59 protein-coding genes, 1 pseudogene and 1 riboswitch (2 of these 61 cut by a window edge) are annotated in these 57,671 nt (G+C 51.1%); of the genes and pseudogenes, 13 read left to right on the top strand and 47 right to left on the bottom strand.

From position 1 onward, the window contains the following. Positions 1-732, bottom strand: the beginning of a protein-coding gene (locus NR121_RS13150) for a M3 family oligoendopeptidase (RefSeq protein WP_256831309.1). It extends 1,059 nt beyond the left edge of the window; the window shows 732 of its 1,791 coding nt (coding positions 1-732); the start codon lies at positions 730-732; the stop codon falls past the left edge of the window. 161 nt (positions 733-893) lie between these two features. Between NR121_RS13150 and NR121_RS13145 the strand changes: the two genes are divergently transcribed. Together NR121_RS13145 and NR121_RS13140 are read left to right on the top strand one after the other, a co-directional pair. Next, positions 894-1,085, top strand: a complete 192-nt coding sequence (locus tag NR121_RS13145; protein WP_054817611.1) for a YycC family protein — start codon at positions 894-896, stop codon at positions 1,083-1,085. Between the two features lie 3 nt (positions 1,086-1,088). Then, positions 1,089-1,328, top strand: coding sequence for a hypothetical protein (locus NR121_RS13140; RefSeq protein WP_054817610.1), 240 nt, complete (start codon positions 1,089-1,091; stop codon positions 1,326-1,328). 95 nt (positions 1,329-1,423) lie between these two features. Here NR121_RS13140 and NR121_RS13135 read toward each other — a convergent pair whose 3' ends face one another. Then, the gene (locus NR121_RS13135) at positions 1,424-2,125 is read right to left on the bottom strand and encodes a DUF2225 domain-containing protein (protein ID WP_062406425.1); all 702 of its coding nucleotides are present in this window, start codon (positions 2,123-2,125) and stop codon (positions 1,424-1,426) included. A 17-nt stretch (positions 2,126-2,142) separates the two neighbouring features. Next, positions 2,143-2,517 (bottom strand): globin domain-containing protein, encoded by a 375-nt coding sequence (locus NR121_RS13130; RefSeq protein ID WP_062406423.1) that lies wholly within the window; start codon positions 2,515-2,517, stop codon positions 2,143-2,145. A 413-nt stretch (positions 2,518-2,930) separates the two neighbouring features. On the opposite strand from NR121_RS13130, the gene ylbJ reads away from it, so the two are divergent. Together ylbJ and glgP are read left to right on the top strand one after the other, a co-directional pair. Then, positions 2,931-4,181: a sporulation integral membrane protein YlbJ gene (gene ylbJ, locus NR121_RS13125; RefSeq protein ID WP_074728004.1), complete on the top strand. Its 1,251-nt coding sequence runs from the start codon at positions 2,931-2,933 to the stop codon at positions 4,179-4,181. Positions 4,182-4,261: 80 nt separating this feature from the next. Further along, a complete protein-coding gene (gene glgP, locus NR121_RS13120) occupies positions 4,262-6,835 on the top strand; it encodes an alpha-glucan family phosphorylase (protein WP_256831307.1) in 2,574 nt (857 codons plus the stop codon). A 55-nt stretch (positions 6,836-6,890) separates the two neighbouring features. Here glgP and corA read toward each other — a convergent pair whose 3' ends face one another. Beyond that, positions 6,891-7,841 (bottom strand): magnesium/cobalt transporter CorA, encoded by a 951-nt coding sequence (gene corA / locus NR121_RS13115; RefSeq protein ID WP_062406417.1) that lies wholly within the window; start codon positions 7,839-7,841, stop codon positions 6,891-6,893. 168 nt (positions 7,842-8,009) lie between these two features. Between corA and NR121_RS13110 the strand changes: the two genes are divergently transcribed. Both NR121_RS13110 and NR121_RS13105 read left to right on the top strand, forming a co-directional pair. Next, positions 8,010-8,690 carry a PilZ domain-containing protein gene (locus NR121_RS13110; RefSeq protein ID WP_054817609.1) on the top strand — a complete coding sequence of 227 codons (681 nt, stop codon included), beginning with the start codon at positions 8,010-8,012 and terminating at the stop codon, positions 8,688-8,690. 36 nt (positions 8,691-8,726) lie between these two features. Continuing rightward, positions 8,727-9,539 carry an NAD kinase gene (locus NR121_RS13105; protein ID WP_054817608.1) on the top strand — a complete coding sequence of 271 codons (813 nt, stop codon included), beginning with the start codon at positions 8,727-8,729 and terminating at the stop codon, positions 9,537-9,539. 103 nt (positions 9,540-9,642) lie between these two features. Here NR121_RS13105 and NR121_RS13100 read toward each other — a convergent pair whose 3' ends face one another. The 5 genes from NR121_RS13100 to NR121_RS13080 all read right to left on the bottom strand — a co-directional run bounded on the left by NR121_RS13100 (position 9,643) and on the right by NR121_RS13080 (position 14,039). After that, entirely contained in the window at positions 9,643-10,113 is a 471-nt protein-coding gene (locus NR121_RS13100; RefSeq protein WP_082660599.1) for a PNPOx family protein, read from the bottom strand. A 111-nt stretch (positions 10,114-10,224) separates the two neighbouring features. Continuing rightward, positions 10,225-10,497, bottom strand: coding sequence for a hypothetical protein (locus NR121_RS13095; protein WP_062406411.1), 273 nt, complete (start codon positions 10,495-10,497; stop codon positions 10,225-10,227). A gap of 48 nt (positions 10,498-10,545) precedes the next feature. Then, complete coding sequence (locus tag NR121_RS13090; RefSeq protein ID WP_062406410.1) at positions 10,546-11,364, bottom strand: IclR family transcriptional regulator; 819 nt, start codon at positions 11,362-11,364, stop codon at positions 10,546-10,548. A gap of 48 nt (positions 11,365-11,412) precedes the next feature. Then, entirely contained in the window at positions 11,413-12,483 is a 1,071-nt protein-coding gene (locus NR121_RS13085; RefSeq protein ID WP_062406407.1) for an LLM class flavin-dependent oxidoreductase, read from the bottom strand. Between the two features lie 185 nt (positions 12,484-12,668). Continuing rightward, complete coding sequence (locus tag NR121_RS13080) at positions 12,669-14,039, bottom strand: MFS transporter (protein WP_256831305.1); 1,371 nt, start codon at positions 14,037-14,039, stop codon at positions 12,669-12,671. Between the two features lie 333 nt (positions 14,040-14,372). On the opposite strand from NR121_RS13080, the gene NR121_RS13075 reads away from it, so the two are divergent. From NR121_RS13075 to NR121_RS13065, 3 genes are read left to right on the top strand one after another with little or no spacing between them, the layout of a single operon-like run. Next, positions 14,373-15,314 (top strand): fumarylacetoacetate hydrolase family protein, encoded by a 942-nt coding sequence (locus NR121_RS13075; RefSeq protein ID WP_054817648.1) that lies wholly within the window; start codon positions 14,373-14,375, stop codon positions 15,312-15,314. Positions 15,315-15,318: 4 nt separating this feature from the next. Then, a complete protein-coding gene (locus NR121_RS13070; protein ID WP_054817602.1) occupies positions 15,319-15,816 on the top strand; it encodes a DinB family protein in 498 nt (165 codons plus the stop codon). A gap of 10 nt (positions 15,817-15,826) precedes the next feature. After that, positions 15,827-16,945 (top strand): cupin domain-containing protein, encoded by a 1,119-nt coding sequence (locus NR121_RS13065; RefSeq protein WP_062406402.1) that lies wholly within the window; start codon positions 15,827-15,829, stop codon positions 16,943-16,945. Between the two features lie 91 nt (positions 16,946-17,036). Here NR121_RS13065 and NR121_RS13060 read toward each other — a convergent pair whose 3' ends face one another. The 16 genes from NR121_RS13060 to NR121_RS12985 all read right to left on the bottom strand — a co-directional run bounded on the left by NR121_RS13060 (position 17,037) and on the right by NR121_RS12985 (position 31,856). Beyond that, positions 17,037-17,603, bottom strand: coding sequence for a hypothetical protein (locus NR121_RS13060; protein WP_256831304.1), 567 nt, complete (start codon positions 17,601-17,603; stop codon positions 17,037-17,039). Further along, positions 17,600-17,791, bottom strand: a complete 192-nt coding sequence (locus NR121_RS13055) for a hypothetical protein (protein WP_054817600.1) — start codon at positions 17,789-17,791, stop codon at positions 17,600-17,602. Before NR121_RS13055 ends, NR121_RS13060 begins: the two co-directional genes overlap by 4 nt. A gap of 21 nt (positions 17,792-17,812) precedes the next feature. After that, positions 17,813-18,991, bottom strand: coding sequence for a D-alanine--D-alanine ligase family protein (locus NR121_RS13050; RefSeq protein ID WP_256831303.1), 1,179 nt, complete (start codon positions 18,989-18,991; stop codon positions 17,813-17,815). Between the two features lie 13 nt (positions 18,992-19,004). Next, the gene (locus NR121_RS13045) at positions 19,005-20,585 is read right to left on the bottom strand and encodes a UDP-N-acetylmuramoyl-tripeptide--D-alanyl-D-alanine ligase (protein ID WP_054817599.1); all 1,581 of its coding nucleotides are present in this window, start codon (positions 20,583-20,585) and stop codon (positions 19,005-19,007) included. Next, complete coding sequence (locus tag NR121_RS13040; protein WP_235594226.1) at positions 20,578-21,357, bottom strand: alpha/beta fold hydrolase; 780 nt, start codon at positions 21,355-21,357, stop codon at positions 20,578-20,580. Before NR121_RS13040 ends, NR121_RS13045 begins: the two co-directional genes overlap by 8 nt. A 243-nt stretch (positions 21,358-21,600) precedes the next feature. Beyond that, positions 21,601-21,735 (bottom strand): hypothetical protein, encoded by a 135-nt coding sequence (locus NR121_RS13035; protein ID WP_256380579.1) that lies wholly within the window; start codon positions 21,733-21,735, stop codon positions 21,601-21,603. 208 nt (positions 21,736-21,943) lie between these two features. Continuing rightward, positions 21,944-22,900, bottom strand: coding sequence for a formylglycine-generating enzyme family protein (locus tag NR121_RS13030; RefSeq protein WP_054817597.1), 957 nt, complete (start codon positions 22,898-22,900; stop codon positions 21,944-21,946). A 31-nt stretch (positions 22,901-22,931) separates the two neighbouring features. Continuing rightward, positions 22,932-23,120, bottom strand: coding sequence for a hypothetical protein (locus NR121_RS13025; RefSeq protein ID WP_054817596.1), 189 nt, complete (start codon positions 23,118-23,120; stop codon positions 22,932-22,934). A gap of 17 nt (positions 23,121-23,137) precedes the next feature. Beyond that, positions 23,138-23,272 carry a hypothetical protein gene (locus NR121_RS13020; RefSeq protein WP_256831302.1) on the bottom strand — a complete coding sequence of 45 codons (135 nt, stop codon included), beginning with the start codon at positions 23,270-23,272 and terminating at the stop codon, positions 23,138-23,140. A gap of 394 nt (positions 23,273-23,666) precedes the next feature. Then, the gene (locus NR121_RS13015) at positions 23,667-24,356 is read right to left on the bottom strand and encodes a CAP domain-containing protein (protein ID WP_054817594.1); all 690 of its coding nucleotides are present in this window, start codon (positions 24,354-24,356) and stop codon (positions 23,667-23,669) included. A 5-nt stretch (positions 24,357-24,361) separates the two neighbouring features. Beyond that, positions 24,362-24,497: riboswitch (cyclic di-AMP (ydaO/yuaA leader) on the bottom strand. A 79-nt stretch (positions 24,498-24,576) separates the two neighbouring features. Then, a complete protein-coding gene (locus NR121_RS13010; RefSeq protein ID WP_062406392.1) occupies positions 24,577-26,532 on the bottom strand; it encodes an ATP-dependent DNA helicase in 1,956 nt (651 codons plus the stop codon). Between the two features lie 146 nt (positions 26,533-26,678). After that, on the bottom strand, positions 26,679-29,066 hold the full coding sequence (locus tag NR121_RS13005; protein WP_256831301.1) for a YcdB/YcdC domain-containing protein: 2,388 nt from the start codon (positions 29,064-29,066) through the stop codon (positions 26,679-26,681). Between the two features lie 276 nt (positions 29,067-29,342). Further along, the gene (locus tag NR121_RS13000; RefSeq protein WP_054817590.1) at positions 29,343-29,528 is read right to left on the bottom strand and encodes a hypothetical protein; all 186 of its coding nucleotides are present in this window, start codon (positions 29,526-29,528) and stop codon (positions 29,343-29,345) included. A 74-nt stretch (positions 29,529-29,602) separates the two neighbouring features. Beyond that, entirely contained in the window at positions 29,603-30,397 is a 795-nt protein-coding gene (locus tag NR121_RS12995) for a TatD family hydrolase (RefSeq protein WP_174350558.1), read from the bottom strand. A 107-nt stretch (positions 30,398-30,504) separates the two neighbouring features. Next, positions 30,505-30,735, bottom strand: coding sequence for a cold-shock protein (locus NR121_RS12990; protein WP_054817589.1), 231 nt, complete (start codon positions 30,733-30,735; stop codon positions 30,505-30,507). Positions 30,736-30,866: 131 nt separating this feature from the next. Beyond that, positions 30,867-31,856 (bottom strand): Gfo/Idh/MocA family protein, encoded by a 990-nt coding sequence (locus NR121_RS12985; protein ID WP_256831300.1) that lies wholly within the window; start codon positions 31,854-31,856, stop codon positions 30,867-30,869. 244 nt (positions 31,857-32,100) lie between these two features. Here NR121_RS12985 and NR121_RS12980 point away from each other — a divergent pair, with 244 nt between their 5' ends. Then, positions 32,101-32,883 carry an IclR family transcriptional regulator gene (locus NR121_RS12980; RefSeq protein WP_074728041.1) on the top strand — a complete coding sequence of 261 codons (783 nt, stop codon included), beginning with the start codon at positions 32,101-32,103 and terminating at the stop codon, positions 32,881-32,883. An 80-nt stretch (positions 32,884-32,963) separates the two neighbouring features. Here the strand turns inward: NR121_RS12980 and NR121_RS12975 are convergent, their stop codons facing one another. From NR121_RS12975 to NR121_RS12910, 14 genes are all read right to left on the bottom strand, one after another. Next, on the bottom strand, positions 32,964-33,674 hold the full coding sequence (locus NR121_RS12975; RefSeq protein ID WP_074728043.1) for an ABC transporter ATP-binding protein: 711 nt from the start codon (positions 33,672-33,674) through the stop codon (positions 32,964-32,966). Then, the gene (locus tag NR121_RS12970; RefSeq protein ID WP_054817588.1) at positions 33,661-34,422 is read right to left on the bottom strand and encodes an ABC transporter ATP-binding protein; all 762 of its coding nucleotides are present in this window, start codon (positions 34,420-34,422) and stop codon (positions 33,661-33,663) included. The genes NR121_RS12975 and NR121_RS12970 overlap by 14 nt, the downstream gene beginning before the upstream one ends. After that, positions 34,403-35,404: a branched-chain amino acid ABC transporter permease gene (locus NR121_RS12965; RefSeq protein ID WP_062406377.1), complete on the bottom strand. Its 1,002-nt coding sequence runs from the start codon at positions 35,402-35,404 to the stop codon at positions 34,403-34,405. The genes NR121_RS12970 and NR121_RS12965 overlap by 20 nt, the downstream gene beginning before the upstream one ends. After that, a complete protein-coding gene (locus NR121_RS12960) occupies positions 35,401-36,270 on the bottom strand; it encodes a branched-chain amino acid ABC transporter permease (RefSeq protein WP_174350560.1) in 870 nt (289 codons plus the stop codon). Before NR121_RS12960 ends, NR121_RS12965 begins: the two co-directional genes overlap by 4 nt. Before the next feature lie 81 nt (positions 36,271-36,351). Further along, complete coding sequence (locus NR121_RS12955) at positions 36,352-37,590, bottom strand: ABC transporter substrate-binding protein (RefSeq protein ID WP_062406373.1); 1,239 nt, start codon at positions 37,588-37,590, stop codon at positions 36,352-36,354. 105 nt (positions 37,591-37,695) lie between these two features. Further along, the gene (locus NR121_RS12950; protein ID WP_054817587.1) at positions 37,696-38,196 is read right to left on the bottom strand and encodes an aromatic-ring-hydroxylating dioxygenase subunit beta; all 501 of its coding nucleotides are present in this window, start codon (positions 38,194-38,196) and stop codon (positions 37,696-37,698) included. Next, complete coding sequence (locus NR121_RS12945; protein WP_074728123.1) at positions 38,189-39,583, bottom strand: aromatic ring-hydroxylating oxygenase subunit alpha; 1,395 nt, start codon at positions 39,581-39,583, stop codon at positions 38,189-38,191. The genes NR121_RS12950 and NR121_RS12945 overlap by 8 nt, the downstream gene beginning before the upstream one ends. Positions 39,584-39,653: 70 nt before the next feature. After that, a complete protein-coding gene (locus tag NR121_RS12940; protein ID WP_054817586.1) occupies positions 39,654-40,484 on the bottom strand; it encodes a DODA-type extradiol aromatic ring-opening family dioxygenase in 831 nt (276 codons plus the stop codon). 31 nt (positions 40,485-40,515) lie between these two features. After that, entirely contained in the window at positions 40,516-40,710 is a 195-nt protein-coding gene (locus NR121_RS12935) for a 4-oxalocrotonate tautomerase (protein WP_054817585.1), read from the bottom strand. Between the two features lie 30 nt (positions 40,711-40,740). Continuing rightward, positions 40,741-41,526 carry a 2-keto-4-pentenoate hydratase gene (locus NR121_RS12930; protein ID WP_074728051.1) on the bottom strand — a complete coding sequence of 262 codons (786 nt, stop codon included), beginning with the start codon at positions 41,524-41,526 and terminating at the stop codon, positions 40,741-40,743. Positions 41,527-41,539: 13 nt separating this feature from the next. Further along, complete coding sequence (gene dmpG, locus NR121_RS12925; RefSeq protein ID WP_062406367.1) at positions 41,540-42,568, bottom strand: 4-hydroxy-2-oxovalerate aldolase; 1,029 nt, start codon at positions 42,566-42,568, stop codon at positions 41,540-41,542. A 14-nt stretch (positions 42,569-42,582) separates the two neighbouring features. Then, complete coding sequence (locus tag NR121_RS12920; protein ID WP_054817584.1) at positions 42,583-43,467, bottom strand: acetaldehyde dehydrogenase (acetylating); 885 nt, start codon at positions 43,465-43,467, stop codon at positions 42,583-42,585. A gap of 46 nt (positions 43,468-43,513) precedes the next feature. After that, positions 43,514-44,302, bottom strand: coding sequence for a 2-keto-4-pentenoate hydratase (locus NR121_RS12915; protein ID WP_254611341.1), 789 nt, complete (start codon positions 44,300-44,302; stop codon positions 43,514-43,516). A 12-nt stretch (positions 44,303-44,314) separates the two neighbouring features. Next, entirely contained in the window at positions 44,315-45,781 is a 1,467-nt protein-coding gene (locus tag NR121_RS12910; RefSeq protein ID WP_062406362.1) for an aldehyde dehydrogenase, read from the bottom strand. Between the two features lie 281 nt (positions 45,782-46,062). Here NR121_RS12910 and NR121_RS12905 point away from each other — a divergent pair, with 281 nt between their 5' ends. Beyond that, complete coding sequence (locus NR121_RS12905) at positions 46,063-46,998, top strand: amidohydrolase family protein (RefSeq protein WP_074728055.1); 936 nt, start codon at positions 46,063-46,065, stop codon at positions 46,996-46,998. A 116-nt stretch (positions 46,999-47,114) separates the two neighbouring features. Next, the gene (gene pobA / locus NR121_RS12900; RefSeq protein WP_256831297.1) at positions 47,115-48,299 is read left to right on the top strand and encodes a 4-hydroxybenzoate 3-monooxygenase; all 1,185 of its coding nucleotides are present in this window, start codon (positions 47,115-47,117) and stop codon (positions 48,297-48,299) included. Positions 48,300-48,489: 190 nt separating this feature from the next. Here the strand turns inward: pobA and NR121_RS12895 are convergent. From NR121_RS12895 to NR121_RS12865, 7 genes and pseudogenes are all read right to left on the bottom strand, one after another. Further along, positions 48,490-48,666, bottom strand: a pseudogene (locus NR121_RS12895) (aldehyde dehydrogenase family protein); the annotation flags it as partial. 100 nt (positions 48,667-48,766) lie between these two features. Continuing rightward, positions 48,767-50,032: a pyridoxal-phosphate-dependent aminotransferase family protein gene (locus NR121_RS12890; protein ID WP_256831296.1), complete on the bottom strand. Its 1,266-nt coding sequence runs from the start codon at positions 50,030-50,032 to the stop codon at positions 48,767-48,769. Further along, positions 50,029-51,315 (bottom strand): Zn-dependent hydrolase, encoded by a 1,287-nt coding sequence (locus NR121_RS12885; protein WP_256831295.1) that lies wholly within the window; start codon positions 51,313-51,315, stop codon positions 50,029-50,031. The genes NR121_RS12890 and NR121_RS12885 overlap by 4 nt, the downstream gene beginning before the upstream one ends. Positions 51,316-51,446: 131 nt before the next feature. Next, the gene (locus tag NR121_RS12880) at positions 51,447-52,811 is read right to left on the bottom strand and encodes an allantoinase (protein WP_256831294.1); all 1,365 of its coding nucleotides are present in this window, start codon (positions 52,809-52,811) and stop codon (positions 51,447-51,449) included. Between the two features lie 73 nt (positions 52,812-52,884). After that, positions 52,885-53,982 carry an ABC transporter substrate-binding protein gene (locus NR121_RS12875; protein WP_174350563.1) on the bottom strand — a complete coding sequence of 366 codons (1,098 nt, stop codon included), beginning with the start codon at positions 53,980-53,982 and terminating at the stop codon, positions 52,885-52,887. Positions 53,983-54,010: 28 nt separating this feature from the next. Then, on the bottom strand, positions 54,011-54,871 hold the full coding sequence (locus NR121_RS12870) for an ABC transporter permease (RefSeq protein WP_256831293.1): 861 nt from the start codon (positions 54,869-54,871) through the stop codon (positions 54,011-54,013). Positions 54,872-54,883: 12 nt separating this feature from the next. Next, the gene (locus tag NR121_RS12865; protein ID WP_054817582.1) at positions 54,884-55,609 is read right to left on the bottom strand and encodes an ABC transporter ATP-binding protein; all 726 of its coding nucleotides are present in this window, start codon (positions 55,607-55,609) and stop codon (positions 54,884-54,886) included. Between the two features lie 210 nt (positions 55,610-55,819). Between NR121_RS12865 and NR121_RS12860 the strand changes: the two genes are divergently transcribed. Beyond that, the gene (locus NR121_RS12860; RefSeq protein WP_174350564.1) at positions 55,820-57,475 is read left to right on the top strand and encodes a PucR family transcriptional regulator; all 1,656 of its coding nucleotides are present in this window, start codon (positions 55,820-55,822) and stop codon (positions 57,473-57,475) included. 76 nt (positions 57,476-57,551) lie between these two features. Here the strand turns inward: NR121_RS12860 and ggt are convergent, their stop codons facing one another. Then, positions 57,552-57,671, bottom strand: partial view of a gamma-glutamyltransferase gene (ggt, locus tag NR121_RS12855; RefSeq protein WP_062406340.1) — the final stretch only. Its footprint extends 1,461 nt past the window's final position; 120 of the gene's 1,581 nt are visible here — the last part of the coding sequence; the start codon falls outside the window, past its right edge — the gene reads right to left on this strand; the stop codon is at positions 57,552-57,554.

Genomic DNA, 57,671 nt, shown 5'->3' with positions numbered 1-57,671 from the left:
GTACAGCTTGATGCGGAAGCCTCCCAGATGGTTGAGCGCATCGGCGCAGTAATCGGCATGCTCCGCCCATCTTTCCTCCCAGCTATGGAAAAGCCTCTCCCTGACGGCGCGGTCCGGGCTGTGCATCTTATTGGCGGCTTGGCCTGCAGACAGCTCGACGACGGCGCCGTTCTCCTCGAACGGTACACGGAACTTGCTGACGGTCGTATTGTACAGCTCCCCCCAGCCATGATATCCGTCGACGGCCAATTCGTTAACCAATGCTTCCTGCTCCGGCGGAAGCTTTTCTGCCGCCAATGCCCTACGCTCCTCAAGAGGATAGGCAATACCCTGAAGCTCCGGGCGCTGCAGCAGCGCTTTCCACTCCACGCTCCCGATTCGGGTCAACAGGTCGTCGAACCGTGTACTGGCGGAAGCATAGGCAGCACCGATAGTTCTGACCTGTCCCGCCAGAATAACCGCCTGCTTGTCGTTCTGATTTTCCGCAGCCAAACAAGCTGTGAATGAATCCGCCTCGCGGATTTTAAGCAGAGCCTTTTGCAGCAGCCCGGCTACTGACGGCAGCGATGCTGCCAAATTCGACGCCTGGCCGGACGCCAGCCTGCCGAGCTCCTGCTCCAAGGCGGCAATATCCGCACGAAGCCCTTCCAAAAACTGCACAAAAGCCTGAGAATGGCTTCCTCCCTCAAAAAAACGATTCAAGTCCCATGTTTGTGGCAATGGACTCCGCATAGGGCAACACCTCACCTTTCGTATTTTATGTATTCCTTTCCATTAAACCATAATTCAGGCTCAGGCCCAAATGTGCGGATGCCCTATTTTTCAGTTGAATTGCAGGCCGCGAATATGATTAAATGGAGTCTAAAGATCTTTAGACTGGAGGGTGCCGCTGTATGAGACCACTTCCCATTTCTCCGGAGACTGCCCAGAGACTGGCCAAGGAACTGAACGTTCCGATCGAGCATTTAATGCATATGCCCCAACACATTTTGATGCAAAAGCTGGCTGAGCTGGCCAAGAAAAAACCGGACGAATCCGCAGCAAAGAACGATGCGCCGGAATCCGGCCGTCCGACCTCGGAGTAGCCCATGATTCCATTTGCCCATACCTGGCCTTATGATCGGATCGGACAAGACGTATATGTACAAAGCTGCCCCTTCTGCCAGGCCGCCAACGTGCTGCTGAAACTCAAAGCGAAAGACCTGGCGGAACTTCGGGAAGGGGTAAAAAAACTGCTCGTCTTCCCGTGCTGCCGAAACAAATTGACTCTGGTTGATGCCGACCAGGACTACCTGCTGGCGGACCGCCCGCTTCGCCGAAACAGCTGAACCGCATTCCCGCTTTTCTTGCGAGGGAAAAGAATAAAAAGCTTAAAGCTCCGACAGACCATGGTCATGCGGGAGCTTTAAGCTTTTTCGGGCCTCTATTTTTCCTGAACTTCTTCGATATCGAACTCCACCTGATCCGCCAGCATGTTCTCACGGGTAACCGCCCACTGCTCACGGCAGGCATGAATCATCGCCGCATCCATAATACTCTTGTCGTTAATGACGCGGCCAAACCACTTCACAGCCTCCTGATAATTTTTCAAACGCCGGTTTAGTTCCCCCAACAAGTACATCAGCCGGGCGTTATTCATCTCTCCCGCTTCCGTCTCGAATGCGCGGGTATATTCCGCAAGCGCATATTGAAGAAACCGCTTCTCCTGCTCTTCGTCACCCTTCTCGCGATACAGCCAAACGATGTGGTGCAGCAGCCCTGCGGTTACTCTTCCCTGTTCACCCACCGTTTGAGCGCAAAGAAGGGCAAGCTTGAAGCTGTATAAAGCTTCACTCCATGTTCGAACGCCGCCGTAATCCTTGTAGCTCCATTGTGCGGCCACCTTCTCTTGGAACGCCTTTTTTTGGGCGGGCGACAACCGGTCCTTCGAGTTCTCCGTGCTGGCGAAGCCGCATTGGGGACAGATCCGGACCACGTAAAAATTCGGATTGATGCCTTTATAGCGTACGCCAAAATCCGTATCCGTGCCGGCTGCCTTCTTAAAGCTCGGACGGACGCGAGAAGTATGAAAATGCGTTTCACAATGGGGACAAGCCACTTTCACTTGAAATAACGGTTCGACCATGGACAAATACCCTTCCTTCAATTACTTGAGCTGTTGATAAAATGAAAAGCGGGCCCCTTCAGCCTCTCCAGCACGGCCATCTGCAGATCCGGCTCCCATCCGGTTTCCTGAAGCGCTTTTTTCATGCAGCCGAGCCAGGCTTCAGCCCGCTCGGGCGTAATGGGGAAGGCCATGTGCCTTGCCCGCATCATCGGATGTCCATATTGTTCGGAAAACAACGGAGGTCCTCCGAAAAACTGCGTCAAAAACATATATTGCTTCTCCATCACCGGAGCAATATCTTCCGGAAACAAAGGGGCAAGCAGCGGATGCTCCTGAACCTTCGGATAGAACGCCTCCACCAGCTTCCGGATCCCATCCGCCCCTCCCATCGCTTCATAGAACTCGGACATCAGCGAACGCCTCCCCGTAATCAATAAACTGCGCAATCCTGCAAGGACGCGAACCATAATCCATGTAGCAAAAAAAGATGCTAATGCATAAGCCTTAGCATCGGATACTGGCCAAAACCCTATACATATGGACATGGGTACATGCTATACATCCTCTTCACCGGAAGACATCAGCGATTCCCTTATGACGAAAACAAAAGCGCATACGAGAATTCCAGCAATTACACCCGACATAAGGATCACTCCTATTCTCATATAGGTACTATTGTACCATAGGATGCCGTACAATTCAGCACCTTATATCCGCTTTCTTGAACATTTCCGAAAATTCAGTATAACGGGCGGGCATGTCTCCACACACCCCTTCATATATCAGAATGACAAGCTTTTTACAGAACAGGAGGTGGGGACCGATGCGTACCAAAGACTCTTTGATGATCGCGGCGGCGCTTCTCGCCGCTATGCTTGCCTGCTTGATGCTGGCTTTTCCGGCCGAATCCTTTCATGCGTCGCTAAGGGGCATAGCCATCTGGTGGGATGTGCTGTTCCCGGCGCTGTTTCCTTTCTTCGTCATTTCCGAAATCATGCTCGGTGTAGGCATGGTTCATTTTTTCGGCACCCTTTTGGATCCGTTGATGCAGCCTCTGTTCCGCGTGCCGGGCATCGGCGGCTTTGTGATGGCGATGGGCTTTGCCTCCGGTTATCCGATCGGAGCACGACTGACCTCCCAGCTGTGGGAACAGCGGCTTGTCAACCGGGAGGAAGGTGAACGGCTCGTAGCCTTCACGACGTCGTCCGATCCGATTTTCCTGATCGGTGCCGTATCGGTCGGCTTCTTTCACAATGCGGCGCTGGCAACCGTACTTGCCGCCGCGCATTACGGCTCCGCCATTCTGATCGGCCTGCTGATGCGGTTTCACGGCAAGCCTTCATCGGGTAATCCAAGTCAATCGAGCGCTTTAAGTGCGGGATATTCCGTTCAGAAGTCCCGGACCGGTATTTTGCGCCGTGCCTTTGAGGCCATGCATCACGCCCGGCTCATGGACGGACGCTCTTTGGGAGTCATGCTGCAGCAGGCGATCTACTCCGGGTTAAAGCTTATGTTTGTCGTCGGCGGTCTGGTCGTTTTTTTCTCCGTCGTCATGGAGGTGATGACTTCATCTCATGTAATGGTCTTCTTTTATGCCGCGATCGACTCCGTGCTTCAATTATTCGGCATGCCCCCGACCCTTTCCCAGGCTGTCGTCAATGGATTTTTCGAGGTGACCCTGGGCGCCAAATCGGCCGGGGCCGCAGAAAACATCCCGTTGATGTTCCAAACCGCCATCGCCGCATGGGTTTTATCTTGGGCAGGTCTTTCCGTTCACGCACAAATTGTCAGTATCCTGCATCATACCGACCTTCGCTACATACCTTTTATCGTTGCCCGGTTTATCCACGGCCTGATGGCCGCCGTGCTTGTGATTGTGCTTTGGAAGCCGCTGGGGCCGGACCGCGCGAACCTGACCGCCTTTATCCCCTTACCTGATGTTACGCGTCCCTTGACTACGCTGCTGCAGCACACGCTGCCTGCCGCGGCTCTGACGTTCACCTCGGTACTGGGCCTTCTGCTTCTGCTGTCCTTTGGTTGCTTCATAGGAAAACGATTCATAAAGAGAATGTAATCATTAGAAACCGGAGGAACACCGAAGCCCGGGCTGCTTGATCTGTTGAATTTGTGAAAATTTTGGTTAGAGGTGAAACCATGCATACCAAGTTTCATTCGAAAAGCATTGAACTGCCTCCCGCCATCAACCGATTGTCGGAGTTGGCCTGCAACGTATGGTTCAGTTGGAATGACAGCGCCAAGTCGCTGTTCTCTGCGATTGATCCGGAGCTGTGGGAGCATTCTGGACACAATCCTGTCCGCTTGCTGATGGAGGTCCAAAGGCCCGTGCTCGATGCGCTCGCGCATAACGGTGAATTTCTGAACAAGTACGGGACGGTGATGGAACAATACGACCATTATTTCCGTACCCCCACATGGTTCGAGCAGCGCTGCCCCGAATATGCGCAAAAGACCATCGCTTATTTTTCGGCCGAATTCGGCTTCTGCGAATCCCTGCCGATTTATTCGGGCGGTCTTGGTATACTGGCGGGCGATCACTGCAAATCGGCCAGCGATCTCGGCGTTCCTCTTGTGGGCATCGGACTCTTATATAAAAAGGGCTATTTCCGTCAAAAATTCGATGCCCAGGGCAGACAGCTTGCCGAGAGCGCCGCCTGCCATGTCAGCCGGCTGCCTATCGTTCCGGCCTTGGCGCCGGTTCAGTCCAATCCCCCTGCCGAACGGACGCCGGAGGAACTCTATGTGTCCTTGCCTATGGCGGACCGCACCGTGCGGCTGAAAGTATGGCAGGTTCAGGTGGGCCGGGTGCCTGTCTTTTTGCTTGATGCGGATTTGGAGGACAACAGCTCCTGGGACCGGGAGCTGACCTCGCAATTATACGGCGGCAACCAGGATGTCCGCATCGCGCAGGAGATTCTGCTTGGCGTAGGCGGCGTGAAGGCGCTGAGAGCTCTGGGCATAGCTGCGGGTACGTATCACATTAACGAAGGCCATGCCGCCTTTTTGTCTTTTGAGCGGTTGAAAGAGCAGCTGGATAACGGGCTGCCGTTCCATGTTGCGCTCGAGGTTGTTCGCGCAAGCACCATTTTTACGACCCATACCCCGGTTCCAGCCGGGCATGACGCTTTCCCCTTACCGATGTTCGAATATTACTTCAGCCGTTTGTTTGCGGAATACCCGCACGCCAAGGCGGCTTTGACGGAGCTCGGATGGGATGTTCACAAGCAATTGTTCAACATGACCTATCTGGCCATGAACACGGCGGCTCTCCGCAATGGCGTCAGCAAGCTGCACGGCCATGTCTCGCGCGATATGTTCCGCGCGTTTCACGGGAACATTGATGTGCATGAAGTGCCGATCGGGCATATTACGAACGGCGTTCACCTCCAGACTTGGCTCGCTCCCGAGCTTAAGGAGCTGTACAGCCGGTTTCTCCCGGAAACATGGATTTCCCGACACACGGACAAGGAGGTGTGGAAATCGATCGATTCCATTCCGGAGGAGTCCTTATGGTCGGTCCACCTGACACTGAAAAAACGTTTGTTTGCACACGTACACGCCAACCTCCGCGAGCAGTTGCGCCGAAACGGAATGCCGTCCGAGAAAATAGAGGCGGTTCAAACCTTCTTGTCTCCGGAGGCTCTTACGATCGGGTTCGCAAGACGCTTTGCCACTTACAAACGGGCCACACTGATCTTTACGGATCTGGACCGGCTGAATCGGCTTGTCAATCATCCGGACCGGCCCGTACAGTTCCTATTTGCGGGAAAAGCGCATCCGGCCGATCACTCCGGCCAAGAGATGATTCGTGAAATTTACAGGGTATCCCGGATGGAATCGTTCCGCGGCAAAATCATTCTTCTCGAAAATTATGATATGAGCTTGGCGCAAAGCCTGATCCAGGGCGTAGACGTCTGGCTCAATAATCCGCGCCGGCCGTACGAAGCGAGCGGCACCAGCGGCCAGAAGGCGGCAATGAACGGGGTCATCAACTTCAGTGTGCCGGATGGCTGGTGGGAGGAAGGGTATGACGGCACGAACGGATGGAGCATCGAAAACCATGATCACGCCGACCCGTGGACTCAAGACCGGGAGAACACGGAATCGATCTATCGGCTGCTGGAGCAGGAGATCGTGCCGCTCTATTATCAGCAAGGTCCCCTGCCCGCTCAATGGGTCGCCCGGATGAAGCGCTCCATTCGTACTCTGGCCCCTGTGTACAACACGGACCGCATGGTGATGGATTACGTGAATGAAACCTATATTCCCTCACTGCAGAGAACGCAGCTTTTTGCGGACAATGATTATGCCGAAGCGACCAAGGTGGCCGATTACAAGAAGTTCATTCATCAATCTTGGCACCATGTCCGTGTCCTCGAGGTGAATGATACGCCTCCGCGGACCTTGAACTCTCCCTCGGGGACAACCTCGACGGCTCCGCTCAAAGAAGTTACGGCCACGGTCCGATTCGGCCCCATCTGGTACCAGGATACCGCTATCGAGCTCATCCACTACGAAGAGAGACCCGACGGCTGGCACCAGGTCGTCGTACCTATGGAGCCTGCGCGGCAGCTTGGCGACGGCGCCGTGGTCTACCGCGCCATGATTCCTTCACATTTGAAGCACGGTCCGCATTTCAGCATCCGCGTGCTTCCGGTCAGCGCCAATTTCGCCCGCCGTTTCGAGGTGCCGTTCGTGACTAAGTTTTAAGGTCCAAAGGGCCTTGCTGCAGATGTCCGGTTGAACGCCTGCGCAAGGCCCTTGCTCATTTGAACCATCCCTTCACTTTAAACCACCAAAACATTCCGAGTCCGATCGAGAACATGATGAATAATACGGCGAAATATCCGAAGCTCCACTCCAGCTCAGGCATATAGCGAAAGTTCATCCCGTAAATGCCGGCAATAAACGTTAGCGGCATGAAAATGGTGGTGATGACGGTCAGCGTTTTCATAATGGTGTTCATCCGATAAGAGTTGATGGAAATAAAGCTGTCCCTGATGTCCGAAGTCAAATCGCGGTTCGCCTCCACCATATCCGACAGCTTCAACAGATGGTCGTGAATATCTTGAAAATAAGCGGCATGCTGCTTCACGCCTTCGATTTTTTCCGAATAAATAATCCGGTACAGCAAATCGCGCATCGGAAAAATCGTCTTCCTCAGCTTTAGCAGGTCCGATCGGATTTCAAACACCCTGTCCATTACTTTTTCAGACCAAACGCCCCGAGAGCTGTCTTCCAGTTCATTCAGGCTGTCCTCCAGATGATATACGCTTGGAAAATATTGGTCTACAATTTTGTCTATCAGCAGATGGGAAGCGTACACCGGCCCATTCTCCAAATATTTAGGGTCCGACAGCAGCTTGCCGCGGAAATCCTCCAGCTCGGATTGAGGCTTGGAATGGTACGTAACGATATAGTTTCTGCCCAGAAACAGGTCTACCTCGTCTGAATCCAACGTCACGGGATTAATCGTATGCAGAACAAAAAAATGATGATCCTCATAGTGATCAAGCTTGGGTCTTTGCAGAAACTGCATACAATCCTCTATCGCAAGCGGATGAAAGTGGAAAAATGTATCCAATAACGCAGCTTCTTCGCTTGTAGGACAATCAAAATCAACCCAATACCAGCGGATTTCAGGGCTGTGCAATCTTTCCAGCTCCAAATCCTGCTCGATCGCAGATTGGTGAGTGACGGCAAACGTATGAATCATCGGATCAGCTCCTCTTAAGGCATCCTTTCCATATCATAACATAATCGCAGAGGACTCATACCGTAGCCGCCTGCGGTCTTGGCATTGTTTTCTTTTCCATTATTGATTATGATGTAGTTACACAGATACAAAAGGGGTGTCGAAAACCATTTCCGGTAGGTGTCGCATATGCATTGGAACCAAGCATTGGCATGCGGGACGGTCGTTATCCCTGCAAGCTGCCGCCTCATCATTGTCGGCGAAACCAAGGAGGGCCTGCCCTTTTGCTATGAGGACAGCTTCACACTCTCGAAAGCGGACGGCGAGCAAATGACCGTCACTCTGGAAACGATGGCGATCCACCCTTTGGAGAAGCTGCATCATGTGTATTTCATCGAATTTTCATTTTTTAAGCGGGGGATTCTGTATTATGCCCTCGTTGACCTGCTCCATTTGGAAACGAAACGATGCCTTTGTACATTGACGCTTACAGCTCCGCCGCAGCTTCTTAAAGCAGAGCAGCGCCAATATAAGCGAATCGTGCCTCAGGTGCGTACACCGTTAACCTGTCGGATTATAGGCGTGCGGGGGCAGAGAACGCATCAGGGAAATGCATTTTTTACCGGGCAAATCCTGGATCTGTCCGCGGGCGGCGTGTCATTCATGACCTCGACCCGTCTATTTTCTCCATTGGAATTGGAGTTATCTTTTGTGCTGCCCGGACTTGCCCAGAAACTCACGCTCCATGCCGAAGTTATTCGTATCGCTCCTTTCGGCAGCGACGCATACCGGGTTGCGGTCAGGTTTAACCAAATGCCGGAAAGCACGGCGATATGGATTGAAGAGTATTGCAGCGCTTCGGACGGCTGAGCATAACGAAGCGTACAGATATAGGAGGACAACCGTTTGAAATACAATGTGGTTCATCGCGGCGATGAAATATCCATCCAATTGATGCATTCGTTCCATGAACTGATTCAACAGTTCGGTCTCGTTCACGAAGAGACGGCCCCCGACATTGTTCTGTCCATCGGAGGAGACGGAACGCTGCTGCAAGCCTTTCACCGCTATAAGGATCAGCTGGATCACATTTCCTTTGTCGGCATTCATACCGGGCGGCTCGGTTTCTTCGCCGATTGGAAGCCGGATGAAGTGGAACTGCTCGCGCAGCTGATGGGCGAAAGCAGCAGGCAGAATGATCTGAGGGTAGTCAAATATCCGCTTGTGGAGATCCAAATCACGACGCCGCACGGGATTGAAACCGAACTGGCACTGAATGAATTCACGCTGAAGGGCGTCGATGCCACGCTCGTCGCACAGCTTCACATCAACGACGAGTTGCTCGAGACGTTCCGCGGCGACGGCATTTGTATTTCGACGCCCTCCGGAAGCACAGCTTACAACAAGAGCCTGGGCGGAGCCATCGTCCATCCGTCTCTGGATGCCATTCAAATTGCGGAGATCGCATCGATCAACAACCGCGTATACCGTACGTTAGGCTCGCCGATTCTGCTGCCGAAGCATCACCACTGCGACATCTATCCGAGGGCGAATCAGAACATTCTGCTGTCTCTTGACCACGTATACATGCAGCGCAACGACATCATTTCGATTCGCAGCATGGTAGCGGCAGGCAGGAAGGTGAAGTTCGCCAGGTTTCGCCCGTTCCCGTTTTGGAGCCGCGTTCGCGAAGCCTTTATCGGCTACGATATGATATAAGCGGAGTCCGCTGAACCTAAGAAAGCCCTGCACTCTCTAAAGAGTGCAGGGCTTTCTTGCTGTGCCGCCCTATTCATCGGCAGCAGCGCGAGCCTAGTCGGATTTATTCTTTTGCCGCTTCCATTTCTTCCTCGCTTAATGCCATAGATGCATATACCTGCTTATCCAATTTTTTAGCGGCCTCTATGTTATAGGTTTTCTTATACACCGGCTCTTGAGCTATTTCCGCTCCATAGAACATAATGTCGTGCAGTTCATCGGTTGACAATTCAATAAGGGTCAACGGAAACGGAACGCCCGGCATTTTTTTGGTCAAGATCCTGGCTTTGTTTTGGAAGGATACGATCGATTTGTTGTAAAAAAAGGAGAAATTTACATTGGCGTTCGACTCGATATTGCTGACGATGTCCGATTTGGTGGAAACGGCTACGCGAAGGACTTTCGGTTTATAGCCATAAATCCAGGAGACGGCATTTTTTTGAATCGCTCCCGATTCTTTATGGATCGTAGATAGAAACCCCAAACGCTCATCGGCAAAAATTTGAGTGAAATCAAATTCTGTCGTTGTCATCATGCCATCCCCTATCCATTTTTAAAAATCATGTGATGGTAATATGTGAATCAGTCAGGCTTGGCTTGCTCTCGGAAATGGCAGTCCTCGTCTTGGCGTTTTTCATGCTGTCCTTTAAGCATAGTTTTCCCAATAAAGGGTTAAACATGAGGCCAGTCCGCCATGGCCGAATTTCAGTCTTCCGTTTTCAACCGGATGATGAACACAGTCCAAAAAATGGATAATCCGTTTTCTTCGATCCGCTATATCTGTAGCTCCCTTTTGATAAAACCAGGAATCCACCGTATTATAGACTCCGCGATTCAAACCATATGTTTTTTGACAAAATTGAACAAAGTTTAAATCAGGCAGATGAATGACCTTCTCGGCATCTAACGTAAATCCCATGATTGAACCTTCCCCCCAAACTCCTCCGGTCCCCGGACAATCAGGCTGTTAAACGTAACTGAATTTTTTTTGATACCCCAGAGAATGGGATAACGATAAACATTGTTCCTTGATGATGGGGATCGTTTCGGAATTTTCCGAAACATCCAGTGTATCGATTAATCCGACGACCGTAATCGCAGCTATGATTTCACCGTTTTGGCCAAATACAGGGCAGCTGATCGCGGAAATTCCCGGAATTAACGTGCCTTGCGTGACGGCATATCCTTTTCTTTTGACTTCTTCCATCTCATTATAGAAAGCCGCCTGCTCCAGTTCGCCGTTCGGCAGTTCCCGTTTAACTAATTCCAGCGTTCGTGACTGAGGCAGATAGGCGGCAAATAACTTTCCAGGCGCACTGCGCGTAACACTGACTTGAGAACCGGCGCGAATGCCGAGATTAACCGCCCGGTTGCTCTCCTCCCACCGGAGAAAGAAAGGTCCGTTCTCCCCCCAGATAGCAAGGGCGACCGTCTCATTTAATCTTTCTCTAAGGGCCGTCAAATACGGTCCTGAAATTTCCTTTACATCCAATTTTTCAGATGTTTTTAATCCTAATAAAATCAATTCGGTGCCAAGGGAATAGCGTAAATCATCCTGCTTTGCCAGGAAACCGCATCGGCAAAAGCTGGTGAGATACCGGTGCAGCTTGCTTTTGGACATTCCGCATAAATTGGCTATTTCCGTAATCGTGAGCGGTTTGTCCTGGTCCGCAATTTTTTTCAAGATATCCAATCCCAATTCAAGGGATTGGATACCGTGTCCTTTAAGGTCGTTCGTCGTCATCTCTTTTAAACCTTCCCTCCGCGTTTCATTTATTTGAATCATATCACTCCTATGGAAATGATATCAACAATAGAGGGAAGCTGATCCGTTTTAAGCATTCACGACATTTTGATTAAAATGAGGCAGCACATGCTTGGCAAAGCGTTCCATAGACTTCATGGTATCTTCATGCGACAGGCCGCCGAAGTCAAAGTACAGGATGACTTCCTCCAGACCCGCCGCTTCGCATTTCTTCAGACACTCGGTTACATATTCCGGATCCCCTACAATAATGCTCTTGTCGCTCAAATCGTCGGTCTTCATCTTTTTCAGCTTCTCTACGATATCCACAAAATAACGGATATGAGGAGGCGCCGTCGTCGGATCGGACGGGAAGGCCGGTACCAGACCGGTGAAGTATTTTAGCATACGCTGTTTCGTCTTCTCCGTCTCTTCCTTCGTTTCGGTCACATTAATGAAATACGAACAGCGGGCGCCTTTGCCTTTAAAACCGTGCTTTTCGGAGAGCTCCTTAAAGGATGAAACCGCTCCTTCCAGACTTCCGAACACCATATTGGCGGCAAATGGGGCAAAGATCACATTCTCTCCCATCTCGGCCGCTTTCTCCAAAGAAGGACGGCTGAATGCCGCTACATAGATCGGAGGATGCGGATCCTGCACCGGTCTTGGCGTCAGCTCCACTTCAGGGAACGAATAGAACTTCCCTTGATAAGAAAACGCTTTCTCTGTCCACGCTTTTTTAATGATATCCAGCCCTTCAAAGAAGATTTCCCGGCTTTGGTTGAAATCGGCGCCGAATACATCGTATTCACGCTTGTCGTATCCTCTTCCTGCAGAGAAAATCGCTCTGCCGTTGCTCAAGAGATCCAGCAATGCATATTCCTCAGCCATACGAATCGGATGGCTCGCCGGCAAAAGCACCGTTGCAGGAGCCAAGGTAATTTTTTTGGTTCTTGCCGCGATGTTGGCCAAGAACAAGGATGGTGAAGGCAGAACTCCCAGCACACTAAAGTGATGCTCCGGAACCCAAACGGAATCGAATCCGAGCTCCTCCGCGTATACGCATTGCTCGGCCAAATCCCTGATCATCTGGTTCGCATCTTTCCTTGTGCTGCCGTACTCAATCGGGTTGTCAGTCAAAGTAAAATAACCAAGTTTCATGATTAGTACCTCCCGTTGTTCACGATTAGTGAATAATATTTATTTATTGTTTACGCTTTTTATATTACCAACAGATTTTTCATTTGTAAATACTATTTATCTTAAATTTGTTCAAAATCGTATTAAAATGGTCAAAAATAGCCGAAATCATCAATAAACCACTGATTTTCGGCTATTATCCATTTTTATTTAGCTATAGCGTCAATACTCTTCGATTGCGGACTGACTTGTTCTTCCGCTACTGCCGTGCTGCGCATGTCGGCATATTTTTCCTGAACAAACCAGATGGCCAAAGCGGCAATCAGTCCGGGCACAGCAAAGGCTATGAAATTTTGCATTAACGGCAGATCCAGCGACAGCAAAATCCCTCCCATCATCGGGCCGACAATGGCGCCTAACCGGCCTATCCCTAATGCCCAACCGATACCGGTGGATCTCATATGAACCGGATAATATTGAGAAACATAAGCATTGGCAATAATTTGTGTCCCGATCGTAGCTGCACCGGCGATAGCCACCAGAACAAACAATACGACCATGTTGGCTTTAAAGCCGAGCAATGTTAATGAAACCGCTGCCAGCAAATAAAACGCGATCAATACTTTCTTTGAACCCCAACGATCGGCCGCCCATCCTCCGAATATCGCGCCAAAGATGGCTCCGAAATTTAAGACAAACAAGAACATGAGGCTTGACCCCAACGGGTAATCCGCTTTATCCATCAGTTTAGGCAGCCATGTATTCAATCCGTAAATCATCAGCAAGCACATGAAAAACGAAATCCAGAACATGATTGTGCTTAAACTACGGCGATTCTCGAACAGCGTGATAACCGGCATCCCTGTTTTTTTCGGGATAACCATTTCATATTTGTCGTCCTTTTGCGGAGTAAACTCCGGATTGATTTTAGACAAGATTTCACCAAGCTTTTCCGTCTGATTTTTGGCCAGCAAAAAGCTGGGGGAATCAGGCAGCGTCTTAACCATAAACGGCAGGGCAAATAACGGGAGAGCTCCGACAAAGAAAACGGCTTCCCAGCCGAACCGGGAAATTAATAGAATACCCAGACCTGCAGAAAGCATCCCCCCGACGGAATAACCGCTAAACATAATCGAAACGAGCGTACTCTTCAGCTTTTTGGGTGAATATTCCGTCATTAATGCAACCGTATTGGGCATCACCCCGCCCAGGCCTAAGCCGGCTATAAATCGATAGATCCCGAATTCTGCGGGGGTCTTGGCCCATCCGATGATCCCCGTAAAGATGCTAAAGAGTGCAATACAGAACAAAATGACATTTTTACGGCCGATCCTATCCGCCAGAGGACCAAAAATTAAAGCCCCTAACAGCATCCCGAACAAAGCATAGCTTCCCAGCGAACCGGCTTGAATAGGGGTCAACCCCCAGGCTTGCATTAAAACAGGAACAACCGAACCATATACGACAAGGTCATATCCGTCAAAAACAATGATGAAACCGCACCAAAACAAAACAAGACCATGAAAGCGGTTAAATTTTGATTCATCAATCATCCGATTAATATCGATTGAACGCAATGTATTCTCCCCCTCTACTCACAAGCTAAAATTCAGTACAGGATGGCTTTCTCCAGACCCGCCGCTTCGCCAGTCCTCGGCAGTCTGTCACAGTAAAATAACCGAATTCATGATTTGCACCTCCTATTGTTCACTATTGGTAAATCAAGTTCAATATTATTTATTCGATCACTGTTAATATACCTAAAATCATTTTTTTTGTAAATGCTTTCTTCGGAAAGTTTCACATTTTTTAATTTGTCTTTACAACAAGGAAGCACTTTTGATATATTCACATTGTACGATATTAATAAATAATATTTACTAATTGTGAACAAAAAGGAGAGATGGATGGTGCGTTTAGTCCATTATCGCATTCATGGAGAAAGTCGAATCGGATGTATTGAAGACGGCAAAGTGATTGATTTAAATACCGCTTATGAACTCATGCTGCAAGCCAATGGCTCTATTCGGGCAAAACAAATTGCCGAAGCATTTATTCCGGCCAATATGGTGGAATTTCTTCAGGGCGGAGATGAAAGCCTTTCCTTGGCGAAGAAAGCGGTTCAATTCATTCTCCAATCCCCGGGGCCGTTCGAACGAAACGTCATATATGAATACTCCGACGTTAAAATTGAAGCTCCCGTTTTAAATCCGGGAAAAATCGTTTGTGTCGGCCATAACTACCGGGAGCATATTTTAGAAATGGGCCGAGAGCTTCCTCCATACCCTGTTGTCTTTGCCAAATTCAGCAACACCATCATTGGTCCCCAGGACGATATTCCTTTCTTTCCGGTCTCGGAACAGCTGGATTATGAGGCGGAATTCGCCTTTGTTATCGGTAAACGCGCCAGAAACGTCTCCCGGGACAACGCTTTAAATTATGTTGCCGGTTATACCGTGGCTAACGATGTTACCTACCGGGATATTCAAAGAAGAACACTTCAATGGCTGCAGGGAAAAACAGTGGAAGGAAGCCTGCCGCTGGGTCCCTGGTTGATCACAGCCGATGAATTGGGCGATCCTTCAGGGCTTGAGGTGGTCTTGACCGTCAATGGCGAAGAGCGCCAGCGTTCGAATACCGCCAACCTGGTATTTACCGTCCCCTATTTGGTGGAGTTTTTGTCGAATCTGATGACGCTTGAGCCCGGCGATCTCATCCTTACCGGCACTCCGGGCGGTGTCGGAGTGGCGCGTGATCCCCAAGTCTTCCTCAAAGACGGTGATGTGGTGCGCGTTGAAATCGACCGCATCGGCGTCCTCGAAAACCGGGTAAAAAAAGTACAGGAGGGATAAACTCATGAGCGAATTGCAGGACCGGATCCAGTCTATTCACCGATCCATCGATCAAATCGTGGAGATTACCCAAGACCTCGACGAAGAAATTCTCCGCTTTAAACCTGCGGATGACGCATGGTCGGTTATGGAGATTCTCTGTCATGTGGAAGAAGCCACCCCTTATTGGCTGAATGAGCTGACGCAGGTCATTGCATCTCCCGGCATCGAATGGGGACGAGGCTTGCAGCATGAAGGAAGGTTAAACGCGGTCGCTCAAGCCGGACAGCGAACAAAGGACGAAGTATTGAAGGGCATTATCGCTTTGAAATCAAAAGTACGGGATGTGCTCGGTCCGCTGACGGCCGAAGATTTAACTGTCGAATCCCCGAGCCGAAACCCGAGATTCGGAACCAAGCCGATGACGTTCATTGTAGATCACCTGCTGGTCGAACACGTGGAAACGCATTTAAAACAAATCAAAAGAAATCTGCGGCAGTACGAAGACGCAAAAGGAAAGTGAGGGTCAAAGTATGGCAGAAAAAAACGAATTTTTTCAAAGTGAAACCGTCCAAAACTTTAACAAAGAAATTGAAAAATATTACCTTGGGCCGCTGTGGAATGCGATACCCGATTTAATGCATAAACAGCCTGCGCCTCATGCGCAAGCCTATCTTTGGAAATGGGAAACGCTTTATAAGAAATTGATGGAAGCCAAAGATATTTTCACGCCGGACCGCGGCGGTGAACGCCGGGCAATTTATTTGCAAAATCCCGGCCTGACCAACCGCCAGCCTTGGGGATGGGCTTCAACGACACAGACGCTTTATGCCGCTGTCCAACTTATTCTTCCCGGGGAAACGGCCCCTTCCCATCGGCATACGCAAAGTGCGCTTCGGTTCATTATTGAGGGCCAAGGCGCTTATTCCATCGTGCAGGGCGAACGGATTTTCATGGAGGAAGGAGACTTCCTGACCACGCCCCAAACGTTATGGCACGGGCACTCCCATCCTGGCGATAAGCCGATGATCTGGATGGATTGTCTGGATATCCCAACAATCTATGCCCTTGGAGGCACCTTCTTCGAATCTTATCCGGAGAAAATCGAACAGCCCTCCGTACCGGATAACTATAGCGCGATGCGGTACGCAGGCGGAATGGTCCGCCCGATTTCCGACCGCAGCTCCAAAATCGCACCTTTGGGCTCGTTCAAATGGGCGCAAACGCTTGCCGCTCTGCATGGACTGAGCCGGTTCGAGCCTGACCCGTTTGACGGGTATGCCGTCGAATATATCAATCCATCCAATGGATTAACGGCAAACCCGACGATTGCCGCCTGGATGCAAAAGCTGCCCAACGGTTTCCGCTCTAAGGCTCATCGCCATACCCATTCAACCATCTATCAGGTATTTAAAGGAGCCGGCTATACCGTGATCAACGGGGAACAGTTCCATTGGTCCAAAGGTGATTTCTTCGTCGTACCGAATTGGGCTTGGCACGAGCACGTCGTTACCTCTTCCGAAGACGCCTACCTTTTCTCCTGCAGCGATCTTCCGATTATGGAAAAATTCAATCTCGAAAGAGAAGAGGCATACGAAGAGAACCAAGGTCATCAGCAAATTGTCAAAGAATTTGTTCCATTGCTTCCTTGATACGTAAACCCGCAGGGTGTTCCGAGAGTCAAGCGACTCAGGCACCCTGGTTTATTGTTAACCCGTAAAAATTCAATCCCCCGCGTTTATTTCAACACATACCAAAAAAGCCGACCAGCTTTATCGCTAATCGGCTCCCGCTTGTAGGAAGCACCCATTCATTTAACTCGATCCTGATCATATCGTTCGGTAAATTCGTAATCACTTCATCGTGATCGAAGAAAGGTATGGCGGTCACCTTCACGTTCTGCAGCTGATTGGAGTAAAGAATGTCCACACCGTAGGTTGGCTCCGATAAAATAACGCTGAATTGTTTCTTCCCGGCCAGCTGCGGCATACGGAAGCCGAGCTTGATTTTGTTGTATTCGTCAGGGTTTTGGGTGATCTCTTCGGAAGCAGCGAAGCCAAGAACGAGGCCGTTGGCCTCATCATGCCTGGCGTAAAGACACTGCAGTCGAACACCGTCAATTTCGAGATGAAACTGCAAATCCTTCTCGGCAAAAGCTTTTAACTGCTCCTCGCTGTACCCCTTCACCGACTCAAGCGGTTCCTGATCCAACCATAGATTTTCTCGAAAAATGATGCTTTCATTCCGGAAAAAGGTTTCAAGCTTTTGCTCGTTATAGCTAAATCCGACGATCAGCTCCCGGTTTATCAAATTGCACCCTGCCGTACATAAGCCCCATCGATCGCTGTGGGAATGTTCATGGCGTAATAGTACGGACGAACGATCATTCGATGGGTTAATCGGTTCAAGGAGACCAGTTGTTCATGATTTTCTTCAATCGGTATCCTCTGCCACCCGTCGACCCCCGGGCCAGCAGGTATTGGAGAAAGGTCCTTCATGAAGGCATCCTCCTTAAAGCGCTATTTTTTAGTGCCCAGCTTGCCGCCGCCTTTGCCCTGCAGCGCCAACAGATTGGTGTCGTAAGAGAAGGTGAGCTGCGCCCGTTCCCGGCTCCGCTTGAGTGCGAGCTGGATCAGGTCGTCCGTCAGCTGCTCGAAATCCTTCCCTTTGGGCTGCCACAGGTAAAAGGAGAGCGAGCCCGGAATGGTGTTGATTTCATTAATATACACGCTGTTGGTGTTCTGATCGATCAAAAAATCGATCCGTGACACACCGCTGCAGCCCAGCTCCAGGAAGGTTTGCTTCGCCAGCTCCTGCACCCGGCGTGTGGTTTCCTCCCCGATCTCCGCCGGGATAATCCGGCTCGTACCGCCCATTCCTTTGGCGGCCTGGTTCATATATTTATCCTGGTAGCTCAGGATTTCGTCCGATTTCAGCACTTCTTCACACTCGGAAGCTTCCACATGCTCATAGTCGCCGATGACCGAACAGTTGACTTCCTTCAAATTGGTGACCATTTTCTCCACAATAATTCTGGGAGAATAGGATGCCGCTGACTCTATCGCTTCGACCAGTTCTTCCCTGTCGTCCGCTTTCTGTATGCCGACACTGGACCCCAGGTTTGCCGGTTTTACGATCACGGGATAACCCAGCCTTTGCTCTACCAGCTCCACACACTCCTGCTGCGCGTCAAACCAACGTTTGCTGTAAAACCACACGTAATCGATCACCGGCAGACCGGCGCCGCGGACGATCGTCTTCATCATGATTTTGTCCATACCGACCGCAGAGGAGAGCACATCGCAGCCGACATAAGGGATCTTGTTCAAATCGAGCCAGCCCTGCAAGGACCCGTCCTCTCCATAGGTCCCGTGCGTGACCGGAAAGGCGACATGAATTTCATCGATGATTTTTTTGCGGAACAGCCCGGATGCGGCGTTGATCAGAAGATGTTTTCCTTCCTGATTCGTATGTAAAATTACCTGCTCGCTCTTTTTCAAGAGCTCCGGAAGCTGCTTGTAATTGTCGATATCCATCAGCCCTTCTCCGGTATACCAGTACCCTTGCTTATCGATATAAATCGGTACAGGCTCGTATTTATCCCGGTTCAACGCGTGAATAGCCTGCAGAGCGGAGATAATGGACACCTCATGCTCTACCGACATGCCTCCGAACAAAACCCCTACTTTTACTTTCATTGCGAGTCCCCCATCATTCATTATAATTATCGGGCAGGTCATTCTCGAGCAGCACAATGCTTCCCTGTTCGGCTACAAGATGCATTTGCCTGAGCGCATCCTGAAGATCCCTGGCGATATACAGCCGCTCCTGCGGGTAGCCTGCTTCACGCAAGCCGTCCTGAATCGGCTTGGTTTGTTTCTGCCCGACCAGTATAATATAATCGCAGGCTCCCGCCGCATGAATGCCAAACTTGCGGTTAAGCTCATATTCCTGCTCCCCGAGCTCGATCATCCCCGGGGTAATCAGGATCCGTTTGCCCGGCATCTGGGCCAATACATCCAGAGCCGCTTTGGAACCGACCGGATTGGAATTGAAGCTGTCGTCCAGTATCGTGATTTTGTCGGATAATTTCTTGAGCTCCAGTCTGTGTTTTACCGGCTTGATCCGCTTCACGAGCAGCGCCAGTTTTTCCTCGGGAACCCCAAGCTCAAGGCTGACGGCCATGCTCAGAAGAAGGTTATAGATATTATGCTCGCCAAGCAGGCTCGTCTCACAGGCAAGAACCGATCCGTCCGGCTTCACGAGCTCGAACGCTGCGCCTTTGCCGGTGTATTGTATATTTTGGGCACGATAATCGACATCCTGCCGGTGAATTCCGATACTTACTTTTCTTGCCGCAATATTCCCGCGGTAGGATGCGATATTCTCGTCATCCATGTTCATAAACAGGATGCCGTCCGGCGGAAGGCTCTCTCCAAGCTCGAATTTGGTCCGCTGCACATTCTCCAGTGTCTTGAACGTCTCCAGATGCTGGGGCCCGACGGCGGTCAGAATGCCGATCTTGGGACTGACCAGTTCGCACAGCTCGCGGATATCGCCGGTTTGCTTGGCCCCCATCTCGGTAATGAAAAACCGGTGCGTAGGACGCAGCATCGACCGGATCGTCTTGGTTACGCCCATCGGCGTATTGTAGCTTTCCGGCGTCACCAGCACCTCGTACACTTGACTGAGCAGTGTATTCAGAAAATGCTTCACGCTTGTTTTGCCATACGAACCGGTAATGCCGATCACCGTCAAATGCTTCATCTGCCGCACAATCTGCGCGGCATCGTTCAAATAGTAGCGGTTGATCCGGTTTTCGACAGGCAGGTTCATCATATTGGCCAACAACACCACCATGTCGGACAGCAGCGCGACGGCGAACAATAAGATGAACGGTGCAAGGCTGTCTCCGGCGGATGCAAAGGTTAGGGAAACCGCCAAAGCCGCCGCTACCAGAACGCCAATCGTCACAAGCAGCCGCTTGACCCTGGCCGTATAGACCAGCTTCTTTTTCTCCTGTTTCCTGGGCCGCAGCCATATCAACATCGCATATAGCAGCGTCCAAAGAATTAAACCAAGCACCGGCGCTTGGAACAGCAGGGCGGCAAAAGACAATAACGGAAGCCACTCTCTTAAGGACAGCCGTTCCTTCACGTGGCCTTTAAACCAGCCCATAAACCGCTCATTGCGGTAAGAATTCAATTGAAGCATATGTACGCCGTTTAGAAGACGCAGGACAGCATGCCCCAGCCATAACAGCGACGCTAACGCAAGAACAAGCTCAAACATGGCTGCCTCCCTTATCCTTCGCCAAAAAATGGTCTACGATGACGATGAACTCGCGGCCTTTTTCCAAATAGCAAAAATGACCGGCGTTCTTCAGCACGACCAGACCGGCATCCGGTATCATTTGTTCCATCAATTTTCCGTCCGCAACAGGGGTAGCCGTATCGTTCTCGCCCCAGATCAATAAGGTCGATGCCTTGATATGAGGAAGATGGTGCCGCAGATCCTCGTTGACGACTTTGGTCAGCGTCTGCTGCATTACGCCTGATGCATTCTTATAGTCGCTGGAGCCGAATTTGGCTCGCATCCGGTTCAATATGCGCTCCGAATACCGGTTTAGGCCCGGGAGCTTGAGCAATTGTTTGGCCGTTTTGAACGAATATACCTTTACATAATAATTCAGGCTGCGTTTCGGCTTGATTCCCGCGCTTCCGGTCAATATCATTTTCCTTACAGGATTCGCAGCGGCATATCGAATTGAGACCCTTCCGCCGAAGGAATGGCCGATCAGTATCGGATTATCGATCCCCATCGACTGTATGAATGAAGCGAGCAGATTCGTATATTCAGTAACCCCCCACGGCTCGGGAGGAGTATCGCTTTCTCCGAAGCCGGGAAAATCGAATGCATACACTTTAAAATGCCGGGATAAATGCTGCTGAATCGCATGAAAGGTTTGCAGATTGGTTCCCCAACCGTGCAGCATCACCACCTCATGCCCTGTGCCGACAACGGAATAATGGATGTCAAGCCCATTTATGTTTACTTTAGTCAACTCCATCAGCATCCTTATGTCTCAATGTCTCAAATAAAATAATCATAACACTCTCCGATATTTGTTATCAAGCCTCGCATGGCATCCGTGCAACTTTGAAACGCTTGAAAGATAAAGCATTCCGTATTGTATATGCGCAGACAAACTTGGCTTATGTCAGGTATACGAAAGAATCCCGTGCTTTACGTTTCCCCGTAAACGCCGAAAAAGAGCCGCAATGGCTCTTTTTCACAAGAATGGCTTTCATTTTTTGAAAAACTGCATCGAGCCGAACGCCTCCGTCAGCCGTTTCCACTGCGCATCGGTCTTGACGGCGTCGTTAATCCGGATCGTCACGGTATAAATCTTTCCGTTCTTTTCAAACACGTATTCGTTCAAGGTGTACGGAACATAAATTTGTTCAGTCCGTTATCGTGCTCGCTTTCGTAGCCGCTGAACCACAATTCGGGTGCTTCATCATCCATTTCCCCCTACCATTCATTTCCACGTCCACTAAAATCTATCATATCCTCTAATGATCATCAACAGTAATTTAAAAGGCTGCCGTGGGGAGACCACGACAGCCTGGTTCGTTCTTTGTTCCCTATCAGGCATCGGCAGCACAGCGAAAACCGATATTGCCCGTGGAACTATCCGGTGTATTTTTACTGCGCGCAGCGACTCTGTACCGGTTACAATACGATTTGTGGCACAAATAGGAACCTCCGCGCAGCACTTTTTCCTGACCCGTCGCCGGACCAAGCGGGTTAACAAGCGGGTCTGCCGTATGATTCGCAGCAAACCAATCCGAGCACCATTCCCATACGTTCCCGGAAACATTATATAATCCGTAACCGTTGGGTTTAAACGCATGGACAGGCGCGGTTCCCGCATACCCGTCGCTGCAGTTGTTTTTATCCGGAAACTTGCCCTGCCAAATATTGCAGCGATGCTCCCCATCCGGTTTGAGGACATCTCCCCACGGATAACGTTTTTGCACAAGACCTCCTCTTGCCGCGTACTCCCATTCCGCTTCGGTCGGCAGCCGTTTGCCGGCCCATTGGCAGTAGGCATTCGCATCATTCCAGGAAACATGGATCACCGGATGGTCCATGCGGTCATCAATGTGAGAATCCGGACCTTCCGGATGCTTCCAGCATGCGCCGTTCACAACCCACCACCAGGGGGTCTGCTGAACCGCTTGCGTCACACCTTTCGCCGTTTCGGCGGAAACGAACAAATGAAACACAAAGGACCAGCCAAAAACCTCCGCTTCCGTGCGATAACCGGTAGCATCGACAAATGCTTTAAATTCTGCATTGCTCACCGCGTAAGGATCGATATAAAAAGAATCCAGTCTAACCGAACGAACGGGGCCTTCGCCATCTTGGGCAAACCCTTCCTGATCCGCGGTTCCCATTAAAAATTCACCGCCGGGCAAATAAATCATGCCTTCTTTAGGATCTTTGGCCGAGCGTTTGCCCTGCAAGGGCAAAGAATGAGAATCCGGCTGGCCCGAAACCTCTCTGCCGGCCGTGCAGCAGCACGGTTTTTTTCCATTCATTTCAATCCTCCTCCACCGTTCAACGGAGGTCTTATCCCTTCGGACGGCCATGACCGAATTCCGCAGGATGTCTCCGTTTTAGCTCTGTAATCGCATGACCGCGTCCTGTCTGTTCCAACCACTGCGCATACTTCGGCAAAAATCCTTTGGCATGATAAGGTCCTCCCTCTTTCATCACCGTCCAGAGCAGATCTGTATCGAAAGGCATCGTCTCCATCATGTGGTCATGCCACTCATTTAAATAATATACCGCATCTCGGCAAACTTGGCGATGCTCCGCAGCCAGATTCGTTTGCTCATAAGGATCGCTGTCGAGATCGAATAGCATCTCTTGATCGAATAAATGGTACCCGTCATGATACGTTCGGACATAGAGCCATGACCCGAAACGAACGCTTCTTTGGCAGACGTGCGCACATTGCGAAACGACCAGATAGTCGCGTCCCGCCTCCTGACCCTTCAGCAGGGAGGCTGCAATCCACGCCGGCAGAGGATCGCCGGCAAACGGATTGCCGAAATCTTCCGGGCATTGTGCTCAATCCAATTCAGTACGGCAGGCGTCACTTCCTCGGCCGATTCCATTCCGCATTTGCCGGTATTATGGATTTCATTGAAGCCTGCATTAAAACGTCCAGGACGAATGCCGTTCCGCGAAAGGACTGACCAATACCGTCTTTAATCCGGCAGAAGCTATGTCGCATTAAAATATCATGGCAAACAAAAGGACTGCTGAGACATTCTCAACAGCCTGTTCTTCTAGTCCGAATTAATTTTTGATAAACATCTGTACCCACACGCCATTATAATAAGCCACTCCGATTTTGTTGAAGTTCGGGCTCATAATGTTTTGACGGTGTCCCGGACTGTTCATCCATGAATCCATTACCTCTTGCGGTGTTCTTTGCCCTTTGGCAATATTTTCACCCGCGTAGGTATAACGGATGCCATAAGAGCGCATCATATCAAAAGGAGACCCATAGGTAGGAGAATTATGGTCAAAATAGCCTTTTTCATACATGTCCTTTGCCTTGTCTAAAGCCACCTTCGTCAATGCACTGTCGCTGGCAAGCGGGCTTAAACCGGCTTTGGCACGTTCCTGGTTCACCAAATTTACCACTTGGCTGGCATAAGAAGACTGTGTCGTGCTGTCTGTTCCTGTTCCCTGCTGCGATCCGTTACCCGAACCGTAACCCGAGCCTGTACCGTAACCCGAACCTATACCCGTTGACTTACCGGGAATATTAAGCACAATTCCTGGCCATATTAGATTTGGGTTAACCAATTGCGGATTCACCGTAATAAGCGATTTCAGGCTGATACCGTATTTCTGGGAGATCGCCCACAGGGTATCGTTGCTTGATACCGTGTGCGACGGAGCAGCTGAAACCGCGCCGGCGCCAATGATCGGGCCAAGTGCCAAAACACCTGTCAAAACCAACTTCTTAAAACCTTTCACTGCATTCCTCTCCTTTTTACGGCCTGCGAGGTTAGCTGACGGATTCGGGTCAAAGAGCAACCACCCGGCCACCATAGTGGCTTCACCCCAAGGATATGGGTTCCCCCGCGCTTACGAATTAAGCTTCGGCCTTTTTGATGTCGCATTCCTAAACAGGAACGGAAACCATTGTAACACGGATACAATGAGATTTCATGACACAAAGTTTACCAACTGTCCCCTAAGCTAGCGAATTTTTGAGAGAAACCCCCGGCGGCAGCACAGCTTCAACGCGGGCCCGCAGCATGGGCTGCCTGTGCAGCTCTGCACATAGAATGGCCACGATCCCCCGATCCTCACGGGAGCGAATCAATCGTCCCATCCCTTGCCGGAGCCTCAGCAGCATATAAGGCAGATCGACCTCTTCAAAAGGAGACTCCGCCGCTCTGCGTTTGGCCATAAAGACCGGATCTTGAGGCGGAAAAGGCAGCGACCATATGATGACATTGGACAAGGACGGCCCCGGTACGTCGAGTCCCTCCCACAAGCTGACGGCGCATAGAACACTCGTTTCGTCATGCTGAAAAGAAGCGATAAGATGGCTGATTTCCTGATCGCCTTCAAACAAGAAGCGCATTTTCCCGAAGAGTTCGGGATACGACGCAATCTCCCGTTTAAACCGCTGCAGTTCGGCTTTCGCCGGAAACAACAGCAGCGCTCTTCCTTCCGTTCGTTCGAGCAGCGAGACAGCGGCCTCCATTTTCTCCGAAAATGTCCCGCCGGCAGACCAATGAGGCGCGATCGCTTCCATTTGCCGTTCGTATTCATATGGAGAGTCAACGGAAAAGGACAAATATTGCTCGATCCCGAGACTTTCCGCTACATAACGGAAGGAGCCCTCCACGGATAGTGTGGCCGATGAAAAAACGATAGGCATGTTCGAGCCAAACACCCGCTCCCGAAGCACTTCCTTGACGGTTCTCGGCATGATCACCAAAGCCGCTCCGCTCCCGCTTTCCGTCAACCAGCATACCAATGACTCCGATCGCTGGAAAAGACTCAATGCTTTCTGCATCATTTCAAGATGCTCTTCGACAATGCGGAGCTGATATTCATTCAAGGTGTGAAGACCGCTTTCAAACACGAGCTCTTCTTCAATCGCTGCAAGCACCGTCCGGAACCGGTGTATTTCCTGAAGCAGCCGATCGTCGAGCAGAAGCTCCTTCCGGTCCGAACCGGGAATCTCTCTGCTCCGGCGTCTTAACCAGTCAAACATCGTCTCGCTTTGCGCAATCGCCTCGTCAATGAGCACAGCCAATGATTCGCGTATTTCCCCCTGCAGCAGCCGGGTAATCAGTTCTTCAAACACGTCATGCTTTAATTTATAGGTCAGCGCCTTCTGCGCGGCAGATTCCAGCAAATGCCCTTCATCAAATACGACCGCACAGTGATCCGGCAGCAGCGGCAGCTGCCCTTCCCGCTTCCTGCTCTCATACGTCCACACATGCTCCATGTAAAAATCGTGCGAACAAATGATCAAATCGGCAGATCGGCGGTAATGCTCGCGGGAGAGCGTTTGCCCGCAGCGGTGCCTTTTGTCGCATACGAAGCAATCCTGGAAAGCATCCCAATTGATCTTGCTCCATTGCTCGTCATTCAAATGCGGATATTGCTTCCGGTCGCCGTAAGCATAAAACGATTGCAGGGTTTCATGAGAATGAACAAACCCGGGCAGCTCCTCGTATAATTGCTCGAACATTTCCGCATCCTCGTCCCTGAATCTCGCTTTGTCCAGCTTGACCAGACAAAGATACTGGTCCGCAGACTTCCCCAGCCTGGCGTCAACGGCCAGGCTCAGGTGCTTCGCCAGCTTTGCGATATCCCCTTCCGGCTTGACCAGTTGTTCAATTAAAGACTCGTCCGCACAGGCGATCACAGCCGGCTTTCGCATATAACGGGCGTAACAAATCGCATATAACAAATAAACAAGCGTTTTCCCCGTCCCCACTCCCGCCTCCGCAAAAATGGTTTGTTTCTCGGCAAACGCCCGTTCCAATTGGAAAGCCATATAAATCTGTTCATCGCGGACTTCGAAACCGGCTTCCGGCAGAATATCGTAAAAGACATCCGCTATCCATTCGCCGGCCTGCCGGATGAACGGTTGAGAATGATCATAAGTAAAAGGGTAACGCTCCACTATGATTTTGCCTCCATGATAATCAAAATCGAGAAGACTTTTCTTCCATATGACAACCCCATATTATCACACGGTCCCGGCAGATATGCAACAAAAAAACAGTCCAAACCTCCTATAAAAAAGGTTTGGACTGCCGGATCAGGACATTACATGGCTATCTTCTGGTCCAGTTTGCCCTGTAAATGAACAAGTCTCATCAGAGCGGTTGCCGCTTGGGCTTTGGTCACTTCTCCCTGCGGATTGAACTTCCGGACGGAACCATCGAGCACACCCAGCTGAGTGATCAGCCAGACGGCGCCTTTCTCGGCAATGAGTTCCGAATCCTCGAAATTCAACTGCGGATTCTGCTGCAGTTGTTCCGCAAGCTTATTGTACTTGATCATTTGAGTCAGCAGAACCGCCAGCTTTTCCTTCGTTAGAGTTTCCTCCGGACGAAGCTGCGGCGTTTTCTTCGGATCAAGCCACTTCAACTGAACAAAAAGCTGGGCGGCTGCATAGTAAGGACTCTGCTCGTCGATATCTTCGAACGCCGGCTTGGCATTTCTGTCATAATAGGAATTCGCATAATGCGGATGTACCGCCTGAGACACCATAAGAAGCCAATCGCCTAACGTGATCGTCTTATCAGGATGCAATTGGCCGCTTGAATCTGCGGATAAGATGTTGTGCCGGATCATCGTCTCCAAATCTTTCTGTGCCCAATGCCCCGCAATATCGACAGGCATTTCCACCGATCTTTCAACGGTGCTCACAGGATTGACGAAGGTAGCCCGCCACCGGCCGTTCGCCGCATCGATCACATAACCGTTTTTCGCACTGTCTTTGTACGTTTGTTGATAGACCAGCTTGATATCGGGCTCCACGTATTGACTGTCCGTATAAAAACCGCCAAAGTTTTTGTACTGCAATTCCTGTGATATGCCCTCCAAAAAGATGGCTTCAGCCTGAGCTTTCGTTATATTCGCTGCAAGGGAAGCCGTACCCGCTTCCAATTGATCTGAACGCGTGCTCTGATAGCTCTTCAATTGGCCCTGGGCATCCAATATAATGCTCACGGAATCCCCTCCGACAGGGATTCCCTTATAGAATCGCTGGAATCGGAATCCAAAGGTTTGTTCATCTCCCGCCGGTGCGGCATACGGATCGGAGGACAGCCATTTTAATTCTTCCGACGCATTCGGATACAACTCGTTAATCAGAGCCAAAGCCTTCTTTTCGGCTTCAGCCTGAGAGATTGCAGCCGTTGTCTTCTCCGTATCCGGCTTTGGATTCGTCCATGGGGGAGCCATACGATCCACGCGGAACTCCAGAATTTGTCCGGTTCGCGCATCCACCACGGCGTTTGTTTGACCGCTATAAGGATAAGGACCGGCAGGCGCCGCTTCCATCCAGGTAATATTCCAAACCTTCTTATTCACGTCCGACCAATATGTATTAAGGCTCTGCGTGGATCTCGTGCGATTGCCCGGAATGGACGCCACTCGCTCGACAAGCTCCGCCGCCTGCTCACCTGTCAATAATTGGTTTTCGCCTTTGCCCGTTGTCACGGTAAACAGTTTATCCGTCTTTTGAATGTCTTTATATTGAACCTTTTCAGGCTGAACGACTGCACCCGTGAAGTTAATGTATTCACCGGTTTGTGCATCGATACTTAAGTCGGCATAAAAAGGCTGCACCCAACCGAGAAACCAGCTCTTGCCCTTGAAATTCGGCTGATTCACCGGGACATACTGCAGGGTTAAATCCCTTAGGGGCACGAACTTCTTGGCGGCCTCTTCCGGGGTGATGGCGGGCTCAGGAGATGGATAATCGGCAGTAACCACGTTCCGGTAATAGCCTGTGACCTCTCCGTTGCCGTTGATCGTTACTGAAATATGTCCCCCGGGATGGGCCAATCCATGAACTAAAGTGGTAAAAGAAAATTCATACTGCACCGGACCGAAAAGCGCCTGATTGGTGTATGGAGACTGGTCCACGGGCTTCAGGCTGTCAAGCGATAAGGTCGGTGAAGCTTTCTGAATAAATGCTTTGGCCAGCCCCAGCGCCTCTTCTTTGGAAACCTTCGGCGGATAGTACGCTTCATTGCCCTCATCCGTCGGGAAATACAGATGGGTTTGCAGAAGATCGCCGGTGATCGAGTCGACTTTACTGTCGAAGCCGTAGCTGCTGTTGCCGAATGTAATCTGCCAGCCGATGGTCCAAACGTTCTGATATTGGGGAGGATACGAGTGGGAATCTCCAAGCTCCACACGTACCGGCTGCGCATCCTGCAATTTCGGAAAAAGTTTTCTCACGATGGCGACCGCTTCATCCTTCGTAATCTTGGCCTCCGCTTTCACCTGTTTTGCTTCCTTGGCAGCAGAAGGTGCAGTTCCGGAGGAAGCATTAAAACCGCTGACGGAAGCTGCAGCCGCCGAACTGGTGCCCGTACTGATCTCGTTCGCATGAGCCGTTAACGGAAGAAGACTTAAGCTGAGCGCGGACAGCATCACCAGCTTGCCTTTGAATCTCCCGCGATGGGGCCGTCGATTCATCCCTATCACACTCCGTATTTGTTATTTTTTCAATGGCTTTCTGAAATCTATTTACGCAATCCGTTCCAAAAAGTTCCGAAGTTGCATGATTTTATATTAAGTCTATGTCATGCTTCATGTTGATTCGGGAGAATACATTGAGCCTGCCTTGTTCCAGACAAAATAGCAATCTAAAAGAAACCGTATAATTGGTTAGGAGATATAATAGCAATAAAAAAAATCCCTTAACATAGGCAGCTGTTAAAGGATTGAATAAACGGAGTTTTTGCTTTGTAATTATTTTCCTAAAAGCGATAAAACGCCGCGAACGACCAATGTTCCTCCAAAAACGATGACGGCCAGAGAGCCGACTACGTCGAGGATTGTATTTAAACCGGACAGTGCTGTGATTTCTTCTACCGGCACTTTAATCAGTGCATATCCACCTATCAACCCGCCTACATAGGTCAGAAATTTATCCATATATCCCACCTCCTATGTTTTATAGAAATATCATATGATCAGGAGATTTATATGGTTCTAGACCTGTGTATCGATTACAACGGCAGATTGTAAAAGCGCCGTGTATTTTCGAATAACACCATCGCTGCTTCTTGTTCCGGCATTCCCTTCAGCATAGATATTTGCCTAATGGATTCACGAATCATACGCGGATGGGTCGTTTGACCCTCGAATACGCCTCGAAAAGGCCACGGACCGTCCGTTTCCACCATCAGAAGTTCGAGCGGGTACGCACGAACCACCGCTTGAATCTCCGGCTTGTATACCACATCAGGCGTTACCGAAACGTAATAGCCTCTCTTCATCATCCTTGCCATTGTCTTCCCGCTTCCCTTGAACCAGTGGAAATGAGCTTTCTCTGCTCCTTGCTTCTCTAGCAAATCGCATACCCTTTCCGCATCCTCATATACGGCATGCAGCACCACCGGTTTATCCAGCCGGACAGCCAACTGAACAAAGCGTTCCAACAGAAGCAAATAGGGCTCATCATTGAAATGCTCGCCTCTGTTCTCCGCCGCTTTACGCATGTAATAGGGAAGTCCGATCTCGCCGATCGCCATCATTTCATCCCGGTGCCGATCCATCCATTCGAATAAATTTTCCATATCTTCTTCGGCAGGCGGCGCCTGCTCCGGATGATAGCCGAATGCGGGAAAAACAGCATGCGGGAGCTGACGCTTCAACCGGAGATTGCGCAGGCACGATTCCGCATTCATCGAAACCGTCAGCAGCCCTTGAATCCGATATAAATCACAGGATTGAAGCAGTTTCTCCAGCACCGCCGGTTCATATAAATCCAAATGCACGTGAGCATCAATGATAGGATACATGGTTCATCCAACTCCAATATGGGAGAGTTCTTACAAGCATCCTGCTGCTTGTACGGTTTTAGGTATCTGAAATAAACGCAATCCGGGAAGAAAACTGCTGCCAGAGGCTATGAAATCCGTATGCCTTTCTTGAGCGATTTCAGATCGCCATTCGAATTTACAAGGAGAGGCAGCATCTTCATGCTGCTAGTCATGGGGGAGAGGCACTTCCAGCAAGTTGGCACATACTCGAAAGCAAAGTTGTCCCGTATCCATCCATTACAGCCTTCCGTCTCGCAAGACCAAATCCTTGTGTATTCCTCAGGGATTTCCTCTAATGACTTTTTGCGAAAATTCATCGTTTTCCTTCTCCTTTGGTCCAAAAAAGAAAAGCTGCTCTCAACACTTGTTAAGAGCAGCTTGCTTTTGGATTCGTTTATCACAGCTTTATTACATCTTATCACAGCCTGCACCGAATGGCAAGTTCGGATTATTTTTCCTGATCCGCCGGGAATTGAAGTCCGATTTGTTGTCTGGCCTCGTCCATAATTTCCAAAGTGGTCATGGAATGGGCATGAGAATTCGTCGCCGATTCCGTTCTCCCGGCTTTCAACAAGTCGATAAATTCTTTGACCTCATAATACATCGATTGGCTTCTTTGGGGCCGCGTCAGCTCTTCAACCTTGCCGTCTCTATAGCGGATTTCCACTTTTTCCGGCTGGTTGATTTTATCGATGATCATGGTGCCGTATTCTCCTTGAATTTCGGACGGCAGGCAAGAGCTTGAAAACTTGGAGTGCATGATGACCGCCTCCATCTCCTTGTACTTCATCAGTATGCTTCCTTCCCCGTCCACCCCGGACCCGAGCAGGATGCCGGAGGCCTTGATCTGTTCCGGCTTCCCGAACAGCACCGCCATAGGATAGATGCAATACACGCCTAAATCCATCAAAGAACCATTAGAAAAAACAGGATTGAACGCATTCAAAACGGTTCCCTGCTTATAGGCGTCATAGCGCGAGGAATATTGACAATAGCCGGCAAAATAACGGCGTACCGGACCTATTTTATGCAAGTGCTCCCGGATGGCCTGAAAATTCGGAAGCAGCGTTGACTTTAAGGCTTCCATGAGCAGGACATGATTCTCTTTCGCCGCCGCTATCATGTTACGCAATTCTTGGGTATTGGAGGCTATCGGCTTTTCGCACAATACATGCTTGCCGTGACTCATGCAGAGAATCGCTTGCTGCGCATGAAATGAATTCGGGCTGGCAATATAAACCGCATCGAACACATCGCTTTGCGCCATCTTCCCCAAGTCCGTAAATAGGTGAGGAATATCATGCTTGGCCGCAAATTCCTTGGCCTTCTCTTCCGTACGGGAATACACAGCCGTCAAGGCGAAGTCTTCGATTTCCCGGGCCGCCTTGATGAGCTCCTCCGTGATCCAGTTGGTTCCGATAACAGCAAAACGTATCATATGGACTTCCTTTCCGATATTTATTATGTCATCTTGGGATAGCGCCTGACAGGCTTCCCGGCGATCCCCATTTCATTCTATATCTCTTGCCGGGCTGCGTCCACTTCGGCCGCGAAGCGTTAAGATACCAGCCATTTTACCGATTGCGGTTGTACGGAGTCTATGATACATTTGTTCTATATACAAGATTAGTGTTCTTTTATATGCAACAATATGCGACAGCGCTAAAGGGAGAGACTGCTCCATGGACCATTCGAACCATAACGATTATGTACTTTCGTCCGTTAAAAACGCCCTTCGTATTTTAAACAGCTTTTCCTTGGATGAGCCGGAGAAAAAAGTAACCGATTTGGCCAAATCGCTGGGGTTAGGAAAAAGCACGGTCAGCCGACTGCTGAGTACGCTCGCAAGCGAGGGATTCGTCACCAAGGATCATGAAACGCAAAAATATCGGCTGGGGTTGTCGATTTTGAATTTGAACACGATCGTCACCAGCAATCTGGAAGTTGAAAGGGAATCCTTGCCGGTACTGCAAAAACTCGTGGACGACATTCAGGAAACGTGCCATATTGCGGTATTGGACGGCACGGATGTCATCTATATTAAGAAGGTTGAGTGTAAACATCCCATCCAAATCCTGACCCATATCGGCAGAAGGAATCCCGCTTACTGCACAAGCTCGGGAAGGGTGCTGCTCGCCTATCAGGACGAGCAGGTCGTCCGGCGTATTCTTGGGGGTGAGCTGAAAGCCTACACGACAAAAACGAATACCGATCCCGAAACGATCCTCAACCTCATCAAAAAAGCCAGAGAGCAAGGATACACCGTATCGGTTGAAGAGTTGAGAGAAGGGGTCACATCGATTTCAGCACCCATCCGGGACTATACAAACCAGGTGGTCAATACATTGACCGTCATCGGCCCTACCCATCGCATGAATCCCGCCAACCTGAAGGGATACATCCACAAAATCATTAGCGCCGCCAACGAAATCTCCGTCAGGCTGGGCTATAGAAAGCGGCATTAAACGTTGTTGCGTTAAAGACCTCTGTCAGCTAAAAGCCGCAGCGAAACAAAGGAGACTGCCGAAGCCGTCTCCTCGCTCGCTTACACTCCCAAATATTGATGCTGAATGTCCTCGTTTGCCAACAGCTCCTCCGGCGTACCCTTCCACACGATTTGCCCTTTGTTCATCACCAAGACTTCATCGGCCGCATCGCATGCCAAATAAAAATTTTGTTCTACCAACAGAATGGATAGGCCGGTTTCCTTCAATTTTTTAATGATATCCCCCACCTGTTCAATCATGACGGGAGCTAATCCTTCCGACGGCTCATCCATCAGGATAAACTGCGGATTGGTCATTAATGCTCTTCCGATCGCCAGCATTTGCTGCTGCCCGCCTGACAGTTGGGTACCCATGTTGTGTTCGCGCTCCCTGAGAACCGGGAACAATGCATACACGCTCTCCAAATCCCAGCTCTTATGCCCCTTATCCTTCTGCCGGCTGTCTTTGGCGGGCACCGTCAAATTCTCCCGGATGGTCAACGAAGGGAAAATGCGCCTTCCCTGGGGCACCAATCCGATGCCAAGGCGCGCGATTTTGTAAGACGGCAGCCCGGAAACCGGTTTGCCCCTATACGTAATGGTTCCCTTGCGCGGGGGCGTCAAGCCGGCGATGGAATGAATCGTGGTCGTTTTGCCCGCTCCATTCCGGCCGAGAAGAGCCACGCACTTCCCTTGGGGCACTTCAAAGGAGAGGCCCTGCAAAATATGACTGTTTCCGTAATACGTATGAACTTCGTCAAGCTTCAGCATGCTGCAGCTTACCTCCCCCGAAGTAAATATCCCTGACCCGCTCGTCGCCGCGAATTTCCTCCGGAGCGCCGCTTAAAAACACTTCACCGTGGTGCAAAACGGTGATGCGGTCGGCAATCGAAAACACCACTTCCATATCATGCTCAATGACCAGCAGGGTAATGGAACGCGGCATGCTCTGAATGAGCTTGGTGGTTTGAACCGTCTCCGCGGGAGACATGCCCGATGTCGGCTCGTCGAGGAGCAGAATTTGCGGTTTGCAGGCCAGGGCGAGCAGCACTTCCAGCAGCCTTTGTTCGCCGTAAGAAAGCTCATTGACGATGTGGCCGCGGCGTTCCCAAAGATTCCACTGCTTCAGCAGTTCTTCGGCTTCCGTTAACAATTCATTATATTGGTAGTAGGGCTTAAAAAAGTTAAACCGGTACGGCTTGCATGCGATGATGGCCAGATGCAGGTTTTCTTCAACGGTCAAGCTGCCGAACAGATTATTTTTTTGAAAGGTTCTGGACATCCCGACACGGACAGCCGTAAAGGCGGGAAGGCCGCTGATTTGTCTGCCGTTCACCTCAACGCTTCCTTCATCGATCGGCAAAGTCCCGGTAATACAATTAAAAAGCGTCGTTTTTCCGGCTCCGTTTGGTCCGATCAGGACATGACGCTCACCGGCCTGCACTTCCAGAGATACATCCTTCAACACCTGCAATCCTTTAAACGATTTGTACAGACGTTCAACCTTTAGCAGACTCAAAGCCGTTCTCCTCCTTTGGAAGCACAGGGTTATCCCGTTTGGTACTCCGTTTGGGTCTGATTTTGCTCCATACCAAATCTGCGATGTGAATGACCCCTCCCCGTCCATAAAGCACGATGGCGACAAAAATCAAGCCCATCACGATCGGCCAACGGTCCGTATAGGAGCTGATATAATTTTGCAGAATGACGAAAAAGCCCGCGCCGACAGCCGGCCCGATCAAGGTTCCGACGCCGCCTACGATAACCATGATCAGCGCTTGGCCGGAGTAACCCCAATGCAGCAGATCGGGCGAAACGTATTCATTAAAGTAGGCATAAAGTCCGCCCGCAAAGCCGGCCATCATGCCGGACAAGGAATACACGATCAGCTTGTAATGCCGCGTATTGTATCCGAGCGCCGTCATGCGCAATTCGTTTTCCTTTATCCCTTTAATGCCTTTTCCTAACGGTGATGAGATCAATGCGCGGAGCAAAAAATAACTCACAAGAAATGCCACAGCGGCTGCATAGTAAAATCCCAGTCGGCTGTGAATTTCGCCTGAACCTAGGTTGAAGCTCGCCGCAACCGCCTTACCGTCAACCCCCCCGGTCAAATTCTCCATTTTATACGCAATGGCGTACAGCATCTGCCCAAACGCCAACGTAATCATTAAAAAATATGCTCCCGACGAACGGATAAACAGCAATCCGGAAACGAAAGCGGCGAACCCCGATAAAACAATAGCCGCAAGGAGCAGCACATAAGTATTGTCCAAGTGTTCGCCAATCAATGTCACCGCATAAGCGCCTACTCCAAAAAAAGCGGCGTGCCCCAGCGATACAAGCCCCGCAAAGCCGATAATCAGCCCGAGGCTCATGACAAAAATGGCCATAATCAGCACTTCGCTTGTCAATTTCAGGCCATACGACGAAAGAACAAGGGGCAGCAGCAGGGTAAAAACGACAAGGGCGGCGCTAAGCGATAAGGTGCTTTTTTTCAAGCATGAGCCCCCCTTCCAAACAGGCCGTTAGGCTTCAGCAATAAAACAATGATCATAATGGCAAAAACCATGGCCATCGTAAACGAAGGGAACCAGACACGTCCCAACGTATCGACGACGCCGATTAAAATCGCCCCTATAAAGGCCCCTTTCCATGTTCCGAGACCGCCAACCACGACAATGACGAGGGATGAAATCAAGATTTCCGAATCGATGCCCACATACATCCCCATGATCGGCCCGCCCAATACACCACTTAAACCAGCCAGCGCGGCTCCCACCGCGAATATGGAGGTAAATACGATTTTAATATGAATGCCAAGCGCGGACAGCATTTCCCGGTCATCCACTCCGGCCCGTATGATGGCGCCGATGCGCGTTTTATTTTCCATATACCACAGCAGAACCGCAAGAAGACAGCCGACGAAGATAACAAAAATCCGGTACGCCGGGAACGTGATCACCCCCAAGTTCATTGAAGCATCCAGCGCAGCCGGAACAGGCAGTGTCAAAGGGCTCGTTCCCCAGATCCACTTCACCAGATCGGCAAATATAAAGGCAAGCCCGAACGTCAGCAGTACCTGCTCAAGCTCCTTGCCGTACACCCGTTCGAGCAGAAATTTCTCCATCAGGATGCCAAGGATGGCAACAATGATTATCGATATGAGCAAGGAAGGCCAAAATCCCATGTTCTGCTTGACAAAAGTATAGGCGATATATACTCCCGCCAAGTAAAAAGCACCGTGTGCCAAATTGACGATATGCATTAATCCGAAGATAATGGATAGCCCCGCGGCGATCATAAACAAAAGCATGCCGTAGGCCAAACCATTCAAAATATGCATGAGCAGCGTTGTACCAGCCATGGTATCCTCCTCTTTCCTTCAAGGCCATAGACGCATTGGATAATAAAACGGGGGGACAAGCCCCCCCTTGGATATGGCTTGTTAATTCGTCTTAGCCGGCGGCGTTTCCGGTATTTTGAGCCCTTTTGCGGCTATTCCCATGATTTCCTGCGCAATCTTTCCGTCTTTCCATACGTTTTTCGCCAAATACATATCCAAAGCCAGATTGTGCGTTTTCGGATCCATTGCCAGTTCGCCGCGCGGGCTGCTGAAAGTGATATCCTTCAACACCTTGATTAAATCCTCGGACTTCGTACTGCCCGCCTTCTCTATGGCTTTGCTGATGACCTGCGCCGTATCGTATCCTTGAACATTAAAGTAGTTCGGTGTTTTGTTGTATTTCTTCGTAAACTCTTCGACAAACTTATGGTTGGTCGGATTATCCAGTGAAGCGGTATACATCGTGGCCCCGATAATTCCTTCAGCGGCTTTTCCGGCCGGGTCGGTCACTAACGGGTCCAAAAACTCCTGGGTTCCGGTTAATGGAATCTTGCCTTTTACGCCGAATTGCTCGTATTGCTGCACGAAGCGGATGGCGTCGGTTCCGGCCAGGAAAGGGAAGACAAGATCGGGCTTCGTGTTTAAAATATCCGTCAGGTAAGTGGCGTAATCATTCGTCCCCAGCTTTGGCCAGGCTTCCTTGACAATTTCGCCGCCCGCTTGAATGAAGGCCGCCTTAAAGGCCTCTATCGTTTCGTGGCCGGCCGGATAGTCAGGTGCAAGGACGTAGGCCCTTTTCCCGATATTTTTATAAATATATTCGGCTCCCGGCGTACCGTCCTGCCAGTTGGATATGGAGACGCGGTAAATATAATCGCTTTTCTTGTCCCACGAAATATCGTTGGCAGCCGCATTGGCATCAATCAACACCACTTTGTCCTTCTCGATCACATCGCGCAGTGCGTAAACAACGGCGGAGGAAATAGGGCCCGCAAGGATATCGACTTTCTCGCTTTCGACCAGCTGCCGGTATTTGCGGAGGGCGACTTGAGGACTGGCTTCGTCATCCTCGTATTTGATGGTTACAGGACGGTTGCCGATTTTATTGCCGTTCAGCTCAAAATACAGCTCCATTCCTTGTTTAATACTTTCAGACAATGGAGCAAAATTTCCGGAAAAGGACAGAATAGCCCCTATCTTTACAGGCTGATCCCCGCCGCCGGAGGATGATGAGCTGCCGGCGGGACCGGTACTGTTATTGCTGCCGCAAGCGGCAAGAAACATCAGCATCACGGCCAGCATGATCGCAACGATTTTATGTTTTTTTATTTTCAATCCCATTGCATGTGCCCCCCTCAATTCAAAATGAAAGACCGCATGATAAAACCCCATTCAAAGTAAGCGCTTTACTTTTGTCCCCCTAAATCATTCCAAACGTGCTTTGGTTCATAAAAACATACTTAAATTCATCACATTTAATACGGTTTGATCAGGATAGATCGTCCTCGAAGCGATTTTCCATTGGCCGTTTACTTTCCGGAGCACATCGAGCCGCTCTCCAAAGATTTCTTCCGTTGCAATATCTCCCGCTCTGCTTCGCTTGAACAAAAAATAGCTTCTGACCTCGAACCCGTTCTCATCAGAACCCGATTCGACAAAAATATTCGATATAAAATGACGGGTTCTCGGAGCCGGATTCTCCGCCCAGGCCGATGCGGTATCCAGCCTTTTCACGCGCGTGGTCAACGATGTTTTGGTTTCTTCAAAAAAAGTCATCTCTTCCACAATGCTGGAGCCCTCTTTATTTTCGCGTGTCGCCCTAAGAGGCATTCGATAAATGATGTCGTCCGTAAATAAATCCAGCCATTCCCCAAACCGCCGGTCGTCCAGCAAAAAGGCTTCCCGGTGAAGAAAGCGGGTAATTTGGAGTTGCAGCTCACTATTCATCGCCATGGCCCCCCGCATATTCCTTTCGCATCATTTCCTGTTCACTTTCCGGTCCTTCCCCGGTAAGAAGCTCCAACCAATACTCATGGGTTGCTCTGGATATCGCATCCAGATAACAAGTCGGATAGGCAACGCCGGGTCCGGGCCACGTGTCATCCGGCAGTACCCGGTCAAGACCCATTAAATAATTGAGCAGATTGTTATAGCTGTGGTCTTTGCTTCGGGCCATGATCCCTTTGCTTGATTGGGTCACGCGGATCCAAATCTCCGTATCGTCCTGCTCCAACGTGCCCGAAGGGCCGAAGGAGCTGATATAGCCTTTATAGGCGTCTTCTTTGTATTCGTCCGATGCGGCCTTATCGATCATAAACCAGGACCAAATCTCAATTTTCTCCGGACCTAGCGGGCGCCATACGCGGAAATTCAAGTAATTGTGCAAATGCCCTTCACTTCCATGCACCGGACTGACGAACGACAAATTCGGGAAAATGGAACCTACAAGAACGGTTGCTTTCGAGAAAACCTTTAATTGATCCTCATTCAAGTTTCTTTCGAACATCGGCCACATCTCTTGGGGTAAGCCTTGATACGGGGGTCTTTGCGGTTTGCCCGGAGCGGAGGCCGTGATTACGTTCACTCCATGTCCATGCTGCAGCACCACTTGATGCCCGTAACCGGCATACAGCGGGTCCTGCGGACTGATGCCCATTTCAACCGTCGAACGGTGCGTGGTTTGGACATGATAGGGATCTCCAGAGAAGTTCTCCAATACCAGCTTCCAATTGGTATTCACTACCCATCGCTGCGGGAGTCCCCTGACCTCCATGCCTCCGTCGCTGCGACCCAGCATGATGTCCATATACCATTTCATATCTCCAAGATAATCTTCCAACGGCATGGCATTCGGGTCCAAATTGCCAAAAATCATGCCTTGGTACACGCCGACCTGAGGAATGGGACGCAGCCCCCACTCATCCTTTTTCATTTCTCCGCCATACACCTTGTCACCGGCTACGACGCCAATGAGGTCGCCGTTCAAGTTAAAGCTCCACCCATGGTATGGGCAAGTAAGCGTTTTCTTTTTTCCGAAATCAGCAGTGCATAATTGTGTTCCCCGATGCGGGCAGGAATTGAGAAATGCCTTCAGCTCCCCGCTATTGGTCTTCACCAGCAAAACCGGATCATTGACCATCCATCTTGTCACATAGCTTCCGGGTTCCTTCAGTTCCGTTTCATGCGCTAAAAATTGCCACGTATGAGCAAATATCTTGTCGATTTCCATCTCGTAAATTTGAGGATCCGTTAATATCCACTGGGGAAGCAAGCCCTGCTTCATCTTTTCTTTGAGTGCCTGAAATACGTTTTTGTCTAACTCCTGTTTCAGCATCATTCCCAATCCTCCTTGCAGTTTGCGGATTCACAAGAAGCGGAAGATCTATTCGGGTCTGTTCCGGTTCTTATGCCGTGATATGGGCGGATTCTGTCGATCCGGGCTGAAAAGTCATCACCACATTGGCGCTTGCCGAGGATTGCCCGTATCCGTAATATTTGCTTGTATAATTTCCTTCCAGCACTCCGAGCAGCATCGCCAGATGGCGGCCCCCGGACTCAACGGACGCCGCTTTGGCATATTGGGGAAGCATCTTCCATGCCGATTGCAAATCATTGTGATTGAGATAGTCCAGGAATTGTTTATCCAGCGCCTGTTCGGATATGGACGGCATGACCTCGGGACCTCTCACAAGATTGTGGGAAAGCGCTCCGCTGCTTACAAAAACGGCCCGCTTTTCACTTTCCCGCAATACCTTTCCTACTTGCTGCCCCCACTGATAGGTTTCTTCCAAATTTGCCGCCCATGTCACGGAAAGATCGATAACCGGGATGTCCCCCTTGGGCACGAGATACCGGAGAGGGACAACAGTTCCATAATCCCACACATAGGTCGGATCATTTACTTTTACGACGGAAAGTCCGGCCTGCTGGCCCGCCTCCACCAACCGGCTCCCCAGCTGCTCGTCTCCGGGATATTCATAGGGAACATCGGAAATCAATTCGGGACATTCAAACGCCGTTAGAATGCCTTTGTGATGCGGTGTCGCATCCACAAGATGGTGAAAGCTCGACATCCAATGGCAGGAGATGAGGACGATGACATCCGGTTTCAGGCTTGCAATCACATCTGCGGCTTCATGCATGGATCGAACCAATTCTTTTTGAAACGCCGGTGCTTGCTCCTCATGGCACATACGAGGCGTGTGGGGTACCAGTAAACCCAATTCAATGGACATTTACATTTCCTCCTCCATGTTCATTCACAATTTATCTGCCCGGAATATCCGACACGGATACTCCGCCGATCCCCCAGTGTGTTTTCGGTATTTCAGTGACAATCACACGGACGCTTTCTTTTTTTACTTCCAGTGTATGGCATACCGTCTCCGTAACATTCCGAATCACTTCCTTGACCTTCTCTTCGGATCTTCCTTCCAGCAGTTGAATATTCACAATGGGCATCGTATGGAATCCTCCGCTTACGGTATAGTTTTATTCTGTCACCCTAAAGCCAACCTGCCCCAATCCGTCAAACTTTGCCGTTATCGTATCGCCGGCGTTCAAGATCAGGGCGCCTGTTATACCTCCGGTCAAAATGATGTCTCCCGCTTTTACTTTCTCGCCTTTTCTGGCCAGCATATTGGCCAGCATAGCAACCGAATTGGCCGGATGTCCCAGGACGGCGGCTCCCACCCCCAAATCCTTGATTTCCCCATTGATCGAGAGGGTCACGCCGACCAAATCCAGCTCCAGGTTATCAGGCCGTTGAAGCACGGTTCCAAATACCACCCGGGAAGAGGAAGCATTGTCGGCAATGACATCCGGCAAGGTAAATTTAAAATTTTCGTAACGGCTATCGATAATCTCGAGCGCCGGCACCACATACTCCGTAGCGGCAAGCACCTGGGTTCCCGTAACGGCCGGGCCTTCCATATCTTTGCCCATGACAAAGGCGATCTCCGCCTCCACTTTAGGATGGATCAATTCCCGCATCGAAACCGTTCCGCCTTCGGGAACCGCCATATAGTCGAATATATATCCGTAAATCGGCTCTTCCACGTTCATTTGCTTCATTTTGGCCTGGCTGGTTAGACCCATTTTCGGTCCGATGATCCGATGCCCCCGCTGACGTTTGATCGCGACCAATTCAGCGAGCACTTGATAGGCATCCTCTATGGTCATGTCAGGATAATCAGCCGTAATTCGAACAACTTCACGTTTCTCCATTTCGGCCCGGTGCAGAAATTCGGCTGTAGATTTAAAATCGAGCGCGCGCATCTTCTTCCCTCCCCTAACGGACAGCAGGCTCCTGCCTGGATTTGGCGATTTCCGCCGCTACATCCACAATCATATCTTCTTGACCGCCGACCACTTTCCGCCTGCCAAGTTCAATTAAAATGTCCCGCGAATCAATATTGAATTTTTGGGCTGCACGCTTTGCATGAAGCAAAAAACTGGAGTAGACGCCCGCATACCCCATCACCAGGCTGTCTCTCGTGATCTCCTGCGGCACCTGGAGGATAGGCGCTACAATCTCTTCCGCCAGGTCCATCATTTTGTACAAGTCAACCCCTGTAGATAAACCTAATCGTTCCAAAACGGCAATTAAGACTTCCGTTTGGGTATTTCCGGCTCCCGCTCCCAGGCAGCGAACGCTGCCGTCGATTCGGGTAGCCCCTTCTTCTATAGCCACCAACGTATTGGCCATGGCAAGCGATAAATTGTTATGTGCATGGAATCCGATCGGAATGCCCAGATGCTGCCGAAGGGCCCGAATCCGCTCTTTCACTTCATGAGGGAGAAGGGCTCCCGCCGAGTCGACGACATAGACGGTATCCGCTCCGTAGCTCTCCATCAATTTGGCCTGTTCAACAAGCTTTTCGACCGGAGCCATGTGAGACATCATCAGAAATCCAACCGCTTCCAATCCAAGCTCCTTGGTTAAAGCGATATGCTGCGCCGACACATCCGCCTCTGTCACATGGGTAGCAATACGCGCCATTTTGACGCCCAGGTTTGCGGCCTGCCTCAGCTCTTCCATCGTACCGATGCCGGGCAAAAGCAGTACGGCTATCCGGGCTTGCCGGCATACCGCTACCGCAGCCTCAATCAATTCCAGCTCATGGGTGCGGGATAGGCCATACTGCAGGGACGAACCGGCCAGCCCGTCTCCGTGAGACACCTCAATATAAGGGATGTTCGCTTCATCCAGCGCTTTGGCCACTTTGGACACCTGGTCTACGGTATACTGGTGGGCGATCGCATGGCTTCCGTCACGCAATGCCACTTCGGTGATTAAAATCCGCTTATCTTGCGTCATGAATGCTCCCTCCTTTATATCGCTTTTTGCGTCAAACGGTGCTGCGCCAATTCTTCGGCCACCTTCACGGCTGCGGCCGTCATGATATCGAGGTTGCCCGAGTACTTCGGCAGGTAATCCCCCGCGCCTTCCACTTCCAGAAATACGGTGACTTTATTTCCTTCAAAGATGGGCTCCGTTCTCAACCGATAGCCGGGAACGTAAGATTGTACCGATTTGACCATAGCGTAAATCGAATCCTTGATTTTGTCCTCGTCCAATTGTTCTTCCGCCACTAAAGCATACACCGTGTCCCTCATAAGAATAGGTGGCTCGGCCGGATTCAAAATAATAATGGCTTTTCCTTTTTGCGCCCCTCCGATAACTTCAATCCCCCGTGCCGTTGTTTGCGTAAATTCGTCAATGTTCGCACGCGTTCCCGGTCCTGCGCTTTTACTGGATATTGTCGCAACAATTTCCGCATATTGCACCGGACTGACCCGGTTGATCGCATGAACGATCGGGATGGTCGCCTGTCCTCCGCAAGTCACGAGGTTAATATTGTCCTCTGCGATATGCTCGCCAAGGTTGACCGGAGGAATGACCAAAGCGCCGACGGCGGCAGGGGTCAAATCAAGCACGCGCTTTCCCGCTTCCTTCAATAATTTCGCATGGCGGATATGCGCTTTGGCGGAAGTCGCATCAAACACAATGTCCGCAAGCTCCGGACGCTCCAGAAATCCCTTGATCCCCGTAGTAATCGTTTCGAATCCCCGCTCTTTGGCGCGAAGCAGACCGTCGGACTCCGGATCAATACCGATCATGGCGGTTAACTGCAGTATGTTGGAGCGCTCTAATTTCAGCATCAAATCCGTGCCGATATTACCTGATCCCAGAATGGCTGCTTTGATTTTGGACATGGAAGCCCACTCCTTTCATATCTTCGGTACCCTTCATGCTTGAACGCTAAAATCGAACCTTGACTTCGCCTAAATGGGCAAATCTCGCCAGGAAAGAATCTCCCGGCCCGGCATTTACAGCAGCGGAAAGAGCGCCTGAGAGAATCACCTCGCCTGCTTTGAGTACAATGCCAAACTCGGATAATTTATTGGCCAGCCAAGCCACGCATGCAGCCGGGTGTCCCAAAGCGGCCGCGCCCACCCCTGTGTTCATGATTTCGCCGTTCTTATACAGAACGACGCCAAGCTGTGCAAGATCGATCTGATCTACGGAATGAGGCGTTCCCCCTAACACATAAAGTCCGGAAGAAGCGTTGTCGGCGATCGTATCCTGCAGTTTAATTTTCCAGTCGGCTATCCTGCTGTCCACAATTTCCAGAGCAGGAATAATATAATCGGTGGCTTTCAAGACATCCATCACCGTAATCCCCGGCCCCGCCAAGTCCTGCTTCAGCACAAAAGCAATCTCGGCTTCGACTTTAGGCTGTAGTACCCGGTCCAAAGTGATTTGGCCCCCGTTTTCCGCCGCCATACTATCCAATAAGTGGCCGTAATCCGGCTGATCCACGCCTAGCAATTGCTGCATGGCAAGGGAGGTCAGGCCGATTTTCTTTCCGACGATGCGCTGTCCGGCGTCCACCTGCTTTTGAATGCCATAAAGCTGAACCTGATAGGCCTGCTCCACCGTCAAATCCGGATCAAGCTCCGTAAGGGGCGAAACCCCTTGACGTTCTGCGACCGCCTTCTCAAGATGTTCGGCATATTGTATCGTTTTCCGATCAAACCTGGAACTCAACGCCATTCCCTCCTATAGTTTGATACAAACATTCGTCAATTCGGTATAGAACTCGAAGCTGTGAATACCGCCTTCACGACCAATGCCGCTTTGCTTCATACCGCCGAACGGAGTCCGTAAATCACGCAAAAACCACGTGTTCACCCAAACGATACCCGCTTCAATCCGGCCTGCTACCCGATGGGCCCGGCGCAGATCATTGGTCCAGATCGACGCGCTCAAGCCGTAGTGTGTATCGTTGGCCTGGGCAATGACTTCTTCTTCTTCATCAAACGGCATCACCGTTACCACCGGCCCGAAAATCTCCTCGCGCACGACGCGGCAATTGCGGTTTAATCCTGTGATGATCGTCGGCTCAAGAAAATATCCCCTCTCCAATCCTTCGGGACGCTTGCCGCCGATCAGAATTTGCCCTCCTTCTTCCTGGGCCAGCCGGATATAGCCGGTTACACGCTCATAATGCTCCGCCCCTACAAGCGCCCCTACCTTTGAATGATGATCAAACGGATCTCCGACAACAAGCTCTTTGGCTTTCGCCGTAAATTTGTGCAGGAATTGTTCGTATACGGGCCGCTCTACATAAATGCGCGACCCGCACAAACACACTTCTCCCTGGTTAATAAAGCTCGATTTCAACGTGGTTTCAATGACTTCATCCAGATCCGCATCAGCAAAGATGATATTCGGATTTTTGCCGCCGAGCTCGTAAGAAAGCTTTTTTAACGACCGGGAGGCCGCCTTCATGATGATTTTCCCGGTTTCCGTTTCCCCCGTGAAGGAAATGGCGTCTACATCGGGATGCTCCGATAATGCCGAACCGGCGGAATCGGGGCCAAAGCCGTTGACAATGTTCACCACGCCGTCGGGCACGCCCGCTTCGCGGCAAATTTCCCCCAGGATCGTAGCCGTCATCGGGGTTAATTCGGCCGGTTTGATGACGCACGTATTGCCAGCTGCAAGACAGGGAGCCAGCTTCCAGGTCAGCAATAGCAGAGGCAGGTTCCAGGGATTAATCAAGCCGACGACGCCTACTGGACGACGAATGGAATAGTTGATAGCAACGTCATCCGTATGGTAAGCTTCGTTGCCGACAGAACGCAAATAATCGGCAAAGAAATGAAAGTTAAAGGCGGAGCGCGGAATATCGACCGAGCTTGAAAGCCATAACGGTTTGCCGGTGTCCAGCGATTCCAGCCTGGCTAACTCATCCTTTCGCTCCAGAATAATATCTCCGATCCGGCGAATCACGGCAATACGGTCATTGAGGGTCATGGTTTTCCACGGTCCGTTTAACGCTCTTCTCGCCGCTCCCACAGCGAGGTCAATTTCTTCCTTCCCGCCTTCGGAGACCTTGCCCAATACTTCTTCCGTTGCCGGATTAATATTATCAAAGGTCCTTCCGTTGAAGGATGAAATATATTGTCCGTTTATGAAATGCTTGCAATCCATAGATCTTACTTGATCTTGTACAGCCGACATAAGTAAACCTCCTTATTTTTGGAAGGAATTTTTGGAATAAAATTGAAATACAGCGCTTACATATTGCTTTTTTATTAGCTTACCTGAATACAATTTTATATACAACACCATTGTTCCTCTATACGCAACAATTAAATTTATTTTTTAAAGTATTTTTTTGTGATCCCGGCTGTGCTAAAATAAGTACATTTCCTTATACAAGACTATCGTTCTTGTATATGCAACAATTTGGCGTCGATCACCGTGGCTTATGAAGCGGACGATGCAAGGAGCGTGGTTTGATGTTTGATGTACACACCCACTTTATTCCCCCGGATGTGATGCTCTGGCTGAAGGATCATCAACAGACCGTCCATGCCAAGTGGGAAAGAAGAGCACCGGATCAGGAAGATTTTCTAACGGTGAACGGCAAATGGAGCTTTGAACTGAAAAAGGCTTTTATTGAACCCCATCGATACCTGCAGGAACAGGAAGCGGCCGGCGTTGCTCATTCCCTGGTTTCACCGATCCCCCAGCTTTTTATGTATGACTTTCCCGATGAAATCACAGATGAACTCTCCGCCGTCTATAACCGATCGCTGGCCGATTGGGTCCAGGCCCATCCCGACAGAATTTCTGCATTGGCCACCGTTCCGCTGAACAATCCCGTTCTTGCGGCAAAAGAATTAAAGCAGGCGATGGAGTGGGGATTAAAAGGGGCCATTATCGGGCCCGGCCTATCCCATCGGATGCTGACGGACGATTTTTTTACCCCGTTCTGGGAGGAAGCCGATGCCCGGAGAGCGATTATTTTTATCCATCCGTTACTGTGCGAAGACCCTCGTCTAAAGAAGCGAATGATGCCCAATCTCATCGGCGTTCCCTGGGAGACGACGGTGTGTGCTGCGGATTTATTGCTGAGCGGAATGCTGGACAAATATCGGAACGTCAAAATATTACTGGCCCATGGAGGCGGATTTCTGCCTTACCAGATCGGGCGCTTGAATGAAGGCTATACCAAATGGAAAGCGGTTTCCTCTATGCTGGAAAGCCCTCCCGGCGATTATTTGCGCCGTTTCTGGTTTGACACGGTGCTGTGGAATGGAGCAAGCTTGCGCTGCCTGATTGATTTGGTAGGTGAAGAACAAGTGGTTCCCGGCTCCGATTTTCCATTCGATCTTTGCTCATGGCCCCCCGAATTCGACGGCGGAACCGGCATTAAGGGACTTATGGGATGACAGCTTCGGGCCGGCATTTTTTTGCCGAAATGAAAGCGTTTGCGTTACGGTGGCAGGTTTTGATTTTCATAGATTTGGGATTTAAGCCAATAACATCATTACAGGAGGTCTCAACCATGCGTACACAAGTGGGAATTATCGGGGCGGGACCGGCAGGTCTCATGCTTTCGCATCTTCTGCATCTCCAGGGAATAGAGTCGGTCATCATCGAGAACCGGACCCGCGAAGAAATCGAGGGAACGATCCGTGCAGGCGTACTTGAGCAGGGCACCGTCGATCTCATGAAAGCAACGGGCGTCGGCGAACGGCTTAGCAGGGAAGCGCATTTTCACCATGGGATCGAGCTTCGCTTCAACCGCAAGGGCCACCGCATTAACATGCATGAGCTTACCGGCGGAAAGAATGTGACGGTATATGCCCAGCATGAGGTCATCAAGGATCTGGTTGCCGCCCGTCTCCAAGCCGGCGGGGAATTGATTTTCAATGCGGGCGACGTCAGCCTGCACGATCTGGACACCGCCACACCGAAAATCCGTTACCGCAAGGACAAAGCTGGAGAGCTCCAGGAAATCGCTTGTGACTTTATCGCCGGATGCGACGGCTTCCACGGCCCGTGCAGAGCGGCGATCCCGGGAACCGTCCGCAAGACTTACGAGAAAAAATATCCGCTCGGCTGGCTCGGCATCCTTATCGAAGCACCGCCGTCAGCGCCTGAACTGGTCTACGCCCATCATGAACGCGGTTTTGCACTGCTCAGCACACGTTCACCGGAGATTCAGCGCCTCTACATCCAGGTCGATCCCAGAGATGACATCGCCAACTGGTCCGACGACCGCATATGGACGGAGCTCCATGCCAGGCTGGAGACCGATGAAGGGTGGAAACTGATCGAAGGCCCGATTATTCAGAAGGGCATCATTGCCATGCGCAGCTTTGTGTGCGATCCGATGCAGTACGGCAGGCTCTTCCTGGCCGGAGACGCGGCGCATATCGTCCCGCCGACCGGCGCCAAAGGGCTTAATCTGGCCGTTGCGGATGTCCAAGTCCTAGCACGCGGCTTTGACGCCTTCTACAAAACCAGAAAAACGGAGCTGCTTGAGCGTTATTCCGCGACCTGTCTGCGCCGCATCTGGAAGGCTGAGCGCTTCTCCTCTTTCATGACATCACTGCTGCACGTCAATATGGACCACAGCCCGTTCGAGCGAGGTATCCAACTTGCCGAACTGGATTATATCACTTCCTCCCGGGCCGCCTCGACCAGCCTTGCAGAGAACTATGTCGGGCTCCCCATGGAATGGTAAGAAAAACACAACGGGCGCACACCGATTAGGCGATGCGCCCGTTGAGCATGGTCTCCTATGGATATGTATACTTTATAGGCGTAGGCCGCCTCCAGCTGCAATGCCGGACGGCGGCCGCTGCATTGACCTCTGATCTATTTTCAACCTTGTCAGCTTGGGTATGGGAAATCCGAGGTTTTACCGTTTGATCAAATCTGCCGCTGCCGCTTGCTTTGTTTCCTCCAAACGGAATCACGGGACTGTCATTCACCGTTTGGTCGTTCATATGGGTCATTCCGCTCTCGATTTGCAGCGCAAGCTCCTCTCCTCTTTCCAGATCAGACGTAACGATAGAGGAGCTTAAACCATATTCCGTATCGCTTGCGATGGCGCTGGCAGTGGGGGTGTGCCTCTCCCGCTGGCCACTGCGCTGAAAATCAGCCTTACAGGCGGCGTTTTCCCGGCGCGCTGTTAGATGGATTTTCAATCTAACGGACGCCAGCGGACGCCTCATACACAGTGCCTTTCGCTTCCATATACACATCTAACGCAGCCTGCACGGCCCGGCCGGCGTCGATTTTGGCCCGGTGCCGGATCAGCACGGCTTCAAGCGCGCCCAGCACATGAAGCACATTTCTTTGATTGCTGCTGTATCCCATGGTACCGATTCTCCAAATTTTCCCCTTCAGCGGGCCGAAGGAGCTGGCAATCTCCACGCTAAACTCGCTGAGCAGCATATGCATCACCGAATCCCCCGATATTCCCTCCGGGACTTGAACACAGGTCACTACCGGAAGCTTGCAGTCCGGATCGCCGAACAGCAACAATCCCATGGCCTGCAGCCCGGCGACCAGAGCCTTTTCCTGGAGCTTATGCCGGGCAAAACGCTGCTCCAATCCCTCCTCCAGCACAAGGCGCAAGCCTTCCCTGAGCGCATACAGCATGGAGGTAGCCTCCGTATGGTGGTTCAAACGGCGCGGTCCCCAATAGTCCTGCAGCTGGCTCAAGTCGAAATAATTGCTGCGGATCGTTCTCCCCGAACAGCTCAAGTCGACATGGGGATCGCGCAGCCCGCGCTCCACTTGCTTGCGTTTGCGGATTTTCGATTCCGCTCTTTCGTTGTAGGTGATCGGGGCCATGCCGGACGGCACCGACAGGCATTTTTGCGTACCGCCTATCGCCGCATCAATCATCCATTCGTCTACCCGTACGTCCGTCCCTCCGATCGTAGCCACCGCATCCACAATGAACAGCGCATCCAGCTCCCGGCACGCCCGGCCGATCTCCTGAAGAGGCTGCATCCGGCCTGTAGACGTCTCTCCGTGAACCATAGCAACCACATCCGGACGTTCCCGCTTCATCATGGCGATGACCTGCCCGGGGTCAAATACTTTGCCCCACTCTTGTTCCATTGTCATCACCTCGGCTCCGCACCGCTCGGCGATTTCCGCGAGAAGATGTCCGAATCGCCCGTAAATGGGAACCAATACCTTGTCGCCCGGCTCAATAAGACTGACCATGACGGCCTCGATACCGGAGCGGGAAGTACCGTCGATCGGAAAGGCATACTCATTCCCGGTTTGAAACACTTCACGCAGCATGCCCATCGTTTCATTCATGATATCGGTAAATTCGGGATCGAACTGCCCCAGAATCGGCGTGGCCATCGCCCTCAGCACGCGCGGATCCACCTCCACAGGGCCGGGGGTCATGATGGTGCGCAATGACGGTGCCAGATCTTTGTATTTTCTCATCGCAATTCCTCCTTGTAACCGTACAAATACAACCATTCCACCAACGTAACGATGCCGTCCGCCAAATCCCGGGGATCGCTGTACTCCAGCGGCGAGTGGCTGATCCCTTCTTTGCTCGGAACAAACAGCATGGTCGTCGGGCAGACCGCCTGAAACATCTGCGCATCATGCCCCGCTCCGCTGAACATGGAGCGGTAGGCAAAGCCGCGCCCTTCACAGATGGATGCCAAGCTGCGGTTCATATCCGCATTCATCCGGACCGGGTGCATGCTCATCCATTCATGAAAATCGACCGACAGCTGCCTCCGCTCGGCGATCTCTGCAAAAACGCTCTTGAATGTGCTGCAAAACTGCTCCAGCACTTCCGAATCGGCATCGCGAACATCCACCGTAAAAACGACCTGGCCGGGGATGACATTGGCCAAATTAGGCTGTACCTGCAGTTGACCCGTCGTAGCCACGAAAGGCTCCCTTTGCGACAAAGCCGTTTTTTCCAGAAACGCTATCATTTCGCACGCTCCGGCCAATGCATCCCGGCGCAGCTTCATCGGTGTGGTTCCCGCATGGTTGGCCGTTCCGTCAACCCGCACCATAAACCGCTTTTGCCCGACGATGCCGTCCACGATTCCGATAGACAGCCGTTCCCGTTCGAGGACTAATCCCTGTTCGATATGCAGCTCTATGAAGCCGGCAAGAGCGCTGCGGCGCGGCGACGGATACCTGCCGAGCCCGAAGCCTGCGGCCTCCATCGCTTCCTGCAGGCTGATGCCGTCGATATCCCGAATCGCCGGAACCGCATCCAGAGCGTACTTTCCCGTAATATTGCCCGATCCCCAATACGTCAGCGGAAAACGGCTGCCCTCTTCTTCACACAATGAAACAACCTCCAGCGTTCTCCGCGGAGCCCCAAACCGTTCCTGCAAATATGTCAGCGCAATCATGCCGGCCAATATCCCGTAAGCGCCGTCGTACCTGCCGCCGCACTTGACGGTGTCGAGATGGGAACCCGTCAGCAGGACCGGCTCATCCGGACGGCTTCCCTCCAACCGCCCGAACAAATTGCCGCAATCGTCGTAATAGGCGTGCAGTCCCGCCTCTGCCATCCGTCGGGCCAGCGCCTGCTGGGCCAAGCTCCAGGCGTCGCTGTACAGGAAACGGGTAACTCCTCCCGACGCATCCTTGCCATAGTCCGCCAACCATTCAATCGCCTGCTGAATATCCGCTGCAAATCGTGAACGGTCGCTATCGGACACTTGAAGTTCGGTCACGTATTTATCTGCCATCTTGAAGCACCCTTTCACGAAAAATCTGCTCGGATTGTTTAACGATAACGATAAAGAAAATATGCATTTTCAGCGGTGCTGAACGCCTCCGAATCGCGGCCGCTCATCCCTGAACGGCTTTACTTGACGGTTCAGGAGCGCAGCCATCGTCCGTCTTTGGGATTCGTTATGCCGGATTGCCAATCATAAACGAGCTGCCCCCGAACGAGCGTGTACTTTACCCGGCATTCCATTTGTTTGCCTACATAGGGATTGTGCTTATGCCGGTCGTACAAATGCTCCTTCTGCAAAACGTAGGGCGCGGAAAAATCGACGATCGCCAAATCCGCATCCGCCCCTGGCCTGATCTCCCCCTTTGTACTGTGCAGCCCAAAGCGGCGGGCCGGATGGGTGGACAGCATGCGGCATAATAAAGGGAGCGGAATGTCCCGCCGGACGTAGCCTTCGCCAAGGAACAGCTCCAGAGAGCTTTGCGCCCCGGAAATGCCTCCCCAAATGTCGAACCAATTGTCGGACACCTTCAGCTCCGGCGGGCAGGGAGAATGGTCCGAGCTAATCATGTCGATATCTCCTTGCCTTATCGCCTCCCACAAGCCTTCCAGCTCCTCTTCCGTGCGCAGCGGAGGCGCGCACTTGGCCAGCGCCCCGATCTCCTCCATGGCATCGCCTGTGAGCATCAGGTAATGCGGGCAGGTTTCGAGCGTTACATTCAAGCCCGCCCGCTTGGCGGTACGGATCTCCATTACCGCCGCAGGACTGCTGATATGGACAAAATGCAGCGCGCAGCCCGTCAGCTCCGCATAATACAAAGCTCTGCGGACCGCTTCAAACTCGGCATAAATCGGCCTGGAGTGCAAATAATCCTTTGCTGAAACCAGTCCTTTGCTTTGCTTCTCGGCAGCCAGCGCGCTGATGATCGGTTCGCTTTCGGCATGCAGGGCGAGAATTTTGCCCAATCTTGCAATCTCCTGCATCCCCTGATAAAGCGTCCGGTCGTCGACTTCTCGAAAAGCCCCCTCCTGCTTCCCGCCGGCTGCGGACAGGAAGGCTTTAAACCCGATCACTCCCGCTTCCGCTAAAGGCGCAAGCTGCTCTACATTACCGGGAACAAGCCCGCCCCAGAACGCATAATCGATGCAGGAACGCTGCTTGGCCAGCTCCAGCTTTTCCTTCAAGGCCGCCACCGTCGTCGTCGGCGGGAGGCAGTTGAGCGGCATATCGAAGTATGTCGTGCACCCTCCTGCGGCCAGTGCGGCCGAACCGCTTGGAATGCCTTCCCAATCGCCCAGGCCCGGCTCATTCAAATGAACATGGACGTCGATCATCCCCGGAACGGCCACTTGACCTCTGGCGTCAATCTCCATTCGGGCGGACTCCGCAATCGTCTCCTGAATGCAGGTAATCACCCCTCCAGCAATGCCGATATCCATTCGCTCAATCCGGTCATACCCGACGATATGCCCGCCCTTGATCACTACATCGAATTCCGCCGCCATGCTGTTTCCTCCTAGTCCGTTTACAAAATCAGTCCTTAAGATCGGAAGCGATCTTCAGGACTGACATGATTTCTTACTTCAATTCCGCTTTCACCAATTCGGGCGCTACTTCTTTGAGCAGGCTCAAATCGTGATAGCTTTTCGGATCCTGCAGCTCCCTGATATTCCCTACGCTTTTCAAGTAGCTGCCAACCGCTTCTCCGTTGCTGTCATTCAAGTAGTTATCATTCACTTCCATGCTGTACACATTGCGGTTCATAATTTCGGTCAGTTCGGCTTCCGTTAAGCGGAGCTCCGGCGAAAGAATTTTGATCGCTTCCTCACGGTTATTGTTAATGAAATCGGTCGCCTTGTTCAGAGCACGCAGCACCGCTTTGATCGTATTCGGATTTTTCTTCAAAAAGTCGTCCGTGACCTGAATCGTCGTATGCACGCTCATCCAATTGACATCGCCTTGTTTGTCCGGCAGCTCACTCTTCGTCCCGCTGAACAAAAATTTGCCTCCGCCCTGGATCGCCTTCGTAATGAACGGCTCCCATGCAGCCATCGCATCGATATCGCCTTTCTCCAGTGCGGTAACGGCATCGCTGGGCGCCAGATTCACGTACTTGATCTTCTTTGCATCGACGCCAAGCTCTTTGGCCATGTTGTCGATCGCGATGACGACGTCCGCACCGTTTGGTACGCCGATCGTTTTTCCTTCCAGATCCTTCGCGCTTTTGAGCTCTAAATGTTTACCTCCCACCACGGCCTGCGTACCGGCAATTTGCGCCAGCGGGGCAACGATTTTCACGCCGACATTATTGGATTTCAAAATGATATCCATAAAGTTGGTCTGGATGCTGATCGGCGCGCTTCCTCCGGCGACCATCGGGCCGATGTCCGGACCGCTTTCAATCAACTGACTCGTAACCTCCAGGCCTTCTTCCTTAAAATAACCCTTCTTGTCGGCAATGATTTGCTGCGAAGAGATTTGCGCATCGCGCACACCTACGAGGGTGAACTGTTTCAATTCAATGCCGTCGTTTTTCACATCAGATGCGTTCGGCGTGCTGCTTCCGCCCGGTTCCGCCGCATTTCCAGGTGATCCGCCCGAACCGCATGCCGCCAGATTCAATGCCATGGCCAATACGACCATTGTGCTTCCCAAAAACTTCAAACGTTTTTTCATGGTTACCCCTCCGAATGTCGTGTGGTTTTTATTTCTCTACAGCGCTGCGCATGCCGTTTTTACGCCATGTCACCATTCTTCTCTCCAAGCGCTTTAAGAGATACGAGAAGAAACTGAACTCCAAGCCTATTAAAACAATCGCAACAAACATATTGGACATCTTGAAGTAGTTGCGAGCGTCAACGATAATGTAGCCCAATCCGGATTTGGCACCCATCATCTCCGATACGATCAGAGCTGAAAAACCAAGCCCCAGGCTGACCTGCGCACCGACAAAGATACTCGGAACGGCGGAAGGAAAGATGACTTTGAAAAAGATATGCCTCTCACTGGCACCCAGGCTCAGCGCCGACCGGATCAGCGTGGGATTGACCGACCGCAGTCCGTCCAGCGTATTGGTCAATACCGGAATGAACGTAGTCCATGCAATCAAAAGAATTTTGGGAAATTCTCCGATACCGAGCCAGATGATGAAAATCGGAAGCAGCGCCAAAGCGGGAATCGGGCCGAGCAAATTCAAAATCGGACTGAGCCAATAATCCACTCTGCTGTATTTGTTCATTAACACCCCGACCGCTATGGCACAAACCATTCCGATGGCAAAGCCGACCAGAATGCGTGCGGTGCTCGCCGCAATACTGCTGGCGATCAGCCCCGTCTTGGCCAAGTACCACGCTTCCCGTACGATAGCCGAAGGCGCCGGAAGGAAGATCGGATTGAAAAAAGCGAATCTTCCATTCAGTGTGCTGACGGCTTCCCACAGCAGAAAGAAGACGACGACCGGCAGCAGTCCGTTATCGACCCAAGTTTTCTTTTTCCGCAGCATCCTGCCGCCCTTGGCCGAAACCAACGCTTTGGAGGCAACGAGAGAATCCGGCATTTTACTCATGACTTACGCTCCTCACTCATCTGTCAATAATTTTTGGATCTCGCGCATCAGCCCGATAAACTCCGGATGCTGGTTGGATCGCGGGCGGTCCATCGTTATCCGGAATTCTCCGGCTACATCTCCGTCCTTCATGACCATGATGCGGTCAGCTAAATAAACGGCTTCACTAAGGCTGTGCGTGATAAACAACACCGATGGGCGCAGTTCGAGCCAAATGCGAAGCAGCTCCTTTTGCATCATTTCCCGCGTAAGGACGTCCAGCGCCCCGAACGGCTCATCCATCAGCAAAATGTCGGGGCCGCTTGCAAGCGCCCTCGCAATCCCGACCCGCTGCTTCATCCCGCCGGACAACTGGTCCGGAAGATGCTCGGCATAATCCTCAAGCCCCACCAGCTTTAAGTATTTATGCGCGATTTCCCTGGCTTCCGCTTTGCTTTTGCCCTGCACCTCAGGACCGAAAGCGATGTTATCGATCACCTTGTACCAAGGAAATAAAGCGTGATCCTGAAACACAACTCCCCTTGATTTGGAAGGCCCTTTCACCGGCACCCCGTTTACCGTGACCGATCCGCTGTCGGGCTGCAAGAAGCCGGCGATCAGATTCAGCAGAGTGGATTTGCCGCAGCCGCTGTGGCCGAGGATACAAATAAACTCATGAGAGTCAACGTCAAAGGTAACATTTTTCAACACGCGTCTGCCTTCATAGCCTTTCTCCACATTTTGAACAGCTAATTGCAAGCCCCTCACCTCTTTTATGTTATAATTCATAACATATAACGAAACTGTTAACTACATAATACCACTCATTTTGTGATTTTCAATATTAAATGTGAACAATTTACACATTTACTTTTGTTTAGCTTGCACAAAATGAGGATTTAATGTACATTTTTCATAAGATAACACATTTTAATGTTATGTTTCATGACAATTAAAGAGGTGTTTCCATTGAAACTAGCGGATTTATTTCAACTGCCCTTGTATCAGAACATCCGGGTATTGGCCGGTCACGAAGGATTGCAGAGGCAGGTCAAGTCCATCAATATGATGGATGCCCCGGATATCATGGATTATTTGAAGCCCGATGAACTGCTGTTGACTACAGCATATGCGATTCGCGACCGCCCCGAGGAGCTGCTTCGTCTTGTTCGTCATATGGCGGCAAGCCAGTGCGCCGGTTTGGGGATCAAGACCAAGCGGTTCCTTGACCAGATCCCCAAAAGCGTCCTGGAGCTTGCCGACGAGATTCATTTTCCCATCATTGAGCTTCCTCTTCATCCGCCGCTTGGAGAGCTGCTGCAGGAATCGCTCAGCTACATAATGGAAAAGCGCAATGAGGAGCTTCGCTATGCTTTGCAAATGCACCGGGAGTTTTCCCGCCTGGTCATGCAGGGTCAAGGCATCCCGTCCGTTATCAACGCATTGTCTCCGCTTGTCGGCGGAACCGTCCTGCTGATCAACCACAGGCTGCAATTCGAGGCAGGCTCCGGACCGGTGACCGAACCTTTCGGCAGCCGGCTGCTGAGTCAAACGCGGGAGCTGCTTGCCAGGCGGGAGGATGGCCAAAGCCGCATTGTCTCTTTATGCTTTGTTCATGGAGGGCTCAAAGGGCCGGAGGTTGTATTTTATCCGATCGAACTGACGCAGCAGCGGTGCTTTCTGGTCCTGGTGAACGCACAAATGGATGATTCTCCTCTGCCCAAGCTTGCCATTGAACAAGCGGCGAATGTGATCGGGTTTGAGCTTATGAAGCGGCAGGCGGTCAAAGAAAGGTCGCGCCGTTTTAAAAACGAGTTTTTTGAGGATTTGGTAGAGGGGAGGTTTCGCTCGGTTGCGGAAATGCTTCACCAGGGAAAGCGTTACGGACTGCAGGAGCCGTACCCTTGTTTGTGTGTCGTAGGGAAAGTCGACGAATCTCTCGATTCGGCGGAAGACAATTTGTACAGCAAGCGGGACCGCATCTATGAACACCTGAAAACCATGCTTGCCGAACGGCAGCAGCCCTATATTCTTTTTAACAAGAAGGATCTGTTCGTGACTCTGTTGAAGTGGGAACGAAGTCTGCAGCAGCACGAATTTCAACTGTTGGACCGGCTCACGGATTTTCAGGAAAAGCTGTTCCAGACCGAACACATTTCGCTTTCCTTTGGCATCGGCAATCCTGTAGAACATCTGACGCTCATTCCATCCACTTACAAGGAAGCGCTGAATGCGCTCCATTTGGGCTATCAATCCAGGCAGTTCCGGTTTGTTCAATCGTACAGGGCCAAAGAAGTCGTGGAGCTGCTCAAAATGATTCCCCAGGAAGCGCTGGGCGATTTCTACAAGGAATCCTTTCATGCCCTGCTGGAGATCGATTTCCGCGAACGCGAGGAATTAATGAATACGGCGCGCGTATTTTTGGAGACGCACGGCCAAATCGCAGAAACCGCCAAACGGCTGTTTATTCATCGCAACACGGTCGCTTACCGCCTTCATAAGTATGAACAGTTGACGCGCCGCAGTCTCCGCGATCCGAACGACTCCCTGCGCTTCCGTCTCGCTTTTCTGATCGATAAGGTGCTGGAGGATTTTGCGCCCCGCGCACCGGCAAACGAATTTTAATGACAAAAAGCCCGCCCGTTTTTTTCTCTAAAGAGAAACGGGCGGGCTTCGGATTCACGCAAACCGCGCCATAGGGTTACCAGCCGATGGCCGCGCCGTCGCTGCGAGCGTCCGAACCGCCGCTGATGAACCCTTCCTCATCCACCATGATCACATGAGCATGGCCCATGATGCCGTCAAAGTCCTTTACCTTGCG

Source organism: Paenibacillus sp. Pae15 (assembly GCF_024519685.1).
In the GTDB taxonomy this organism is placed as follows: domain Bacteria; phylum Bacillota; class Bacilli; order Paenibacillales; family NBRC-103111; genus Paenibacillus_G; species Paenibacillus_G naphthalenovorans.
The sequence above is the reverse complement of the archived record's forward strand: the minus strand, read 5'-3'. Positions and strand labels throughout refer to the sequence as shown.

What these genes read in the sequence shown, in the direction of transcription:
- NR121_RS13145 (WP_054817611.1), top strand. Translation starts at nt 894, where the DNA reads ATGAGACCACTTCCCATTTCTCCGGAGACTGCCCAGAGACTGGCCAAG.
- NR121_RS13140 (WP_054817610.1), top strand. Translation starts at nt 1,089, where the DNA reads ATGATTCCATTTGCCCATACCTGGCCTTATGATCGGATCGGACAAGAC.
- NR121_RS13135 (WP_062406425.1), bottom strand. Translation starts at nt 2,125, where the DNA reads ATGGTCGAACCGTTATTTCAAGTGAAAGTGGCTTGTCCCCATTGTGAA.
- NR121_RS13130 (WP_062406423.1), bottom strand. Translation starts at nt 2,517, where the DNA reads ATGTCCGAGTTCTATGAAGCGATGGGAGGGGCGGATGGGATCCGGAAG.
- ylbJ (WP_074728004.1), top strand. Translation starts at nt 2,931, where the DNA reads ATGCGTACCAAAGACTCTTTGATGATCGCGGCGGCGCTTCTCGCCGCT.
- glgP (WP_256831307.1), top strand. Translation starts at nt 4,262, where the DNA reads ATGCATACCAAGTTTCATTCGAAAAGCATTGAACTGCCTCCCGCCATC.
- corA (WP_062406417.1), bottom strand. Translation starts at nt 7,841, where the DNA reads ATGATTCATACGTTTGCCGTCACTCACCAATCTGCGATCGAGCAGGAT.
- NR121_RS13110 (WP_054817609.1), top strand. Translation starts at nt 8,010, where the DNA reads ATGCATTGGAACCAAGCATTGGCATGCGGGACGGTCGTTATCCCTGCA.
- NR121_RS13100 (WP_082660599.1), bottom strand. Translation starts at nt 10,113, where the DNA reads ATGATGACAACGACAGAATTTGATTTCACTCAAATTTTTGCCGATGAG.
- NR121_RS13095 (WP_062406411.1), bottom strand. Translation starts at nt 10,497, where the DNA reads ATGGGATTTACGTTAGATGCCGAGAAGGTCATTCATCTGCCTGATTTA.
- NR121_RS13090 (WP_062406410.1), bottom strand. Translation starts at nt 11,364, where the DNA reads ATGATTCAAATAAATGAAACGCGGAGGGAAGGTTTAAAAGAGATGACG.
- NR121_RS13085 (WP_062406407.1), bottom strand. Translation starts at nt 12,483, where the DNA reads ATGAAACTTGGTTATTTTACTTTGACTGACAACCCGATTGAGTACGGC.
- NR121_RS13070 (WP_054817602.1), top strand. Translation starts at nt 15,319, where the DNA reads ATGAGCGAATTGCAGGACCGGATCCAGTCTATTCACCGATCCATCGAT.
- NR121_RS13065 (WP_062406402.1), top strand. Translation starts at nt 15,827, where the DNA reads ATGGCAGAAAAAAACGAATTTTTTCAAAGTGAAACCGTCCAAAACTTT.
- NR121_RS13055 (WP_054817600.1), bottom strand. Translation starts at nt 17,791, where the DNA reads ATGAAGGACCTTTCTCCAATACCTGCTGGCCCGGGGGTCGACGGGTGG.
- NR121_RS13050 (WP_256831303.1), bottom strand. Translation starts at nt 18,991, where the DNA reads ATGAAAGTAAAAGTAGGGGTTTTGTTCGGAGGCATGTCGGTAGAGCAT.
- NR121_RS13045 (WP_054817599.1), bottom strand. Translation starts at nt 20,585, where the DNA reads ATGTTTGAGCTTGTTCTTGCGTTAGCGTCGCTGTTATGGCTGGGGCAT.
- NR121_RS13030 (WP_054817597.1), bottom strand. Translation starts at nt 22,900, where the DNA reads ATGAATGGAAAAAAACCGTGCTGCTGCACGGCCGGCAGAGAGGTTTCG.
- NR121_RS13025 (WP_054817596.1), bottom strand. Translation starts at nt 23,120, where the DNA reads ATGATGGAGACGATGCCTTTCGATACAGATCTGCTCTGGACGGTGATG.
- NR121_RS13020 (WP_256831302.1), bottom strand. Translation starts at nt 23,272, where the DNA reads ATGTCCGAACGTATCATGACGGGTACCATTTATTCGATCAAGAGATGC.
- NR121_RS13005 (WP_256831301.1), bottom strand. Translation starts at nt 29,066, where the DNA reads ATGAATCGACGGCCCCATCGCGGGAGATTCAAAGGCAAGCTGGTGATG.
- NR121_RS13000 (WP_054817590.1), bottom strand. Translation starts at nt 29,528, where the DNA reads ATGGATAAATTTCTGACCTATGTAGGCGGGTTGATAGGTGGATATGCA.
- NR121_RS12995 (WP_174350558.1), bottom strand. Translation starts at nt 30,397, where the DNA reads ATGTATCCTATCATTGATGCTCACGTGCATTTGGATTTATATGAACCG.
- NR121_RS12990 (WP_054817589.1), bottom strand. Translation starts at nt 30,735, where the DNA reads ATGAATTTTCGCAAAAAGTCATTAGAGGAAATCCCTGAGGAATACACA.
- NR121_RS12985 (WP_256831300.1), bottom strand. Translation starts at nt 31,856, where the DNA reads ATGATACGTTTTGCTGTTATCGGAACCAACTGGATCACGGAGGAGCTC.
- NR121_RS12980 (WP_074728041.1), top strand. Translation starts at nt 32,101, where the DNA reads ATGGACCATTCGAACCATAACGATTATGTACTTTCGTCCGTTAAAAAC.
- NR121_RS12975 (WP_074728043.1), bottom strand. Translation starts at nt 33,674, where the DNA reads ATGCTGAAGCTTGACGAAGTTCATACGTATTACGGAAACAGTCATATT.
- NR121_RS12960 (WP_174350560.1), bottom strand. Translation starts at nt 36,270, where the DNA reads ATGGCTGGTACAACGCTGCTCATGCATATTTTGAATGGTTTGGCCTAC.
- NR121_RS12955 (WP_062406373.1), bottom strand. Translation starts at nt 37,590, where the DNA reads ATGGGATTGAAAATAAAAAAACATAAAATCGTTGCGATCATGCTGGCC.
- NR121_RS12950 (WP_054817587.1), bottom strand. Translation starts at nt 38,196, where the DNA reads ATGAATAGTGAGCTGCAACTCCAAATTACCCGCTTTCTTCACCGGGAA.
- NR121_RS12945 (WP_074728123.1), bottom strand. Translation starts at nt 39,583, where the DNA reads ATGCTGAAACAGGAGTTAGACAAAAACGTATTTCAGGCACTCAAAGAA.
- NR121_RS12940 (WP_054817586.1), bottom strand. Translation starts at nt 40,484, where the DNA reads ATGTCCATTGAATTGGGTTTACTGGTACCCCACACGCCTCGTATGTGC.
- NR121_RS12935 (WP_054817585.1), bottom strand. Translation starts at nt 40,710, where the DNA reads ATGCCCATTGTGAATATTCAACTGCTGGAAGGAAGATCCGAAGAGAAG.
- NR121_RS12930 (WP_074728051.1), bottom strand. Translation starts at nt 41,526, where the DNA reads ATGCGCGCGCTCGATTTTAAATCTACAGCCGAATTTCTGCACCGGGCC.
- dmpG (WP_062406367.1), bottom strand. Translation starts at nt 42,568, where the DNA reads ATGACGCAAGATAAGCGGATTTTAATCACCGAAGTGGCATTGCGTGAC.
- NR121_RS12920 (WP_054817584.1), bottom strand. Translation starts at nt 43,467, where the DNA reads ATGTCCAAAATCAAAGCAGCCATTCTGGGATCAGGTAATATCGGCACG.
- NR121_RS12910 (WP_062406362.1), bottom strand. Translation starts at nt 45,781, where the DNA reads ATGTCGGCTGTACAAGATCAAGTAAGATCTATGGATTGCAAGCATTTC.
- NR121_RS12905 (WP_074728055.1), top strand. Translation starts at nt 46,063, where the DNA reads ATGTTTGATGTACACACCCACTTTATTCCCCCGGATGTGATGCTCTGG.
- pobA (WP_256831297.1), top strand. Translation starts at nt 47,115, where the DNA reads ATGCGTACACAAGTGGGAATTATCGGGGCGGGACCGGCAGGTCTCATG.
- NR121_RS12890 (WP_256831296.1), bottom strand. Translation starts at nt 50,032, where the DNA reads ATGAGAAAATACAAAGATCTGGCACCGTCATTGCGCACCATCATGACC.
- NR121_RS12885 (WP_256831295.1), bottom strand. Translation starts at nt 51,315, where the DNA reads ATGGCAGATAAATACGTGACCGAACTTCAAGTGTCCGATAGCGACCGT.
- NR121_RS12880 (WP_256831294.1), bottom strand. Translation starts at nt 52,811, where the DNA reads ATGGCGGCGGAATTCGATGTAGTGATCAAGGGCGGGCATATCGTCGGG.
- NR121_RS12875 (WP_174350563.1), bottom strand. Translation starts at nt 53,982, where the DNA reads ATGAAAAAACGTTTGAAGTTTTTGGGAAGCACAATGGTCGTATTGGCC.
- NR121_RS12870 (WP_256831293.1), bottom strand. Translation starts at nt 54,871, where the DNA reads ATGAGTAAAATGCCGGATTCTCTCGTTGCCTCCAAAGCGTTGGTTTCG.